Origin of the sequence: Pseudomonas sp. M5 (genome assembly GCF_016907075.1) — a bacterium.
In the GTDB taxonomy this organism is placed as follows: domain Bacteria; phylum Pseudomonadota; class Gammaproteobacteria; order Pseudomonadales; family Pseudomonadaceae; genus Aquipseudomonas; species Aquipseudomonas putida_E.
On the sequence record NZ_JAFBBH010000001.1, the window covers coordinates 2,318,139 to 2,375,448 of the forward strand.

At 59.6% G+C, this 57,310-nt stretch carries 50 protein-coding genes and 3 pseudogenes (1 of these 53 running past the window's edge); 12 read left to right on the forward strand and 41 right to left on the reverse strand.

Features of this window, described 5'->3' with window-relative positions; all coding sequences use genetic code 11:
- Together JOE27_RS10565 and JOE27_RS10570 are read right to left on the reverse strand one after the other, a co-directional pair.
- A protein-coding gene (locus JOE27_RS10565; protein ID WP_115274052.1) for a tRNA-uridine aminocarboxypropyltransferase crosses the window boundary here: on the reverse strand, nucleotides 1-452 show its 5' portion. The gene continues 259 nt to the left of window position 1, outside the view; the window shows 452 of its 711 coding nt (coding positions 1-452); it begins with the start codon at nucleotides 450-452; its stop codon lies beyond the left edge, outside the window.
- A gap of 81 nt (nucleotides 453-533) precedes the next feature.
- The gene (locus JOE27_RS10570) at nucleotides 534-677 is read right to left on the reverse strand and encodes a hypothetical protein (protein ID WP_158621143.1); all 144 of its coding nucleotides are present in this window, start codon (nucleotides 675-677) and stop codon (nucleotides 534-536) included.
- On the opposite strand from JOE27_RS10570, the gene JOE27_RS10575 reads away from it, so the two are divergent.
- Complete coding sequence (locus JOE27_RS10575; protein WP_012315846.1) at nucleotides 676-1,095, forward strand: quorum-sensing-regulated virulence factor family protein; 420 nt, start codon at nucleotides 676-678, stop codon at nucleotides 1,093-1,095. The two genes, JOE27_RS10570 and JOE27_RS10575, sit on opposite strands and share 2 nt — an antisense overlap.
- Here the strand turns inward: JOE27_RS10575 and JOE27_RS10580 are convergent, their stop codons facing one another.
- Nucleotides 1,096-1,299: a hypothetical protein gene (locus tag JOE27_RS10580; protein ID WP_046787958.1), complete on the reverse strand. Its 204-nt coding sequence runs from the start codon at nucleotides 1,297-1,299 to the stop codon at nucleotides 1,096-1,098.
- A gap of 302 nt (nucleotides 1,300-1,601) precedes the next feature.
- Here JOE27_RS10580 and JOE27_RS10585 point away from each other — a divergent pair, with 302 nt between their 5' ends.
- A complete protein-coding gene (locus tag JOE27_RS10585) occupies nucleotides 1,602-2,720 on the forward strand; it encodes an LOG family protein (protein ID WP_115274051.1) in 1,119 nt (372 codons plus the stop codon).
- Between the two features lie 25 nt (nucleotides 2,721-2,745).
- Here JOE27_RS10585 and recX read toward each other — a convergent pair whose 3' ends face one another.
- The 5 genes from recX to JOE27_RS10610 form a co-directional block, all read right to left on the reverse strand.
- The gene (recX, locus tag JOE27_RS10590) at nucleotides 2,746-3,216 is read right to left on the reverse strand and encodes a recombination regulator RecX (protein ID WP_046788328.1); all 471 of its coding nucleotides are present in this window, start codon (nucleotides 3,214-3,216) and stop codon (nucleotides 2,746-2,748) included.
- Between the two features lie 17 nt (nucleotides 3,217-3,233).
- Nucleotides 3,234-4,301, reverse strand: a complete 1,068-nt coding sequence (gene recA / locus JOE27_RS10595) for a recombinase RecA (RefSeq protein WP_046788327.1) — start codon at nucleotides 4,299-4,301, stop codon at nucleotides 3,234-3,236.
- 103 nt (nucleotides 4,302-4,404) lie between these two features.
- A complete protein-coding gene (locus JOE27_RS10600; RefSeq protein WP_204918685.1) occupies nucleotides 4,405-4,887 on the reverse strand; it encodes a nicotinamide-nucleotide amidohydrolase family protein in 483 nt (160 codons plus the stop codon).
- A gap of 106 nt (nucleotides 4,888-4,993) precedes the next feature.
- Complete coding sequence (locus JOE27_RS10605) at nucleotides 4,994-5,329, reverse strand: phage holin family protein (RefSeq protein ID WP_204918687.1); 336 nt, start codon at nucleotides 5,327-5,329, stop codon at nucleotides 4,994-4,996.
- A gap of 202 nt (nucleotides 5,330-5,531) precedes the next feature.
- Nucleotides 5,532-6,278: a S24 family peptidase gene (locus tag JOE27_RS10610; protein ID WP_046788325.1), complete on the reverse strand. Its 747-nt coding sequence runs from the start codon at nucleotides 6,276-6,278 to the stop codon at nucleotides 5,532-5,534.
- A gap of 139 nt (nucleotides 6,279-6,417) precedes the next feature.
- Between JOE27_RS10610 and mutS the strand changes: the two genes are divergently transcribed.
- Together mutS and fdxA are read left to right on the forward strand one after the other, a co-directional pair.
- Nucleotides 6,418-8,991 carry a DNA mismatch repair protein MutS gene (mutS, locus tag JOE27_RS10615; RefSeq protein ID WP_119687643.1) on the forward strand — a complete coding sequence of 858 codons (2,574 nt, stop codon included), beginning with the start codon at nucleotides 6,418-6,420 and terminating at the stop codon, nucleotides 8,989-8,991.
- 140 nt (nucleotides 8,992-9,131) lie between these two features.
- Nucleotides 9,132-9,455, forward strand: coding sequence for a ferredoxin FdxA (gene fdxA / locus JOE27_RS10620; protein WP_012315871.1), 324 nt, complete (start codon nucleotides 9,132-9,134; stop codon nucleotides 9,453-9,455).
- Between the two features lie 500 nt (nucleotides 9,456-9,955).
- Here the strand turns inward: fdxA and rpoS are convergent, their stop codons facing one another.
- From rpoS to JOE27_RS10660, 8 genes are all read right to left on the reverse strand, one after another.
- Entirely contained in the window at nucleotides 9,956-10,963 is a 1,008-nt protein-coding gene (rpoS, locus tag JOE27_RS10625; RefSeq protein ID WP_204918689.1) for an RNA polymerase sigma factor RpoS, read from the reverse strand.
- A gap of 108 nt (nucleotides 10,964-11,071) precedes the next feature.
- Entirely contained in the window at nucleotides 11,072-11,929 is an 858-nt protein-coding gene (locus JOE27_RS10630) for a peptidoglycan DD-metalloendopeptidase family protein (protein ID WP_204920632.1), read from the reverse strand.
- 186 nt (nucleotides 11,930-12,115) lie between these two features.
- Nucleotides 12,116-12,754: a protein-L-isoaspartate(D-aspartate) O-methyltransferase gene (locus JOE27_RS10635; protein WP_161872020.1), complete on the reverse strand. Its 639-nt coding sequence runs from the start codon at nucleotides 12,752-12,754 to the stop codon at nucleotides 12,116-12,118.
- 38 nt (nucleotides 12,755-12,792) lie between these two features.
- On the reverse strand, nucleotides 12,793-13,542 hold the full coding sequence (gene surE / locus JOE27_RS10640) for a 5'/3'-nucleotidase SurE (protein ID WP_039601868.1): 750 nt from the start codon (nucleotides 13,540-13,542) through the stop codon (nucleotides 12,793-12,795).
- A complete protein-coding gene (gene truD, locus JOE27_RS10645; protein ID WP_046788322.1) occupies nucleotides 13,530-14,588 on the reverse strand; it encodes a tRNA pseudouridine(13) synthase TruD in 1,059 nt (352 codons plus the stop codon). Before truD ends, surE begins: the two co-directional genes overlap by 13 nt.
- Nucleotides 14,585-15,058 carry a 2-C-methyl-D-erythritol 2,4-cyclodiphosphate synthase gene (ispF, locus tag JOE27_RS10650; protein WP_119687645.1) on the reverse strand — a complete coding sequence of 158 codons (474 nt, stop codon included), beginning with the start codon at nucleotides 15,056-15,058 and terminating at the stop codon, nucleotides 14,585-14,587. Before ispF ends, truD begins: the two co-directional genes overlap by 4 nt.
- A gap of 144 nt (nucleotides 15,059-15,202) precedes the next feature.
- Entirely contained in the window at nucleotides 15,203-16,057 is an 855-nt protein-coding gene (fghA, locus tag JOE27_RS10655; RefSeq protein WP_115274045.1) for an S-formylglutathione hydrolase, read from the reverse strand.
- A gap of 8 nt (nucleotides 16,058-16,065) precedes the next feature.
- Nucleotides 16,066-17,178 carry an S-(hydroxymethyl)glutathione dehydrogenase/class III alcohol dehydrogenase gene (locus JOE27_RS10660; RefSeq protein WP_046788319.1) on the reverse strand — a complete coding sequence of 371 codons (1,113 nt, stop codon included), beginning with the start codon at nucleotides 17,176-17,178 and terminating at the stop codon, nucleotides 16,066-16,068.
- Nucleotides 17,179-17,285: 107 nt separating this feature from the next.
- Between JOE27_RS10660 and JOE27_RS10665 the strand changes: the two genes are divergently transcribed.
- Complete coding sequence (locus tag JOE27_RS10665; protein ID WP_115274044.1) at nucleotides 17,286-18,182, forward strand: LysR substrate-binding domain-containing protein; 897 nt, start codon at nucleotides 17,286-17,288, stop codon at nucleotides 18,180-18,182.
- Nucleotides 18,183-18,316: 134 nt separating this feature from the next.
- Here JOE27_RS10665 and ispD read toward each other — a convergent pair whose 3' ends face one another.
- The 22 genes from ispD to rpsB form a co-directional block, all read right to left on the reverse strand.
- Nucleotides 18,317-19,024: a 2-C-methyl-D-erythritol 4-phosphate cytidylyltransferase gene (ispD, locus tag JOE27_RS10670; RefSeq protein ID WP_115274043.1), complete on the reverse strand. Its 708-nt coding sequence runs from the start codon at nucleotides 19,022-19,024 to the stop codon at nucleotides 18,317-18,319.
- Nucleotides 19,021-19,302, reverse strand: coding sequence for a cell division protein FtsB (gene ftsB / locus JOE27_RS10675; RefSeq protein WP_012315882.1), 282 nt, complete (start codon nucleotides 19,300-19,302; stop codon nucleotides 19,021-19,023). Before ftsB ends, ispD begins: the two co-directional genes overlap by 4 nt.
- Nucleotides 19,303-19,464: 162 nt before the next feature.
- Nucleotides 19,465-20,754, reverse strand: a complete 1,290-nt coding sequence (gene eno / locus JOE27_RS10680; protein WP_012315883.1) for a phosphopyruvate hydratase — start codon at nucleotides 20,752-20,754, stop codon at nucleotides 19,465-19,467.
- Between the two features lie 195 nt (nucleotides 20,755-20,949).
- The gene (locus JOE27_RS10685) at nucleotides 20,950-22,578 is read right to left on the reverse strand and encodes a CTP synthase (RefSeq protein ID WP_115274042.1); all 1,629 of its coding nucleotides are present in this window, start codon (nucleotides 22,576-22,578) and stop codon (nucleotides 20,950-20,952) included.
- A 269-nt stretch (nucleotides 22,579-22,847) separates the two neighbouring features.
- Nucleotides 22,848-24,128 carry a tRNA lysidine(34) synthetase TilS gene (gene tilS / locus JOE27_RS10690; protein ID WP_119687647.1) on the reverse strand — a complete coding sequence of 427 codons (1,281 nt, stop codon included), beginning with the start codon at nucleotides 24,126-24,128 and terminating at the stop codon, nucleotides 22,848-22,850.
- Nucleotides 24,129-24,183: 55 nt separating this feature from the next.
- A complete protein-coding gene (gene accA, locus JOE27_RS10695; protein ID WP_042111686.1) occupies nucleotides 24,184-25,131 on the reverse strand; it encodes an acetyl-CoA carboxylase carboxyl transferase subunit alpha in 948 nt (315 codons plus the stop codon).
- A 105-nt stretch (nucleotides 25,132-25,236) separates the two neighbouring features.
- Nucleotides 25,237-28,761, reverse strand: coding sequence for a DNA polymerase III subunit alpha (dnaE, locus tag JOE27_RS10700; RefSeq protein ID WP_174142342.1), 3,525 nt, complete (start codon nucleotides 28,759-28,761; stop codon nucleotides 25,237-25,239).
- Between the two features lie 89 nt (nucleotides 28,762-28,850).
- Nucleotides 28,851-29,474, reverse strand: a complete 624-nt coding sequence (gene rnhB, locus JOE27_RS10705; protein ID WP_046788313.1) for a ribonuclease HII — start codon at nucleotides 29,472-29,474, stop codon at nucleotides 28,851-28,853.
- Between the two features lies 1 nt (nucleotide 29,475).
- Nucleotides 29,476-30,603 carry a lipid-A-disaccharide synthase gene (gene lpxB, locus JOE27_RS10710; RefSeq protein ID WP_174142343.1) on the reverse strand — a complete coding sequence of 376 codons (1,128 nt, stop codon included), beginning with the start codon at nucleotides 30,601-30,603 and terminating at the stop codon, nucleotides 29,476-29,478.
- A gap of 1 nt (nucleotide 30,604) precedes the next feature.
- Entirely contained in the window at nucleotides 30,605-31,381 is a 777-nt protein-coding gene (lpxA, locus tag JOE27_RS10715; protein WP_012315890.1) for an acyl-ACP--UDP-N-acetylglucosamine O-acyltransferase, read from the reverse strand.
- Nucleotides 31,378-31,818 (reverse strand): 3-hydroxyacyl-ACP dehydratase FabZ, encoded by a 441-nt coding sequence (gene fabZ, locus JOE27_RS10720; protein ID WP_012315891.1) that lies wholly within the window; start codon nucleotides 31,816-31,818, stop codon nucleotides 31,378-31,380. Before fabZ ends, lpxA begins: the two co-directional genes overlap by 4 nt.
- Nucleotides 31,819-31,931: 113 nt before the next feature.
- Nucleotides 31,932-32,987 (reverse strand): UDP-3-O-(3-hydroxymyristoyl)glucosamine N-acyltransferase, encoded by a 1,056-nt coding sequence (gene lpxD / locus JOE27_RS10725; protein WP_012315892.1) that lies wholly within the window; start codon nucleotides 32,985-32,987, stop codon nucleotides 31,932-31,934.
- A gap of 1 nt (nucleotide 32,988) precedes the next feature.
- On the reverse strand, nucleotides 32,989-33,492 hold the full coding sequence (locus JOE27_RS10730; protein WP_012315893.1) for an OmpH family outer membrane protein: 504 nt from the start codon (nucleotides 33,490-33,492) through the stop codon (nucleotides 32,989-32,991).
- A gap of 44 nt (nucleotides 33,493-33,536) precedes the next feature.
- Nucleotides 33,537-35,885, reverse strand: a complete 2,349-nt coding sequence (bamA, locus tag JOE27_RS10735) for an outer membrane protein assembly factor BamA (RefSeq protein ID WP_204918691.1) — start codon at nucleotides 35,883-35,885, stop codon at nucleotides 33,537-33,539.
- A gap of 70 nt (nucleotides 35,886-35,955) precedes the next feature.
- Nucleotides 35,956-37,308: an RIP metalloprotease RseP gene (rseP, locus tag JOE27_RS10740; RefSeq protein WP_115274038.1), complete on the reverse strand. Its 1,353-nt coding sequence runs from the start codon at nucleotides 37,306-37,308 to the stop codon at nucleotides 35,956-35,958.
- Nucleotides 37,309-37,369: 61 nt separating this feature from the next.
- Nucleotides 37,370-38,560 carry a 1-deoxy-D-xylulose-5-phosphate reductoisomerase gene (ispC, locus tag JOE27_RS10745; RefSeq protein WP_204918693.1) on the reverse strand — a complete coding sequence of 397 codons (1,191 nt, stop codon included), beginning with the start codon at nucleotides 38,558-38,560 and terminating at the stop codon, nucleotides 37,370-37,372.
- Nucleotides 38,557-39,372 carry a phosphatidate cytidylyltransferase gene (locus JOE27_RS10750; protein ID WP_046784286.1) on the reverse strand — a complete coding sequence of 272 codons (816 nt, stop codon included), beginning with the start codon at nucleotides 39,370-39,372 and terminating at the stop codon, nucleotides 38,557-38,559. Before JOE27_RS10750 ends, ispC begins: the two co-directional genes overlap by 4 nt.
- Entirely contained in the window at nucleotides 39,372-40,127 is a 756-nt protein-coding gene (gene uppS, locus JOE27_RS10755) for a polyprenyl diphosphate synthase (RefSeq protein ID WP_046784287.1), read from the reverse strand. Before uppS ends, JOE27_RS10750 begins: the two co-directional genes overlap by 1 nt.
- 15 nt (nucleotides 40,128-40,142) lie before the next feature.
- Entirely contained in the window at nucleotides 40,143-40,700 is a 558-nt protein-coding gene (frr, locus tag JOE27_RS10760; RefSeq protein ID WP_008094910.1) for a ribosome recycling factor, read from the reverse strand.
- Nucleotides 40,697-41,440 carry a UMP kinase gene (pyrH, locus tag JOE27_RS10765; protein ID WP_008094912.1) on the reverse strand — a complete coding sequence of 248 codons (744 nt, stop codon included), beginning with the start codon at nucleotides 41,438-41,440 and terminating at the stop codon, nucleotides 40,697-40,699. The genes frr and pyrH overlap by 4 nt, the downstream gene beginning before the upstream one ends.
- Before the next feature lie 176 nt (nucleotides 41,441-41,616).
- A complete protein-coding gene (gene tsf, locus JOE27_RS10770) occupies nucleotides 41,617-42,480 on the reverse strand; it encodes a translation elongation factor Ts (RefSeq protein WP_008094914.1) in 864 nt (287 codons plus the stop codon).
- A gap of 185 nt (nucleotides 42,481-42,665) precedes the next feature.
- Nucleotides 42,666-43,403: a 30S ribosomal protein S2 gene (gene rpsB, locus JOE27_RS10775; protein ID WP_012315900.1), complete on the reverse strand. Its 738-nt coding sequence runs from the start codon at nucleotides 43,401-43,403 to the stop codon at nucleotides 42,666-42,668.
- A 304-nt stretch (nucleotides 43,404-43,707) separates the two neighbouring features.
- On the opposite strand from rpsB, the gene map reads away from it, so the two are divergent.
- The 3 genes from map to dapC are packed head-to-tail and all read left to right on the forward strand — an operon-like array spanning nucleotide 43,708 to nucleotide 48,456.
- Nucleotides 43,708-44,490, forward strand: coding sequence for a type I methionyl aminopeptidase (gene map / locus JOE27_RS10780; RefSeq protein ID WP_004375406.1), 783 nt, complete (start codon nucleotides 43,708-43,710; stop codon nucleotides 44,488-44,490).
- A 36-nt stretch (nucleotides 44,491-44,526) separates the two neighbouring features.
- Nucleotides 44,527-47,229, forward strand: a complete 2,703-nt coding sequence (locus tag JOE27_RS10785) for a [protein-PII] uridylyltransferase (protein ID WP_039601208.1) — start codon at nucleotides 44,527-44,529, stop codon at nucleotides 47,227-47,229.
- A gap of 30 nt (nucleotides 47,230-47,259) precedes the next feature.
- Nucleotides 47,260-48,456 (forward strand): succinyldiaminopimelate transaminase, encoded by a 1,197-nt coding sequence (dapC, locus tag JOE27_RS10790; protein WP_161872977.1) that lies wholly within the window; start codon nucleotides 47,260-47,262, stop codon nucleotides 48,454-48,456.
- 60 nt (nucleotides 48,457-48,516) lie between these two features.
- Here the strand turns inward: dapC and JOE27_RS10795 are convergent.
- Nucleotides 48,517-49,329, reverse strand: a pseudogene (locus JOE27_RS10795) (cation:proton antiporter); the annotation flags it as partial.
- A gap of 136 nt (nucleotides 49,330-49,465) precedes the next feature.
- Nucleotides 49,466-49,701: pseudogene (locus tag JOE27_RS10800) on the reverse strand (Na+/H+ antiporter); the annotation flags it as partial.
- A 41-nt stretch (nucleotides 49,702-49,742) separates the two neighbouring features.
- Here JOE27_RS10800 and JOE27_RS10805 point away from each other — a divergent pair.
- The 4 genes from JOE27_RS10805 to JOE27_RS10820 are packed head-to-tail and all read left to right on the forward strand — an operon-like array spanning nucleotide 49,743 to nucleotide 56,457.
- Nucleotides 49,743-52,067 (forward strand): hypothetical protein, encoded by a 2,325-nt coding sequence (locus JOE27_RS10805; protein WP_204918695.1) that lies wholly within the window; start codon nucleotides 49,743-49,745, stop codon nucleotides 52,065-52,067.
- Nucleotides 52,060-54,150, forward strand: coding sequence for a tyrosine-type recombinase/integrase (locus tag JOE27_RS10810; protein WP_204918697.1), 2,091 nt, complete (start codon nucleotides 52,060-52,062; stop codon nucleotides 54,148-54,150). Before JOE27_RS10805 ends, JOE27_RS10810 begins: the two co-directional genes overlap by 8 nt.
- The gene (locus tag JOE27_RS10815) at nucleotides 54,143-55,138 is read left to right on the forward strand and encodes a TetR/AcrR family transcriptional regulator (protein WP_204918699.1); all 996 of its coding nucleotides are present in this window, start codon (nucleotides 54,143-54,145) and stop codon (nucleotides 55,136-55,138) included. Before JOE27_RS10810 ends, JOE27_RS10815 begins: the two co-directional genes overlap by 8 nt.
- Nucleotides 55,138-56,457 (forward strand): site-specific integrase, encoded by a 1,320-nt coding sequence (locus JOE27_RS10820; RefSeq protein ID WP_204918701.1) that lies wholly within the window; start codon nucleotides 55,138-55,140, stop codon nucleotides 56,455-56,457. The genes JOE27_RS10815 and JOE27_RS10820 overlap by 1 nt, the downstream gene beginning before the upstream one ends.
- A 73-nt stretch (nucleotides 56,458-56,530) precedes the next feature.
- On the opposite strand, the pseudogene JOE27_RS10825 reads toward JOE27_RS10820, so the two are convergent.
- A pseudogene (locus JOE27_RS10825) lies at nucleotides 56,531-57,025 on the reverse strand (Na+/H+ antiporter); the annotation flags it as partial.
- Between the last annotated feature and the right edge of the window lie 285 nt (nucleotides 57,026-57,310).

Here is a 57,310-nt window from a genome sequence, read left to right on the forward strand (position 1 = left end):
GGGCTCTTGCGGAACATCTTGCGGGCTTCGGTCCAGGTGGCATCCAGCAGGATGAACAGCGGGCGTTTGCCCGGCTCACGCACGACCTCGCTGACCACCCGCTCCTGGGCGACGAATTCGCCAGGGAAGACGATGTACGGCTGCCACTGTGGGTCTGCCAGCAAGGTCAACAAGCGTTCGTCCACCGACGTTCGCAACCAGCCGAAGGCAGAGGTATCTTCGATGAGGTCGGCGATCAGCCAGCCGGTGTTGGTCGGCTTCAATGGCTCGGTATCATGCATCAACAGGCATACGCCAGAGTCGGCGTGCACCTTGGGCTTCCAGGCACACAGGCAATGGGTGGCGATAACCCGACAGTCAGGGCAGCGTTCGGCACGTGAACCACGAGCAATGAACGGCTTGATGCTGCGGGCCAGCCGTTCGGCGCGCAGGCGCGCTACCGCATGGCTCATGCTGGCAAGCCTCGGGACAGGTTGTGACTGGACACTGCGATAACTCGATGAAAACAAAGCGCCAGTCTACCAGAGCGGGCGTCATTTGCCGTGCAGCTGGACCGGCTGGTCCTTTATAATCAGCGTTTTGGTGGCCGCGAGCCTGCCCGCGATTCTGCGGGTTTCATGGAACACCAGCCGTCTGCGCATGTCGAAGCGCCAGTCACCGAACCAGGAGAGATTCATGCTGCGTCTTATCGTCCCGACCCTGAGCCTGTTGCTCACCCTGCCACTGGCAGCCCAGGCGGCCTCCAAGCAGGAGTTCGAGCTGAACAAGATGCTGGAAAAGGTCGCCAAGGAAAGCAGCGTCGGCACCCCGCGAGCCATCAACGAAGATATCCTCGACCAGGGTTATACCGTTGAAGGCAAGGCACTGGTGAACCACCTGAGCGTGCGCGCCGAGCACGCCGCACGCATGCAGCAAAACGCAGAGCAGGTGCGCAGCCAGCTAGGTGACAGCGTCTGCCGGAACAGCGGTTACCGCAACCTGATGTCAAAAGGCGCCGTGATGGTCTATCGCTTCACCGTCTACAAGACCAATCAACCGGTCATGGACCAGGCCTTTGACGCTGCCAGCTGCACTGCCGGAAACAAGAAGAAGTAATCAACTGACCCGCTCATCCTCCGCGCGCCGCGGCTCTTCCTCGGCGCGCATCTCTGCCAGAAGCGCCTGCAGGTAAGGTGACTGGCATTCCAACGCAGCCAACCGCCGCAGGCACTCCGCCTCCAGGCTCACATGATGAACCTGTGCCGCATGTTCCAGCTGCTGATAGAGCTGCCGGTCTACCTCGATGACCAAGCGATGCATACCGCCACCTCCTGCATCGACACGTTTCGCTTCTCCAGTTAACCAAACCCTTGCCATCAATGGCCGCGTGCCGACGAGCGGCCTTGGTGATAGTGCCTGCATGAAGTGGCGCGAGGGTCTAGATTGATAGCGAAGCGCACAAAAACGACAAGATGAATTACGCACCTGCATCAGGGCCTTGAAGGCCTACTGCAATGCTCGGGACGCACACTCGAGCCAGAGCAGCCAGCGACGCACGTAGTGTCGCGGCCGAGCCCAGCCATCAGCTCGGTCAGAGGTTTTGCTGCAGAAGGAGACGTTGAATGCCTTACCAACCCAATGAGTATCTGTTCAATCACTTCAGGGACAGTGGTATCGACCTGAGTAAACTCGATGAACAACTGCAACTGGTCGCACCGGACAGCCCCAACCTGCCACTGTACCGTGACATGATGCTGACCATCTTGCGCATGGCCCACGACGACACCGATCGCTGGAGTGCCAAGATCACCTTGCAGGCCCTTCGCGAGCTGGACCACTCCTTCCGCAGCCTGCAACGCTACAAGGGTCGGCGCAAGGTCACCGTTTTCGGCTCGGCGCGCACACCGCTGGAACACCCGATGTATGCCTTGGCTCGCGAGCTGGGTGCCACACTGGCCCGCTCCGACCTCATGGTCATTACCGGCGCAGGCGGCGGCATCATGGCCGCAGCGCACGAAGGCGCGGGTAGCGATCATAGCTTGGGCTTCAACATCACCCTTCCTTTCGAACAGCACGCCAACCCGACAGTGGATGGCACTGACAAGCTGCTGCCCTTCCACTTTTTCTTCATTCGCAAGCTGTTCTTCGTCAAGGAAGCCGACGCCCTGGTCCTTTGCCCGGGAGGTTTCGGCACGCTCGATGAGGCACTGGAAGTACTGACGCTGATTCAGACTGGCAAGAGCCCACTGGTGCCGGTGGTCCTGCTGGACTCACCAGGTGGCAGCTTTTGGCGTGACTGCCTGGACTTCATCAGCAGGCAACTGGAAGAAAACCGCTACATCCTGCCCAGTGACCTCAAGCTGGTGCGCCTGGTACACAGTGCCGACGAGGCAGTGGAGGAAATCAACCAGTTCTACAGCAACTACCACTCCAGCCGCTGGCTGAAGAACCAGTTTGTGATCCGCATGCACCATCGGCTCAGCGACGCGGCACTGCATGAGATTCAGGAAGCCTTTGCCGATTTACGACTGAGCGGGAAGTACCATCAACATGCCGACAGTGGCGTAGAGCATGAAGTAGGCAACTACAACCATCTGACCCGCCTGACCTTTGCCTTCAATGGGCGTAATCAAGGGCGTCTGCGTGAGCTGGTGGATTTCATCAACCTGTCGGAGAACTGGGCAAAGCCACAGCCGATGCATACCACGCAGCGGGCGCGGGAGGCGTTGAAGGTCAGCTGAGTGCGCCTGCGATGTGGCTGTTAGATCAGTAGTCGTCCAAGTCTCGGCCGCTGAGCAGGCGGCCGATCATGTCCAAGGGAAACCCACGGTAAGCGAGAAACCGGGTTTGCTGGGCACGGCTGCGGGGGTCATGCGGACGTAGCCCGGCATATTTGCGCTGCCAGGCATCCTGTAGCCGCTCTGCCCAGTTCACACCACAGTCACGCAGTGCCTGGTCAATATCGCCACGGTTCAGGCCACGCTGGCCCAGCTCCTCGCGAATACGCGCCGGGCCATAGCCGGCATTGGAACGGTACCTGATGAAGCTTTCAAGGTAGCGGGCCTCACTGAGCAGCCCTTCTTCGGCGAGCCGATCAAGCGCGGGCTCGATCAGCTCATCCGTAGCGCCGCGCTGACGCAGTTTGCGCGTCAGCTCGACGCGACCATGCTCGCGGCGCGCAAGCAGGTCCATGGCTGTCCGCCGAACGGCGACGGGGGTGTCGAGTACGACGGACATGATCGGCCAAGCAGCTATCAATAACCGGCGTCGGCGTCAGCCACGTCGTCGGCTTTGGCATCGGCTGCAGCAGCCTTGCCCGCTTCGGCAACAACACCCGCCTTGAGCAGCTTCTCGCGAATCTGCTTCTCGATCTCGGCACCAATGGCCGGGTTCTCTTGCAGGTACTTGGCTGCGTTAGCCTTGCCTTGGCCGATCTTGTTGCCCTGGTAGGCATACCAGGCACCCGACTTCTCGACCAACCCTTGAGCAACGCCCAGGTCAATGATTTCGCCGTTACGGTAGATACCCTTACCGTAAAGAATCTGGAACTCAGCCTGACGGAACGGCGGCGAGACCTTGTTCTTGACGATTTTGACGCGGGTTTCGCTGCCGACGACTTCGTCGCCTTCCTTGACTGCACCAGTACGACGGATGTCCAGGCGCACCGAGGCGTAGAACTTCAGGGCGTTACCACCGGTGGTGGTTTCCGGGCTGCCGAACATCACACCGATCTTCATACGGATCTGGTTGATGAAGATGACCAGGCAGTTGGCGTTCTTGATGTTACCGGTGATCTTGCGCAGCGCCTGGGACATCAGACGGGCCTGGAGGCCAACGTGCATGTCACCCATCTCGCCTTCGATTTCTGCCTTGGGCACCAGGGCGGCCACGGAGTCGACGATGATTACGTCAACGGCGTTGGAACGCACCAGCATGTCGGTAATTTCCAGCGCCTGCTCGCCGGTATCCGGCTGCGAAACCAGCAGGTCGTCGACGTTGACGCCCAGTTTGCCGGCGTACTCTGGGTCGAGAGCGTGCTCGGCGTCGACGAAGGCGCAGGTGGCGCCGCTTTTCTGGGCTTCGGCGATGACCGACAGGGTCAGTGTGGTTTTACCCGAAGACTCCGGGCCATAGATCTCGACGATACGGCCTTTTGGCAGGCCGCCGATGCCCAGAGCGATGTCCAGGCCCAGGGAGCCGGTAGAAATGGCCGGAATGCCGGTGCGCTCGTGATCGCCCATGCGCATGACCGCGCCTTTGCCGAATTGGCGTTCGATCTGACCCAGGGCCGCAGCCAAGGCGCGCTTCTTGTTGTCGTCCATTGAAATCCTCACGTGTTCGACTTGGCCCTGATGGCCGGAATACCTGTATAAGTAGCCAGTATTATTCCACAGGGAAGCGTTTGAGCAAACCCCTGTCGTCGATTTACTCGGCACCAAGCTGTAACAAGCCGTCTAACGCGGCGATCACCGTCTGTCGGCGCACTGCTTCACGGTCGCCGTCGAAGTGGCGACGCTCACTGCTCACGTGACTGCCATCGGCCCATGCCAGCCACACGGTACCGACCGGTTTGGCCGGCGAGCCACCGTCGGGCCCGGCCACGCCACTGACTGCCACGGCAAAACGCGCACCGCTGGCCGCCTGGGCGCCGCGAACCATGGCTTCGACCACTTCCTGGCTGACTGCACCGACTTGGGCGAACAACGGTTCTGGGACCCCAAGCTGGCGAGTCTTCTGGGCGTTGGAGTAGGTGACATAGCCTGCCTCGAACCAGGCGGAGCTGCCAGGTACGCGGGTGATGGCTTCGGCGATGCCGCCGCCGGTGCAAGATTCGGCGGTGCTGACCTGGGCGCTGAAGCGGCGCAGGTGTTCGCCCAGCCGGGCGGAGAGAACGGTGATCGGGTCCATGGGCAACTCCTGGAAGAGGCTGAGCGACACCCTAGCATTTGAGGGGGCTGATCGGGACAGGCATTGTTCTACCCATGCTCAAACTTTCGCACGCACATCCTCCTGGTCATTCATCGCTCGACGCGGTGCCACGCAAGCCCAGCCGCCTGATCGCCCAGCACTCATAAAGACGCATGGCCACATCGGCTCCACCTACCGCAGTCAGGCAACCAAATGCGCTGGCCGCCCAGATCGACAGGCCGCCGGCATACAGCAACATCACCGTCGAAACCCCGCAGACGATACAGGCGCCGGAGCGCAGCGCCAGCCGCCGCAGCAGCGACCAACCGGTGGCGCCCGCCTTGTCGGCCCGCCACATTTCGCCGCTGAGGCCGCCCAGCGATGCCAGGACGATTACCAGCCAGAGCGGCATCTCCAGTAACACTTGTTGCTCGTTCGTCACTGTCCTGTCTCCTGTGTAACAAAGGCTCAGTCCGCCTTGAGACACAAGCTATGCGTTAGCGCATATGCAGTCAATGCATTTATTCATTTAACTGTAGGCATGACTTTGCTGATAGCCATGAATGCTTTTGCTCATCAGGCTGTAGGGCTTTTCTCCAGACGAAAAAAAACCGCCGAAGCGGGTTTTCTTGAAAAAGGCCTGGTCAGCGGGCGTACATGCCCCACCAGAACACATGCCCGAGCAAGCTGATCTGCTCTTCCTGCAACTGCTGAAAGCTGTAGTCTTCATCAGGGTGTTCGTCGCGATTGAAGCTGCGCAGGCGAATACCGGTGGGCAGCCGATACACCTGCTTCACCCGCAATTGACCATTGTGGTTGATGGCGTAGAGATCACCATCGATGATGTCACCGATCGAACACTTGCCGGTGTTTACCCCGACCGTCGCCCCGTCGCGCAGTACCGGCAGCATGCTGTTGCCGCGCACGGTCACGCATTTGGCCTGGTCGAACTGCACGCCGTTATGGCGCAGGCTGCGCTTGCCGAACCGCAGGCGGGCGCGCTCGCTTTCCTCGATGACGAACCTTCCTGATCCTGCTGCCAATTCGACCTCACGAAGAAAGGGTACTGACACCTCGTCGTCCTCGACGGGCGTTTCATCGTCCCACAGGCTGATGTCGCTGAGGTCCGCATGGCCGCGGGCCGGCAATGCGGCTTCGCGTGAGGCGCCAAGCTCGGCGCGGCCGCGCAGCTGTTCGGTGTTGACGCCGAAATAGTCGGCAATTTTCGACACGTGCCTATCCGAGGGATCGACGATCTTCTCGCTGAGGATCCGCGACAGGGTGGATTGAGGCACGCCCGTGCGCCGGTGCAGCTCTGTGGGGGACAGGCCGTGGCGGGCGAGCAACTCTCTGAGTACGGTGGCTACATTGCGTTTCTGCATAGCATGCATAATGCAGCGCCGCCACAGGAAATGCAATTCATGCAGCCGGGGCGCGAGGGCACTTGCCCGCCGCCTGCATCTCGGCCAAAAAGCCTGTACCATTGCCGGTTTTACAATCGCCAACCAGATCCCCGCTGTAAGGCCCTGAATGTCTGATCTTTCCGCACACACCCCAATGATGCAGCAGTACTGGAAGCTGAAAAACCAGCACCCGGACCAGCTGATGTTCTACCGCATGGGCGACTTTTACGAAATCTTCTACGAAGATGCGAAAAAAGCCGCAAAACTGCTGGATATCACCCTGACAGCCCGTGGCCAGTCAGCCGGCCAGTCGATCCCCATGTGCGGAATTCCGTTCCACTCGCTGGAAGGCTACCTGGCCAAGCTGGTCAAGCTCGGCGAGTCGGTGGTGATCTGCGAGCAGATCGGTGACCCCGCCACCAGCAAGGGCCCGGTAGAGCGTCAGGTGGTGCGCATCATCACCCCGGGCACGGTCAGCGACGAAGCGTTGCTCGACGAGCGCCGCGACAACCTGATTGCCGCACTGCTGGGGGATGAGCGCCTGTTTGGCCTGGCGGTGCTGGATATCACCAGCGGCAATTTCAGCGTGCAAGAAATCAAGGGCTGGGAAAACCTGCTGGCCGAGCTTGAACGCATCAACCCTGTCGAGCTGCTGATCCCCGACGACTGGCCACGCGACCTGCCGGCCGAGAAACGCCCAGGCGCACGCCGACGAGCCCCTTGGGACTTCGACCGCGACTCGGCACGCAAGGCTCTGTGCCAGCAGTTCGCAACCAAAGACCTCAAGGGCTTTGGTTGCGACAAGCTGACCCTGGCCATCGGCGCCGCCGGCTGCCTGCTGACCTACGCCAAGGAAACCCAACGCACCGCCCTGCCCCACCTGCGCAGCTTGCGCCACGAGCGCCTGGACGACACCGTGATCCTCGACGGGGCCAGCCGCCGCAACCTGGAGCTGGACATCAACCTGGCAGGTGGTCGCGACAATACCTTGCAGTCGGTGATCGACCGCTGCCAGACCGCGATGGCCAGCCGCCTGCTGACCCGGTGGCTGAACCGTCCGCTGCGCGACCTCAAGGTCTTGCAGGCGCGCCAGGATTCGATTCGCTGCCTGCTCGATGGCTACCGCTTCGAAAAACTGCAGCCGCAACTCAAGGAAATTGGCGATATCGAGCGGATCCTCGCCCGTATCGGCCTGCGTAATGCCCGCCCGCGCGACCTGGCGCGCCTGCGTGATGCCCTCGGCGCCCTGCCCGAACTGCAGAACGCCATGGCTGAGCTGGAAGCCCCACACCTGGCGCGCCTGGCGGCCATCACCGGCACCTACCCGGAGCTGGCCAGCCTGCTGGAGCGGGCAATCATCGACAACCCGCCAGCAGTGATCCGCGACGGCGGCGTACTCAAGGCCGGCTATGACAACGAGCTGGACGATCTGCTGGCGATCAGCGAGAACGCCGGCCAGTTCCTGATCGACCTTGAAGCCCGCGAGAAGGCCCGCACCGGTCTTGCCAACCTGAAAGTCGGCTACAACCGCGTGCATGGCTACTTCATCGAGCTGCCGACCAAGCAAGCCGAACAGGCCCCGGGCGACTACATTCGTCGCCAGACCCTCAAAGGGGCCGAGCGCTTCATCACCCCGGAGCTCAAGGCTTTCGAGGACAAGGCGCTGTCGGCCAAGAGCCGCGCCCTGGCCCGCGAAAAAATGCTGTACGACGCGTTGCTCGAGACCCTCATCAGCCACCTTGCACCGCTGCAGGACAGCGCCGCTGCGCTGGCCGAGCTGGACGTGCTGAGCAACCTTGCCGAGCGGGCGCTCAACCTGGACCTTAACTGCCCCCGTTTCGTCGACGAACCTTGCCTGCGCATCGATCAGGGGCGTCACCCGGTGGTCGAACAGGTACTGTCCACGCCGTTCGTAGCCAACGACCTGGGCCTGGACAACAGCACCCGGATGCTGATCATCACCGGCCCGAACATGGGTGGTAAATCCACCTACATGCGCCAGACCGCACTGATCGTGCTGATGGCGCACATCGGCAGTTTCGTTCCGGCGGCCAGTTGCGAACTGTCGTTGGTCGATCGCATCTTCACCCGTATCGGCTCCAGCGACGATCTGGCTGGCGGTCGTTCGACGTTCATGGTCGAGATGAGCGAAACCGCCAACATTCTGCACAACGCCACTGACCGCAGCCTGGTACTGATGGACGAAGTCGGCCGTGGCACCAGCACCTTCGACGGCTTGTCGCTGGCCTGGGCGGCTGCAGAGCGCCTGGCGCAGCTGCGTGCATACACGCTGTTCGCCACACACTACTTCGAGCTGACCGTACTGCCGGAAAGCGAACCACTGGTGGCGAACGTGCACCTGAACGCTACCGAACACAACGAGCGCATCGTGTTCCTGCACCATGTGCTGCCTGGCCCCGCCAGCCAGAGCTACGGCCTGGCCGTGGCGCAACTGGCAGGCGTGCCGTCGCCGGTCATCCAGCGGGCGCGCGAGCACCTGGGCCGGCTGGAGACCAGCAGCCTGCCCCACGAACAACCCGTGTCGAACAAAGCCAAGGGCGAGCCACAAGCACCGCACCAGAGCGACCTGTTCGCCAGCCTGCCACACCCGGCCCTCGAGAAGCTGGGCAAGCTGGAGCTGGACGACATGACCCCGCGTCAAGCTATCGAAATGCTATATCAACTAAAGAACCTGTTATAACGGCGGGCACTACAAGCTGGTAGAATCCGCCGCGGTTTGCTGGTGCTGCAGGTTATTAGCCTGGCCTGCAGCCACATGCCCGTAAACCGCGCGGCCCTGAGAGGAAGGGCCGCCGCCGTTGCCTGAGGAGAGAACTAGAAATGACCTTCGTCGTCACCGACAACTGCATCAAATGCAAATACACCGACTGCGTGGAAGTCTGTCCGGTGGACTGCTTCTACGAAGGCCCGAACTTCCTGGTCATTCACCCGGACGAGTGCATCGACTGCGCACTGTGCGAGCCTGAATGCCCGGCCCAGGCCATCTTCTCGGAAGACGAAGTGCCTGCGGGCATGGAGAACTTCCTTGAGCTCAATGCCGAGCTGGCGGAGATCTGGCCGAACATCACCGAGCGTAAGGATGCCCTGCCTGACGCCGAAGAGTGGGATGGCAAGCCTGGCAAGATCGCCGATCTGGAACGTTAATCGCCCAGATACGAAAAAGGCCCGCAACGGGCCTTTTTCATTTTCTGCGGGCAAAAAAAGGGGCGGTTTGACCCGCCCACATTTTTTCCGTAGTCCCTGCTTGTCCTAAACATCGTCCTGATGAATCGCGTCTTGCGATGTCCTTGGCGTTCTTCCTGAACGCCTGTGCATGTCCGTGTGCACAGTTCGAATACTAGCGACTTCCGCAGCGCAGGCAACCGCGAACCCTCACAAGACATTACCGGGGACACATTTCCACAAATCTGAAAAGTTCAATTATTTCAGTTAGTTGAGAAAAAAACAGATCTGGAAACGACAATGATTTACTGGCCTTTACGTGTATGGCTTACACAACAAGTAAGCAAAGGCTTACACGCAGTGCATCAGGGGTAGCAAGTTACACATTGATCACCCCCCAGATAATTGCCAGCCGCTCTGGCCTGCGCATAAAAAAACGCCCCGAGGTCATCAGGGCGTTTTTGCATACCGGCATGCAGTGCTTACTGGAACAGCGACTCACTGGACAGGCCATTCTTCTCCAGGATCTCACGCAGGCGCTTGAGCCCCTCTACCTGAATCTGCCGCACTCGCTCGCGGGTAAGGCCGATTTCCAGGCCTACATCCTCCAAGGTGCTGCTTTCATGCCCGCGCAGACCAAAACGGCGTACCACCACTTCGCGCTGCTTGTCGGTGAGCTCGCCCAGCCACTGGTCGATGTTCTGTGACAGGTCGTCATCCTGCAGCAGCTCGCACGGGTCGGTAGGACGATCGTCGGTGAGTGTATCGAGCAGGGTCTTGTCCGAATCTGGCCCGAGCGAAACATCCACCGACGATACCCGCTCGTTAAGACCAAGCATGCGCTTGACCTCGGCAACGGGTTTTTCCAGCAGGGTGGCGATCTCTTCAGGGGAAGGTTCGTGGTCGAGCTTTTGGGTCAACTCCCGCGCGGCACGCAGGTAGACGTTGAGCTCCTTGACCACGTGGATCGGCAGACGAATGGTGCGGGTCTGGTTCATGATCGCCCGCTCGATGGTCTGGCGGATCCACCACGTCGCATAGGTCGAGAAACGGAAACCGCGCTCCGGGTCGAACTTCTCGACTGCACGAATCAAACCCAGGTTCCCCTCCTCGATGAGATCGAGCAAGGACAGGCCGCGGTTCACGTAACGACGGGCGATTTTCACAACCAGGCGCAGGTTGCTTTCGATCATGCGCTTGCGCCCGGCTGGGTCACCCTTCTGCGACAGCCGCGCGAAGTGCACTTCCTCTTCCGGTGAAAGCAGAGGCGAGAAACCGATCTCGTTGAGATACAACTGGGTGGCATCGAGCGCCCGGCTGTAATCGATGTATTTATGCTGCTTGAGCGTAGAGCCTGACTTGGCCCTGGTCCGAACCGACGGTACAGCAGGTTCGTCTGACACCACATCCGTTTCCAAAACGATGCCCGTCTCCATCAGGAGAACGTCATCGTCGATGTCAAACTCCGGCGCTTCTTTATTGAGAGCCATTGTTATAGTCCTTTGCTGAGTTCGAACTCAGACTCGAGCGGCGCCTGCATCCCTGGCATCGCTGGAGCCTCTCCCCTCTACTTCAGAGGAACAGGCCGGGGACAACAATCAACGGCGTGGCAGGAACTGGAGTGGATCGACGGGTTTGCCCTGGCGGCGAATCTCGAAATGCAGCTTCACCCGATCAGTGCCCGTGGACCCCATTTCAGCAATCGACTGCCCTGCCTTGACCTGCTGCCCCTCCCGAACCAACAGCCTGCGGTTGTGACCGTAGGCACTGACGTAGGTATCGCTGTGCTTGATGATGATCAGTTCGCCGTAGCCCCGCAAGCCACTCCCGGCGTAGACCACCGCACCATCAGACGCAGCAAAAACAGGCTGTCCCAAATCACCGGCGATATCAATGCCTTTATTCAAACTACCGTTTGAAGCGAATTTTCCAATCAGCACGCCATTTGCAGGCCAGGTCCAACCGCCCACCGCGCGCTCTGCGGCGGGCACCGTGGTAACGACCGGCGTAGGCGTGGTTCGCGTTGTTGGCGTCGTTTTCCCGCCGCTGGCGGGCACCGTGATAGGTTTTCCAACGGGGCGACGAATGACCGTCGTCCTGCTCGAAGAAGAGGGGCTGGACACCACCGTGGTACTGCCGGTAGCGCCGCTGCTGAAGCGGATCGCCTGGCCCGGCCGGATGGTGTACGGGGCAGCGATGCCATTGCGGGCGGCGAGCTCCTTGTAGTCCCAGCCGTAGCGAAACGCAATGGAGAACAGCGTATCGCCAGGTTTGACCACATACTGCCCGGAGGTCACGGTCGGCCGCTTGGGCGCCGCATTGCTGCGGTCGACCACGCGTGCACCGCCCGAGCCGGTGCTGGAGCAACCCGTCAGCAGGGCGCCCATGGCCAGTGCAATCACCAGAAGCTTGAAACCCAACCAATCCTTGCGCTGCCGAATGACTGTGTGCCCCACCCGCGCTCCCCTCATGGTGCCGAAAATCGAAAATACGGAAAGAAATGCAATAATGTTGCAATTATAACCGAGCGCCACTGCATTGGCAGGCTCGGTGCACAGGCTCAGTAAAGAGCCGGGATGCCCCGCCAGATAGACAGGGCGATGCGGCAAGAATTCGTCACCACCTCAAATATTCCCAGCAACTCAAGCCACCGGGCCATTGAGCAGCGGTACAAAGCGCACAGCGCCCAGTACACGGCGAGAGAAGCCCTGCTCCTCACGCACGATAAGCATCAACTGCTGGACTTCACCAGCAGGGCCTACCGGGATGACCATTCGCCCACCAGGAGCCAGCTGGTCGAGCAGTGCCTGCGGCACTTCCGGCGCCACGGCGGTAACGATGATGCCGTTGTAGGGGGCCAGCGCCTGCCAGCCGTCGCACCCATCCCCCCAGCGGAACACCACGTTGCGCAGGTTCAATTCGACCAGGCGCTCCTTGGCTCGGTCCTGCAGGACCTTGATGCGCTCCACCGAGAACACCCGCTCTACCAGTTGGGCAAGGATGGCCGTCTGGTAACCGGAGCCGGTACCGATCTCCAGCACCTTGTCCAGCGGCCCTGCCTCCAGTAGCAGCTCACTCATGTGTGCGACCATGAATGGCTGGGAGATGGTCTGGTTGTGCCCGATCGGCAGCGCGGTGTCTTCGTAGGCGCGGTGGGCCAGGGCCTCATCGACGAACAGATGGCGCGGCGTACGGCGGATGGCATCGAGCACCTTGGGGTTCGATACGCCCTCTTCGCACAGGCGCTGGATCAGGCGCTCGCGGGTACGCTGGGAGGTCATGCCGATACCTCGGCGCTGCAGATCGTCCTGTTCGCGCATCAGAGCACGCCCTCCAGCCAACCGTGGAGCTGCTCGAAGGCATCGTTGAAGGTGCGGTCCAGTTGCAGCGGGGTGATCGACACGTAACCTTGCATCACCGCGTGGAAGTCGGTACCCGGCCCACCGTCCTCGGCATCACCGGCCACGGCGATCCAGTAGCCTTCCTTGCCGCGCGGGTTGACCACCTTGGTCGGTGCCGCCGCCCGCGCCCGGTGACCGAGACGGGTGACCTGTATGCCACGGATGTGCTCCAGCGGCAGGTTGGGAATATTGACGTTGAGGACCGTACGCGGCGGCAGTTCCAGGCGTGACTGCGCCTCGACCAGCCGGCGGGCGATGAACGCTGCAGTCGGCAAGTTGTCGGGCAGACGCGACAGTAACGAGAATGCCAACGACGTACCGCCGAGGAAGCGCCCCTCCAGCGCGGCAGCGACCGTGCCGGAATAGATCACGTCATCCCCCAGGTTGGCACCGAGGTTGATCCCCGAGACAACCATGTCCGGTGTTTCCGGCAACAGGCCATTGAGCCCCAGGTGCACGCAATCGGTGGGCGTGCCATTGAGGCTGATGAAACCGTTGGCCAGGGTTTGCGGGTGCAACGGCCGGTCCAGCGTCAGCGAACTGCCGGCGCCGCTCTTGTCTTGATCCGGGGCGATCACCACGCACTCGGCATAATCCACCAGCGCACCGTGGAGCGCGGCGAGGCCAGGTGCCGTAACACCGTCGTCATTCGAAATCAGAATACGCATGGGCTGTCCGTCTGCCCTGCCGGCACCAGATCGACGAGTTCGCGCACCACCACGGTGGCGAAGCATCCGGCCGGAAGGACGAATTCCAGTTGCAGGATATCAGGCTCGGGATAATGCCACGTCAGGCCGCCAATAGGGAGCCGCAGGATGCGCCGTTCGTGACTCATGCCTGCATTGGCCAACCATTGGCACAGCAATGCATGCTGCTCGCCTATCGTCGTCTCCAGCGTCGCGGCCGCGCCGGCCGCAGGAGACGGGCCTTCGCCCCACATCGGGCCGGTAGGATGCAAGTCCAGAATGGCCAGGCGAGGGTCTGAGCATTCCTGTTCACCCGCCGAAAAAAAACTGCGGCTATCGGTGAATGCCAACAGGTCACCGATTTGGGCCCGCTGCCAGCTGCCGTCGGCAACGCGGGCAGCCAGTACCTGGTTGAACAGGTAGCTGCGGGCAGCCGAGAGCAGCCGCGAACGTACGTTGCGCTGCTCGGGCAGGGCCTTGCGGGCAGCCCAGTGCTGGGCATCCTGGACATTGCCGCCGCCATGCCCGAAACGCTGGCCGCCGAAGTAGTTCGGCACACCCTGCTGTTTGAGCGTCTGCAGGCGGGCATCGAGGGCAGCATGATCAGCCGCCAGCGCCGTTAGGCGCAGGGTGAAGCCATTGGCCGAATGGGCGCCGCGCTGCAGTTTGCGCTGGTGACGCACCTGCTTGAGCACACGCAGGGTGGCATCTTCGGCACGCGACAGGTCGGGGTCTGCCTTGCCAGGCAGGTGCAGGCTGAACCACTGGCGCGTCAGGGCCTGGCGATCCTTGAGGCCGGCGTAGCTGATCGAGCGCACCGGCACACCAGCGGCTCGCGCCAGGCGGCGGGCAGCTTCCTCAGTGTTGAGGTCGCGCTTCTCAACCCACAACCACAGGTGCTCGCCCTGGCCCGAAAGCGGAATGTCCAGCACCTCATCGACCTGGAAGTCTTCGGCCACAGCCTTGAGTATCGCAGTGCCCAGGGGTTGGCCCGATGCGCGCGGGCCCAGCAGTTCCAGTTCGGTCATGCTGGCAGCAGCAGGGCGACCGCGTGCACGGCGATACCCTCCTCGCGGCCGGTGAAACCGAGTTTCTCGGTGGTAGTGGCCTTGACGTTGACCTGGTCGAGTTCGACCTGCAGGTCCTCGGCGATCCGTTGGCGCATGGTTTCGATATGCGGAGCCATTTTCGGCGCCTGGGCAACGATGGTGGCGTCGACATTACCGACTTTCCAGCCTTTGGCCTGGACGATGCGGACCACATGGCGCAGCAGCACGCGGCTGTCGGCGCCCTTGAATTGCGGGTCGGTATCGGGGAAGTGCTTGCCAATGTCCCCAAGCCCCGCCGCGCCAAGCAAGGCATCGCTCAGGGCATGCAGCAGCACGTCACCGTCGGAATGGGCCAGGAGGCCGTATTTGTGGGGGATACGCACCCCACCCAGGGTAATGAAATCACCGTCGCAAAAACGGTGCACATCGTAGCCGTGGCCAATACGCATAGAAAAACGCCCTGATTGAGTCAGGGCGTGATTCTACCTTCATTTGGAGCTGCAAGCTGCAAGCTGCAAGCCACAAGCCACAAGCAGGCGTTGTGCTGCCCGCACTTTCTTGCGGCTTGAAGCTTGCAGCGTGTAGCTGCAGCCCTACCCCCGGCCAAGTGCCACTGCGTGATGGCGCAGGTGCTCATCGATGAAGCTGGCGATGAAGTAATAGCTATGGTCATAGCCAGGTTGCAGGCGCAGGCTCAGCGCATGCCCCCCTTTGCGGGCCGCCTGCTCCAGCGCTTCAGGCTTGAGCTGCTTGGCAAGGAAGTCGTCACGGTCGCCCTGATCCACCAGCAACGGCGGGCATTCGCCCGCTGGCGTCTCGGCAAGCAGCACACTGGCATCCCACTCGCGCCAGCGCGCCCGGTCTTCACCCAGATAACGGCTGAAGGCCTTTTCACCCCAAGGGCAATCCATCGGATTGCTGATCGGCGAGAACGCCGACACAGAGCGGTAGCGCCCCGGGTTGCGCAGGGCGCAGACCAGCGCGCCGTGCCCACCCATGGAGTGGCCACTGATGCTGCGCTGATCCGAGGCCGGGAAGTGCGCCTCGATCAGCTCTGGCAGCTCCTGGACCACATAGTCGTGCATGCGGTAGTGCTTCGCCCAAGGCTGCTGGGTGGCATTGAGGTAGAAGCCGGCGCCCAGGCCGAAGTCCCAGGCACCGTCAGGGTCGCCCGGCACCTGCTCGCCACGCGGGCTGGTATCGGGCGCGACGATGATCAGGCCAAGCTCGGCGGCCAGGCGCTGGGCGCCGGCCTTCTGCATGAAGTTCTCGTCGGTGCACGTCAGGCCGCTGAGCCAGTACAGCACTGGCAGCTTTTCGCCCTGTTCGGCCTGCGGCGGCAGGTAAACGGCGAACACCATGTCGCAACCCAGCACCTTGGAGTGATGCCGGTAACGCTTGTGCCAGCCGCCGAAGCTTTTCTGGCAGGAGATGTTATCCAGGCTCATGGCTCACCTCAGAAGTGGATCACGCTGCGGATGCTCTTGCCTTCATGCATCAGGTCGAACGCCTTGTTGATATCTTCAAGGCCCATGGTATGCGTGATGAAGGTGTCCAGCGGAATCTCGCCCTTCTCGGACATTTCCACGTAGCTTGGCAGTTCGGTACGGCCGCGCACGCCACCGAAGGCAGAACCGCGCCAGACGCGACCGGTCACCAGCTGGAACGGGCGAGTGGCGATTTCCTGGCCGGCACCGGCGACACCGATGATCACCGACTCACCCCAACCCTTGTGGCAGCACTCCAGGGCCGCGCGCATCAGTTGCACGTTGCCGATACATTCGAACGAAAAGTCCACGCCGCCATCGGTAAGGTCGACGATCACTTCCTGGATCGGGCGATCGTAATCCTTCGGGTTGATGCAGTCGGTGGCGCCCAGTTGACGGGCGATCTCGAACTTGGCCGGGTTGATGTCGATGGCGATAATGCGCGATGCCTTGGCTTTGACTGCGCCTATGACCGCCGACAGGCCGATACCGCCCAGGCCGAAGATGGCCACTGTGTCACCCGGCTTGACCTTGGCAGTGTTGAGCACCGCACCGATACCGGTGGTCACGCCGCAACCGAGCAGGCAGACCTTTTCCAGCGGCGCTTGCTTCTGGATCTTGGCGACGGAGATTTCCGGCAGCACGGTGTACTCGGAGAACGTCGAGGTGCCCATGTAGTGGAACAGCTGCTGGCCCTTGTACGAGAAACGAGTGGTGCCGTCCGGCATCAACCCCTTGCCCTGGGTGGCACGTATGGCCTGGCACAGGTTGGTCTTGCCCGAGCGGCAGAATTTGCACTGACCACACTCAGGGGTATACAGCGGGATCACGTGATCGCCGACCGCCACGGAGGTGACGCCCTCACCTACCGCCTCGACGATCGCGCCACCTTCATGGCCCAGAATCGACGGGAAGATACCTTCCGGGTCGGCACCCGAGAGGGTATAGGCGTCAGTGTGGCAAACACCGCTGGCCACAACACGCAGCAGGACTTCGCCAGCCTTGGGCATGGCCACGTCCACTTCGACGATTTCCAGGGGTTTCTTGGCCTCGAAGGCTACAGCGGCACGGGACTTGATCATCAAAGGTCTCCAGTCAGAGGGTCAGTTCAGACATGCAGTGTAATTCAGCTTGTTTTGATGAATAATCGTGACGAAGACAAAACATTATTGCCGTACAGGGACAATCAATGAGCAGCCGCTGGGAGGGTATCGATGAATTCGTAGCCGTGGCCGAATCGGGCCAATTCACGGCCGCTGCCGAGCGCATGGGCGTATCGTCGTCGCATATAAGCCGGCAGATCGCCCGCCTTGAGGAGCGCTTGCAAACCCGCCTGCTGTATCGCAGTACGCGTCGCGTGACCCTGAGTGAGGCCGGGCAGACATTCCTGCAACATTGCCAACGCCTGCAGGATGGCCGTGAAGAAGCACTGCGTGCCATGGGCGACTTGGCCAGCGAACCCAAGGGGCTATTGCGCATGACCTGTGCTGTGGCTTATGGCGAGCGCTTCATCGTGCCGCTGGTGACGCGCTTCATGGCGCTGTATCCACAGTTGCGGGTCGAGGTGGAGTTGAGCAACCGCACGCTGGACCTGCTGCACGAAGGCATGGACCTGGCGATTCGCCTGGGGCGGCTTGCCGATTCGAGGTTGGTGGCGACGCGCCTGGCGCCACGGCGCATGTACCTGTGCGCTTCACCCGCCTACCTTGAGCGCTACGGCCGTCCACACAGCCTGTCGGAACTGGCCCGGCACAACTGCCTGGTGGGCAGCACGGACCTGTGGGCGTTGCAACAGGACGGGCGCGAGATCAGCCAGCGGGTGCAGGGCAACTGGCGGTGCAACAGTGGCCAGGCGGTGCTGGATGCCGCTTTGCTGGGAATGGGGCTGTGCCAGTTGCCGGATTACTACGTACTGGAACACCTCAACAGCGGCGCGCTGGTGTCGCTGCTGGAGGCGCATCAGCCGCCCAATACGGCGGTGTGGGCGCTGTATCCGCAGCAGCGGCACTTGTCGCCCAAGGTTCGGCGGCTGGTGGATTATCTGAAGGAGGGGTTGGCGGGGATGCCGGAGTACCGAATGGTCTGACAGTTTAGCGGGTCCGCTTTGCGGCCCAATCGCCGGCAAGCCGGCTCCCACTGGGTTTGCGCTGAACTTGAGAGCAGCTGGGTAACCTGTGGCCGGCTTGCCGGCGATTGGGCCGCGAGACGGACCCGGCAATCTCAGCGGCGCCCTGACCAACGCTGGCGCAGCCACTCCAGGTCTTCCGGGCGGGTCACCTTGATGTTGTCGCTGCGCCCTTCGATCAGCCGCGGCGCCTGGCCGGACCATTCGATGGCCGAAGCTTCATCGGTGACCACCACATCGGACACCAGGCACTCGGCCAAGGCCCGATGCAAAGCCCCCAGGCGGAACATTTGAGGCGTAAAGGCCTGCCAGATGGTGCTGCGATCCACGGTGGCGCTGACCCGGCCATTGGCATCGGCGCGCTTTAGCGTGTCACGCGCAGGCACCGCCAGCAGCCCTCCTACAGGGTCATCAGCCAACTGCGACAACAAACGGTCAAGATCCGTGCGTGCCAAGTTTGGCCGCGCCGCATCGTGCACCAACACCCAGTCAGTGTCCGCCGCACCTTGGGCATGCAACAGCAACAAGGCATTGAGCACCGAGTCGGCGCGCTCACGCCCACCTGACGCACGCTGGATGCGGGGGTCGCTGGCGCAGCGCAAGCCAGGCCAGTAAGGATCATCCGCAGCAATGCTGACCACCACGCCCTTGAGCGCCGGATGGCCAAGAAAACAGTCGAGGCTATGCTCGAGAAGGGTCTGCCCACCCAATTGCAAATACTGCTTCGGGCGGTCGGCAGCCATGCGGGCACCAACACCCGCAGCAGGAATCACGGCCCAGAAGGCCGGTAGGGTTTCGATCATTTTTGCGGCAGCTGGAAGAGGGTTTCACCCTCTTTGACCATCCCCAATTCGTGGCGAGCCCGTTCTTCAACGGTCTCCATACCTTTTTTCAATTCCAGGACCTCGGCATAGAGCACGCGGTTACGCTCCAGCAGCCGCTCGTTCTCGGCATGCTGCTCGTCGATCTGCTGCTTGAGCTCAGCCACTTGCGCCAGGCTGCCGTTACCCACCCACAGGCGGTACTGCAGGCCACCAAGCAGCAGGAGCAGGACAAGGAACAACCAATAGGGACTGCGCATCAAGGTATCCAGGTTAAAAAGACCGCCGCGAACAGGCAGACCTCAAATAGCACGAAGCCTGGCCGAGGCCAGGCTTCGTCGACAGAAACCCGCATCATGTGTCAGAAATTTCAGTAAGAAAGTTCCGACAGCTTCGGCTGCTGTCTTTTTACCATCTCTTGCTTAGCCGCGAAACTCGGCACGACCGCGGTAAACCGCTTTGGCGCCCAGTTGTTCTTCGATGCGCAGCAACTGGTTGTACTTGGAGACGCGGTCGGAACGGCACAGCGAGCCGGTCTTGATCTGGCCAGCGGCGGTACCCACAGCCAGGTCGGCAATGGTCGAGTCTTCGGTTTCACCGGAGCGATGCGAGATCACAGCGGTGTAGCCTGCGGCCTTGGCCATCTGGATGGCTTCCAGGGTTTCGGTCAGCGAGCCGATCTGGTTGAACTTGATCAGGATCGAGTTACCGATGCCCTTCTCGATGCCTTCCTTGAGGATCTTGGTGTTGGTCACGAACAGGTCGTCACCGACCAGTTGCACCTTCTCGCCGATCTTGTCGGTGAGGATCTTCCAGCCAGCCCAGTCGGACTCATCCAGACCGTCTTCGATCGAGATGATCGGGAAGCGCTCGGTGAGGCCTTTCAGGTAGTCGGCAAAGCCTTCGGCGTCGAACGACTTGCCTTCGCCGGACAGGTTGTACTTGCCGTCTTCGTAGAATTCGGAGGCCGCGCAGTCGAGGGCCAGGGTCACGTCGGTGCCCAGTTTGTAGCCGGCTTTTTCCACGGCTTCAGCGATGGCGCCCAGGGCGTCTTCGTTGGAAGCCAGGTTCGGCGCGAAGCCACCTTCGTCACCCACTGCGGTGTTCAGGCCACGGGCCTTGAGCACAGCCTTGAGGTGATGGAAGATCTCGGTGCCCATGCGCAGGCCATCGGAGAAGGTCTTGGCGCCAACCGGCTGCACCATGAACTCCTGGATGTCGACGTTGTTGTCGGCGTGCTCGCCACCGTTGATGATGTTCATCATCGGAACCGGCATCGAATACTGGCCTGGGGTGCCGTTGAGGTTGGCGATGTGCGCGTACAGCGGCAGGTCCTGGTCCTGGGCAGCAGCCTTGGCAGCAGCCAGGGAAACAGCCAGGATGGCGTTGGCGCCCAGCTTGGCCTTGTTCTCGGTACCGTCCAGTTCGATCATGGCGCGGTCCAGAGCCTTCTGGTCGGAAGGGTCCTTGCCCAGCAGCAGGTCACGGATCGGGCCGTTGATGTTGCCAACAGCTTTCAGCACGCCCTTGCCCATGTAACGGCTCTTGTCGCCATCACGCAGCTCCAGCGCTTCGCGCGAGCCGGTGGAAGCACCGGACGGCGCGCAAGCGCTGCCGATGATGCCGTTGTCGAGCAGTACATCGGCTTCCACGGTGGGGTTGCCACGCGAATCGAGAACTTCACGACCTTTGATGTCGACGATTTTTGCCATTGTTGTAAGCACTCCAGAATTGACGAAAACAACGCAGCTTTAGGAAATTCTTGCCTTGCACCAGGCGTAGATGCAGCAGGCAGGCCTGGCAGAAGCAGCCCCTGACCGGCGGGTCAGGGGCAGAACGGACGGTACTTTACCCGAGAAATGAGCTTTGCGCGGTTTATACCGTCGGAAAACTCACAAAGCCTGGGCTCAGGCCTTGTTCTTCTGCGCCAGAGCAGCCTTGACGAAGCCGCTGAACAGCGGGTGGCCATCACGCGGGGTCGAGGTGAACTCGGGGTGGAACTGGCAGGCGACGAACCACGGGTGGTCCTTGGACTCGACCACTTCAACCAGCGCACCGTCTTCGGAACGACCGGATACCACCAGGCCGGCATCGACCAGTTGCGGCAGCAGGTTGTTGTTCACTTCGTAGCGGTGACGATGGCGCTCGGTGATCACGTCCTTGCCATAGCAGTCATGCACCTTGGAGCCGGCAGCCAGTTGGCAATCCTGCGCACCCAGGCGCATGGTGCCACCCAGGTCGGAGGCTTCGGTACGGGTTTCGACAGCACCGGTGGCATCGGCCCACTCGGTGATCAGGCCAACGACCGGGTGGCCGCTGTTGCGATCGAACTCTGTGGAGTTGGCGTCTTTCCAGCCCATCACATTGCGGGCGAATTCGATCACGGCAACTTGCATGCCCAGGCAGATACCCAGGTATGGCACCTTGTTCTCACGGGCATACTGCACCGCGGTGATCTTGCCTTCCACGCCACGCAGGCCGAAACCGCCCGGTACCAGAATGGCGTCTGCGCCTTCGAGCAGGCTGGTGCCCTGGTTTTCGATATCTTCGGAATCGATGTAACGCAGGTTGACCTTGGTGCGGTTGGTGATGCCGGCGTGGCTCATCGCTTCGATCAGCGACTTGTACGCGTCCAGCAGTTCCATGTATTTGCCGACCATGGCGATGGTCACTTCGTGCTCAGGGTTGAGCTTGGCGTCGACTACCTTGTCCCACTCGGACAGGTCGGCGCTGCTGCACTGCAGGCCGAAGCGCTCGACGACGAAATCGTCCAGGCCCTGGGCATGCAGAATGCCCGGGATCTTGTAGATGGTGTCGGCGTCTTCAAGGGCAATCACCGCACGCTCTTCAACGTTGGTGAACTGGGCGATCTTGCGGCGCGAAGAGCTGTCGATCGGGTGGTCGGAGCGGCAGACCAGCACGTCAGGCTGCAGGCCGATGGAGCGCAGTTCCTTGACCGAGTGCTGAGTCGGCTTGGTCTTGGTCTCACCAGCGGTGGCGATGTACGGCACCAGCGTCAGGTGCATCAGCATCGCGCGCTTGGCGCCGACTTCGAAGCGCAACTGGCGGATCGCCTCGAGGAACGGCTGCGACTCGATGTCGCCCACGGTACCACCGATTTCCACCAGGGCCACATCGGCATCGCCGGCGCCCTTGATGATGCGACGCTTGATCTCGTCGGTGATGTGCGGGATGACCTGGATGGTCGCGCCCAGGTAATCACCACGACGCTCTTTGCGCAGCACGTGCTCGTAGATGCGGCCGGTGGTGAAGTTGTTGTTCTGGGTCATGGTCGTGCGGATGAACCGCTCGTAGTGGCCCAGGTCGAGGTCGGTCTCGGCGCCGTCGTGGGTGACGAATACTTCACCGTGCTGGAACGGACTCATGGTGCCAGGATCGACGTTGATGTACGGATCCAGCTTGAGCATGGTGACCTTTAGCCCCCGCGCTTCCAGGATGGCCGCCAGGGAAGCCGAGGCAATGCCTTTCCCCAATGAAGAAACAACACCGCCCGTGACGAATATGTAGCGCGTCATGAAAAACCCTAGAAGTCTGCGTTAAGGCGGCCAGCGCCGCCGGAGAAAGCGAAGGAAGGCCGAAGCCCCCGATCACCTGCGTCAATCACAGTGCATCTCGAAAAACTGCCGCGTCTGTACAGACCAGGGTTAACCCCGGCATGGAGCTCGCTCGTCATTTCCAGAATCAGCCCAGCAAAAAACTGCGTGGTAATCGGCAACTGCCGTGTTTCCGAGGAACGCACAGAAGTTGTATCAAGAAGGGAGGGTAGTCTACCGGAATGTACCCTTCAGCTCAAACCTTGCGCGTTCGTCGGAGGCTGCCAGTGGAGCTGGCAATCGGCCTGCGCCAATCGGGGCAGATTGGCCACTGCCAGCAAGCGCTCGCCACGATACAGCAGTGGCAGGCGCGGTCGCACGAAGTGCGGGACGTGCAGCTCATTGAGCAGGCGCTTGAGGTCGCGCTTGCCCCGCCCTGGTATGTCCAGCACTTCCCCGCCCTGGCGGTAGGCGATGCGCAAATCACCTAGCGGGGCGCCCTGCAGGCTGACGCTGCCGTTCCCGGGCAATGGCAACGGGCTACCGGGCATCTCCCAGCGCAGCGTCCCGCCGACAGGCTGCAGCCAGTCGCCACACAACCACCAGATCCGCCCGTGGCTGCGCTCCAGCTTGCCGTCGGTCAGCTGCCACGCTGGCTGGGAATCGACTGCCGCATCACGCAGGGCCGCCCAACCGGCCCAATGCCGGGTGTCGGGCAGACGGGTGCGCAGGCTCAACCAATATTGCAGGGCATTGCGCTGACGGGCTGGCGAAAGCGCCGCCAGGCTCGCGAGGTCAAGCGAGTCGATCCCTGACCACATGGCAGGCGCTCCCTCCCGGGCCACGGCCAGGTCAGCCTGGGCCAGCTCATCAAGCAGCCCGAGCGCCTCACCCAGATGCTCGGCACCGCGAGCCAGGGCCTGGCTGGCCTTCGGCCAACGCTGCTGCAATAGCGGGAACACCTCTGCGCGCAGGAAGTTGCGGGCAAAGGCCGTATCTGCGTTGGACGGATCTTCGGCCCAGATCAACCCATGGGTTTGTGCATATTCATGCAACTGCGCGCGAGAAACGTTGAGCAGCGGCCTGACCACGCGGCCGCGCCCCAGCGGGCGCTGCTGCGGCATTGCGGCCAGGCCACGCAGGCCGGCACCGCGCAGAAGCCGGAACAGTAAGGTTTCGGCCTGATCATCACAGTGCTGCCCCGTGAAAAGGACGTCGCCCGCGCCAAGAACGGTCTCGAATGCCGCATACCGAGCATCGCGCGCAGCCTGCTCCAGGCTCGCCCCGGCAGGGACCTGAACGTGGATGACGGTGAGTTCGATGCCCAGCCGCTCACACACCGCGGTGCAATGGCCTGGCCAGGCATCGGCGGCAGGTTGCAGGCCGTGGTGGATGTGGATGGCATGGAGCGGCGGCGTTGCGTGGATGCGGGCGTAGTCGGCCAGCCAGTGCAGGAGGACGGTGGAGTCGAGGCCACCGGAGAAGGCGATGTACCAGGCAGGGGCATTGAGCCAAGGGGTGAGGTTGATCATTGGAGCCTCACGCGGCTTGAAAGCGTTGGGGGCGCTTTGCGCCCCCAGCGGTGCATCAGAGACCGTAGCTCATCAAGCGCTCATAACGACGGGCCAGCAGCGTGTCGTTGTCGAGCTTGCCGAGCATGTCCAGCTGCTGAACCAGGTCAGCGCGAATGCTTTCGGACATCTGCGCCGGGTCACGATGGGCGCCGCCCAGCGGTTCCTGGATGACCTTGTCGACGATGTTCAGGCTTTTCAGGCGCTCGGCGGTGATGCCCATGGCCTCGGCAGCGTCCGCGGCCTTGTCTGCGGTCTTCCACAGGATCGAGGCGCAACCTTCCGGCGAGATCACCGAGTAAGTGGAGTATTGCAGCATGTTCAGCTGGTCACACACACCGATGGCCAGTGCACCGCCGGAACCACCTTCACCGATGACGGTGGCGATGATCGGGGTCTTCAGGCGTGCCATGACACGCAGGTTCCAGGCGATCGCCTCGCTCTGGTTGCGTTCTTCTGCGTCGATGCCTGGGTATGCACCCGGGGTGTCGATGAAGGTCAGGATAGGCATCTTGAAGCGCTCGGCCATTTCCATCAGGCGGCAAGCCTTGCGGTAGCCTTCAGGGCGCGGCATGCCGAAGTTGCGGCGAACCTTTTCGCGCACTTCACGGCCCTTCTGGTGGCCGATGACCATGACCGGCTTGCCATCCAGGCGCGCGGTACCACCGACGATGGCAGCATCATCTGAGAAGTGACGGTCGCCGTGCAGCTCTTCGAACTCGGTGAAGATGTGCTCCAGGTAGTCCAGGGTGTAAGGACGACGCGGGTGACGGGCCAGGCGGGCGATCTGCCAGCTGGTCAGGTTGCCGAAGATGCTTTCGGTCAAGGTGTTGCTCTTGTCTTGCAGACGGGCAATTTCATCGCTGATGTTCAGCGAGTTGTCGTTACCCACCAAACGCAGCCCTTCGATCTTGGCTTGCAGGTCGGCAATCGGCTGTTCGAAATCGAGAAAATTCGGGTTCATAGTCATCCGTCTTGGGTCTACGGCCAGGCGGCCGGCCGGTTGATCCGTTTGGCGCCCTACCTTAAGGGATCAGGCGCATTCAGGTCGAGATTAAATTTCGTCGGTTCAACGATATTGCAGGAAGACGTTCTCACGCCCGAACTGGTCACGCAGCGCCTGAATCAAGCCATCGGCCGGGTCGATCGACCACTGGTCGCCGAACTGCAGCATCGCCTTGGCGTCGCTGCCGGTGTATTCGAGGGTGATCGGGCAACCACCGCGATGGCGGGTGATCAGCTCGCCCAGCCAGTTCAGGCGGTCGCCCTTGAGGGCATCGTGGGTGATCTTCAGGCGCAGGCTCTCGGCCAGCTTGGTACGGGCATCTTCCATGGTCATCACCTGCTTGACGCGCAGGCGCAGGCCACCGGAGAAGTCGTCATTGCTGACCTCACCTTCAACCACGACCATGGCATCGTTCTGCAACAACGCCTGAGCCCCCATGAAGGCATCGGCGAACAGCGACGCTTCGATGCGCCCGGAGCGGTCATCAAGGGTGACAAAGCCCATCTTGTCGCCCTTCTTGTTCTTCATCACGCGCATGGCAATGATCATGCCGGCGATAGTCTGCGTCTCGCGGGAGGGCTTCAGATCGATGATGCGCTGGCGGGCGAAACGGCGGATCTCCCCTTCATATTCATCGATCGGGTGGCCGGTGAGGTATACGCCAAGGGTATCCTTCTCGCCCTTCAGGCGCTCCTTGAGCGTCAGTTCACGCACCTTGCGGTGGTTGGCATAGACATCGGAGTCCTCCTCGACGAACAGCCCGCCGAACAGGTCGACGTGACCGCTGTCTGCGGTGCGAGCGGTCTGCTCAGCGGCCTTGATCGCCTCTTCGAGGGCAGACAGCAAGGTCGCGCGATTAATGTCGATACTGGCGTGGTAGGCCTTGATCTCATCATGAAAGTGCGGGCCCAGCCGGTCCAGTGCGCCACTGCGGATCAGCGCATCGAGTGTGCGTTTGTTCACCCGCTTGAGGTCGACCCGCTCACAGAAGTCGAAAAGATCCTTGAATGGGCCACCCTGGTCGCGTGCCTCGACAATGGCCTCCACCGGGCCTTCACCCACGCCTTTGATGGCCCCCAGGCCATAGATGATGCGGCCGTCGTCATTGACCGTGAACTTGAACTCCGAGGCATTCACGTCGGGCGCATCGAGGCGCAGCTTCATGCTGCGCACTTCTTCGATCAGCACCACCACCTTGTCGGTGTTGTGCATGTCCGCCGACAGGACCGCGGCCATGAACGGCGCCGGATAATGAGTCTTGAGCCAGGCGGTCTGGTAAGACACCAGACCGTAGGCCGCCGAGTGGGACTTGTTGAAGCCGTAACCGGCAAACTTTTCCACCAGGTCGAAGATGTTGCCGGCGAGGTCTGCATCGATGTTGTTGGCGACGCAACCTTCGATGAAGCCACCGCGCTGCTTGGCCATTTCCTCAGGCTTTTTCTTACCCATGGCGCGGCGCAGCATGTCGGCGCCGCCGAGGGTGTACCCCGCCATGACCTGGGCAATCTGCATCACCTGTTCCTGATACAGGATGATGCCGTAGGTCGGCGCAAGAACGGGCTTGAGGCCTTCGTACTGGTAATCCGAGTGCGGGTAGGCGAGTTCGGCGCGGCCGTGCTTGCGGTTGATGAAGTCGTCCACCATGCCCGATTGCAGGGGGCCTGGGCGGAACAATGCCACCAGTGCGATAAGATCTTCCAGGCAGTCGGGCTTGAGCTTTTTGATCAGCTCCTTCATGCCGCGCGATTCGAGCTGGAATACCGCCGTGGTTTCGGCCTTCTGCAGCAACTCGTAGGTCTTGCGATCGTCCAGCGGGATGAAGTCGATGTTGACGTCGGGCAGGTTGTTCTTGGCCTGCTCGCGGTTGATCGTCTCCATCGCCCACTTGATGATGGTCAGGGTACGCAGGCCAAGGAAGTCGAACTTGACCAGGCCGGCGGCCTCGACATCGTCCTTGTCGAACTGGGTCACCAGGCCGCCGCCCTCTTCATCACAGGCGATCGGCGAGAAATCGGTGAGCTTGGTCGGGGCGATTACCACACCACCGGCGTGCTTGCCGGTACCCCGGGTGACACCTTCGAGCTTGAGCGCCATCTCCCAGATTTCGCGGGCGTCTTCGTCGCCCTTGAGGAAGTCGCGCAGGATTTCTTCCTGCTCATACGCCTTCTCCAGGGTCATGCCCACTTCGAACGGGATCATCTTCGACAAACGGTCGGCCAGGCCATAGGACTTGCCCTGCACCCGCGCCACGTCGCGTACCACCGCCTTGGCGGCCATGGTACCGAAGGTGATGATCTGGCTGACCGCATTGCGCCCGTAGGCGTCGGCCACGTAGTCGATCACCCGGTCGCGGCCATCCATGCAGAAGTCGACGTCGAAGTCGGGCATGGAAACACGTTCGGGGTTGAGGAAACGTTCGAACAGCAGGTCGTAGGCCAGAGGATCGAGGTCGGTGATCTTCAGTACGTAGGCCACCAGCGAGCCGGCACCCGAACCACGGCCCGGGCCTACCGGCACGCCGTTGTTCTTGGCCCACTTGATGAAGTCCATCACGATCAGGAAGTAACCCGGGAAACCCATCTGGATGATGATGTCCAGTTCGAACTTCAGGCGGTCCAGGTAGAGCTGGCGCTTCTCTTCGTAATTGGGCGTGGTCTCCTTGGGCCAGAGCACCGCCAGGCGCTCCTCCAGGCCTTCGTGCGAAACATGGCGCAAGTAGTCGTCGATGCCCATGCCATTGGGCGTCGGGAAGTCGGGCAGGAAGTACTTGCCCAGCTGGACCTGGATGTTGCAGCGTTTGGCGATTTCGACGGTGTTGGCAATCGCGTCGGGCAAGTCGCTGAACAGCTCGGCCATTTCATCCGCGCTTTTGAGGTACTGCTGGTCGCTGTACATGCGCGGGCGACGCGGGTCGTCCAGGGTCCAGCCTTCACCGATGCACACGCGGCTTTCGTGGGCGTCGAAGTCCGACTGCTTGATAAAACGCACATCATTGGTGGCCACCAGCGGCGCGCCGACCTTGTCGGCCAGCGCCACGGCAGCGTGCACGTATTCTTCATCACCGGCACGATTGGTACGCTGCACCTCGACGTAAAAACGTTCAGGGAACATGCCCATCCAGTCGTGCAGCAGCGCCTCGGCCTCAGTGGTACGGCCGGCCATCAGGGCCATACCGATATCGCCCTCTTTGCCGGCGGACAGGGCAATCAGACCTTCGCTGGCCGGGGCGATCCACTCACGCTGCAGAATGACCAGGCCATTGCGCTGGCCGTCAGTCCAGCCTCGGGAGATCAGCTCGGTAAGGTTGCGGTAACCCTTGGGGTTCATCGCCAGGAAGCAGATGCGCGACAGCGGCGCTTCAGGGTCGGCACCGGCCAGCCACAGGTCAGCACCGCAGATCGGCTTGATGCCCGCGCCCATGGCGGCCTTGTAGAACTTCACCAACGCGCACATGTTGCTCTGGTCGGTGATCGCCACCGCGGGCATGTTCATCCCGGCCAGCGCCTTGGCCAGCGGTTTGATCCGCACCAGACCGTCGACCAGCGAAAATTCGGAGTGGACGCGCAGGTGAACGAAGGGAACCGACATGGAAGATCCTGTAGCAGTGCTGAACGACAAGGGCGGGATTGTAGCGTAAAAGCGAGGGGGTTTTGGGGACGCAAGACGCCCCCAACAGGCTAGATCAGAGAATCGGTAATGCCTTCGCGGGCTTCCCAAGCGGCCCGTACCGGCGCAAAGGAGCGCCGATGAATGGGCGTGGGCCCTAGCCGGGCCAAGGCTTGCAGGTGTACCGGCGTCGGATACCCCTTGTGCCCGCCAATCCCATAGCCCGGATAGATCAGCTCGAATGCGCTCATCTCGCGATCGCGGGTCACTTTGGCCAGGATCGACGCTGCAGCGATGGCCGGCACCTGGCTATCACCCTTGATAACCGGCGCAGCCGGCACCGACAGTTTGGGGCAGCGGTTACCGTCGATCAGTGCGAGCCTGGGTGTGACACTCAAGCCCTCCACTGCACGCTGCATGGCCAGCATGGTGGCCTGAAGAATGTTCAGCCGATCGATTTCCTCGACCTCGGCGCGCGCGATGCAAAAGCTCAGGGCTTTGGCACAGATCTCGTCGAACAGCGCTTCGCGCTTGGCTTCGGTGAGTTTCTTCGAGTCGTTGAGGCCGAGGATCGGCCGCGCCGGGTCAAGAATCACCGCCGCTGTGACGACCGCCCCGCACAGCGGGCCGCGCCCGACCTCGTCGACTCCGGCAACCAGGTCCTCGACCAGGTTGAAATCCAGTCCTATCTGCATGTCAGCGGTCCTTGAGCAAGGCCAGCACCGCGTCGGCTGCCTGGTTGGAGGCGTCGCGGCGCAGGGTGCGGTGAATCTCGTCGAAGCGCTCGGTCTGCTGGCTGCCGTCGGCCACCAGGGGAGCCAGGGTTTGTGCGAGGGCCTCGCTGGTGGCGGCATCCTGCAGCAACTCTGGCACCAACTCGCGCTGGGCGAGCAAGTTGGGCAACGACACGTAGGGGCTTTTCACCAGACGCTTGAGAATCCAGTAGGTCAGTGGCGCGAGGCGATAGGCAACGACCATGGGGCGCTTGTACAGCATGGCCTCCAGGGTGGCGGTACCCGACGCGATCAGCACCGCATCACAGGCTGCCAGGGCCTGATGCGACTGGCCATCGAGCAGCGTCAGCGGCAAGTCGCGACCTTCAAGCATCTGTTCGAGCTGTGCACGCCGTGCCCCATTGGCGCATGGCACTACAAAGTGCACGCCGGGTATCAGCTCGCCCAAGCGCTGCGCCGCATCCAGGAACAACGCCCCCAGGCGCCCGACTTCCCCGCCACGGCTGCCAGGCATCAGGGCAACCACCGGCCCTGCACCCAGCCCCAGCGCCATGCGCGCAGCCTGCCGATCCGCAGCCAACGGTATGGTATCGGCCAACGGATGGCCGACGAACCTAACCGGCACGCCCTGCTCTTCATAGAAGCGCGCTTCGAATGGCAGCAGCGTCAGCATCAGATCGCAACCTTCACGAATCTTCAGCACACGCTTCTGCCGCCATGCCCAGACCGAAGGGCTGACGTAGTGCACGGTCTTGATACCGGCCTGGCGTAGCTTCAGTTCGATATTGAGGGTGAAGTCAGGTGCATCGATGCCAATGAACACATCGGGCTTTTCGGCAATCAGGGTCTGGATCAGTACCTTGCGCCGCTTGAGCAGCTCACGCAGGCGCCCCAGCACTTCTACCAGGCCCATGACCGCCAGACGTTCCATGGGGAAATACGACTGCATGCCCTCGGCTTCCATCAGCGGGCCGCCGACGCCGATGAAACGCACCTGGGGATGGCGCGCCTTCAAGGCGCGCATCAGACCGGAACCGAGAATATCGCCGCTGGCCTCACCCGCAACCAGGGCTACGCAAAGTTGCGCCATGTCAGCGGGTAATGCCGCGGGCAGAATTCACGATCGACTGACGGAACAAGTCGACCTCTGGGTGTTTGCCTGCCAGCTCATCCAGTTCCTTGACCGCTTCTTCAACGGTCAGGCCCTGGCGGTAGACGATCTTGTAGGAACGACGCAGGGCATGGATGACCTCGTCGCTGAACCCGCGACGGCGCATGCCTTCGAAGTTCATGCTGCGGGCTTCGGCGGGGCTGCCGAATACCGTGACGAAAGCCGGAACGTCCTTGCCGATCGCCGTGCCCATGCCGGAGAAGGCATGCGCGCCGATGTGGCAGTACTGGTGCACCAGGGTGAAACCGGACAGGATCGCCCAGTCACCCACATGCACATGCCCGGCCAGCGCAGTGTTGTTGACCAGGATGCAATGGTTGCCGATCACACTGTCATGGCCGATGTGGGCATAGGCCATGATCAGGTTGTGGTCACCCAGCGTGGTTTCAGCGCGGTCCTGGACCGTGCCACGGTGAATGGTCACACCCTCGCGAATCACGTTGTGATCACCGATCACCAGGCGCGTTGGCTCCCCTTTGTACTTCAGGTCCGGGGTGTCTTCGCCGATCGAGGAAAACTGGTAGATGCGATTGTGCTTGCCGATCCGGGTCGGCCCCTTGAGCACCACGTGAGGACCAATGACGGTACCCTCCCCGATTTCGACATCAGGGCCAACGATCGACCACGGGCCGACCTCGACACCATCGGCCAGTTTGGCCGACGGATCGATGATCGCCCGCGGATCAATCGAATTCATAGCTCACGTTCCGCACAGGTGATCTCAGCCGAGCACACTGGCTTGCCATCGACCAGTGCCCGGCACTCGAACTTCCAGATGGTCTTCTTACGGCCGATGAACTTGGCCTCCAGCACCAACTGGTCGCCCGGCAGGACGGGCTGACGGAAACGCAGCTTGTCGGAACCGACGAAGTAATAGAGCGTGCCGTCGGCCGGCTTGGCGTCGAGCATCTTGAAACCGAGAATGCCTGCAGCCTGTGCCATGGCCTCGATGATCAGCACGCCTGGCATTACCGGGTGTTCCGGGAAATGCCCGTTGAAGAACGGCTCGTTGATGCTGACATTCTTGTAGGCACGAATGCTCTGGGCCTCGAAGTCCAGATCCGTTACACGATCCACCAACAGGAACGGGTAACGGTGAGGCAGGTATTCGCGAATCTCGTTGATGTCCATCATTTCGGGGGGAAGCCTGTAATAAGAATAGGGAGCGCAGGTGCTGACCACACGCTCCTTTTGCAATCCAAAGAGGAGCCAGCTAGCGACTGTTCACTCTTGCTCAGGAAATGGTATCAGCCTTCTGATGTCGGCTGGCCACCTGAGGTCACGGTATCGACACGTTTTTCCAGCTGCTGGAGACGTTTGGACATGTCATCCAGCTGGCGGATACGCGCAGCGCTCTTGCGCCAGTCAGCCAGTGGCTGCATGGCAGTGCCGGAAGAATACGCACCCGGTTCGGTGATCGAACGGGTGACCATGGTCATCCCGGAAACGAATACGTTGTCGCAGACATCAATGTGCCCCACCATGCCGACGCCACCGGCAATGGTGCAGTGCTTGCCAATGCGCGTGCTGCCGGAAATCCCGACGCAGGCAGCCATGGCCGTGTGCTCGCCGATCTGCACGTTGTGAGCGATCTGGATCTGGTTGTCGAGCTTGACGCCGTCGGCGATCCGCGTGTCGGACAACGCGCCCCGGTCGACAGCGGTGTTCACGCCGATTTCGACGTCATCACCTATGGTGACACCGCCGATCTGGGCGATCTTGCGCCATACGCCCTTCTCGTTGGCAAAGCCGAAGCCCTCACCACCGATCACCGCGCCAGACTGGATGACCACGCGCTTGCCTATGGTCACGTCGTGATACAGCGTGACCCGCGGTGCCAGCCAGCCACCCTCGCCAACCACACAACGGGCACCGATCACGCAATGCGCACCGATGCTGACGTTGGCGCCAATGCGTGCGCCGCTCTCGATGACCACGAACGGCCCGATGCTGGCACTGGCATCCACCTGCGCATCCTCGGCAACCACGGCGCTGGGATGAATTCCCGCTACAGCCTTGGGTTTGGGATCGAACAGGTGGGAAATGCGCGCGTAGGCCAGGTACGGGTCCGCCACGATCAGCGCATTGCCGGCAAAGCCTTCAGCATCTGCAGCCTGCAGCAACACCGCTGCTGCCTGGCAGTTATCCAGGTATTTGCGGTACTGCTTGTTGGCGAGAAAGCTCAACTGACCGGGGCCGGCCTCCTGCAAGGTGGCCAGCCCGGTGATCTGCAGCGCCTCGGAGCCTTTGAGAGTGGCCCCGAGGGCCTCGGCCAACTGGCCGAGCGTCATGGTCACGGTCATATCAACGGGCTTGGTTCATGCGCTCGATGACTTGGCGGGTGATGTCGTACTGAGGCTTGACATCAATGACCGCGCCACGCTCGAGGACCAGGTCGTAACCGCCTTTCTTGATCACTTCCTCGACAGCGCCGTCGAGCTTGGGCTTGAGCTGCTTGAGCATGTCGCGGTCAGCAACCGCCTTGGCTTCATTCAGTTCCTTGGACTGGAACTGGAAGTCACGGGCCTTTTGCTTGAATTCAAGCTCCAGGCGCTCACGCTCCGGCTGGGCCATCTTGTCGCCGCCTTTGATCAAGCGGTCCTGAATGCCTTTGGCGCTGCTTTCCAGGGTCTTGAGCTTGGTCAGCTGCGGGCCGAACTTCTTCTCGGCATCCACCGCGTATTTCTTGGCGGCATCAGATTCGAGCAACGCCATCTGATAGTTCAGCACGGCAACCTTCATTTCGGCGAAAGCCGGGGTGGCGACCAGCGCCGCGGCCAGTAAGGCCAGTTGAGTCAACTTACGCACGATGCACTCCTGGATAAACCGTTGTCGTTAAGCAAGGGCCGACCTTAGAAGGTCTGGCCCAGAGAGAATTGGAACACCTGGGTATCGGCATCGTCCGGCTTCTTCACCGGCATTGCCAGGCTGAAGCTCAACGGACCCAGCGCGGTGATCCAGGTCACACCCAGGCCCACGGAGCTGGCCATGTCCGAGAAACCGACCTTGGCGCAGTCAGGCTTGGAACCGCAATTGGTGTCGAACACGTTACCCACATCCCAGAACACGGAGGTGCGCAGCGAACGCTGGTCCTTCACGAACGGCAGCGGGAACAACAGCTCTACGCCACCTTGTACCAGGACGTTGCCACCGAACGGCAGTGGGTCTTGGTCCGGGTCTGCGATGGTGCCGGGATTCGAACCATTGCTCGGCGTACTGCGTGGGCCCAGGCTGCTGTCCTTGAAGCCGCGAACGGAGTTGAAGCCACCCGCATAGTAGTTCTCGTAGAACGGCAGGCCCGAAGTGCCACCGAAACCATCACCATAGCCCAATTCGGTGTGCAGGCGCAGGGTGTAGTCGTTGTTGATCGGTTTGAACAGCTGGCCGCGGTAGTCGAGCTTGTAGAACGAAAGGTCGCTGCCTGGAATGGTGGTTTCCAGGGTCAGGCTCTGGGAGTGACCACGGGTTGCCAGCACGCCTTTGTTCAGGGTCGACTCGGACCAGCCGACGGACGCCTTGAAGTTCAGGAAGCTGTCGCCTTCCTCCTCGAGGAAGTCGAAGATCTCGTCAACGGTATAGCGACCGGTCTTGATCTTGTCCTGCTGCACGCTGAGGCCGTAGGTCAGACGCGAGGTTTCACTGATCGGGTAGCCAAGGCTGACGCCTGCACCCAGGCTGTCGACCGCATAGCTGGCCACGTCAACGTCAAGGTCGTCGTAGTCGGTGCTGCGGTAGAACGCGTTGTAACCCAGGCTGACGCCGTCGGCAGTGAAGTAGGGGTCAACGAAACCGAAGTTGTAGCGGGTCTGGTATTCCGAACGGGTCAGGCCGATGGACACCTTGTTACCAGTACCGAGGAAGTTGGTCTGGCTGATCGAGCCGCCCAGGATCAGGCCGGCGCTCTGGGCGAAGCCCACGCTGGCGGTGATCGAGCCGGATGCCTGCTCTTCGACGCTGTAGTTGACGTCGACCTGGTCGTCGGTGCCCGGCACTGGCGGGGTCTCGACGTTGACTTCCTTGAAGAAGCCCAGGCGCTCCAGGCGGGTCTTGGACTGGTCGATCAGGTAGGTCGAAGCCCAGCCGCCTTCCATCTGGCGCATTTCGCGGCGCAGCACTTCGTCTTCGGTCTTGGTGTTGCCGCGGTAGTTGATGCGGTTGACGTAGGCACGCTTGCCCGGGTCGACCACGAACATGATGTCGACGGTGTGGTCTTCGTCATTGGGCTGTGGCACGCCGTTGACGTTGGCGAAGGTATAGCCTTCGTTACCAAGGCGGCGGGTGATCAGCTCGGACGTGGTGGTCATCACCTTGCGCGAGAACACCTGGCCCGGCTGCACCAGCAGCAGCGAGTTGACCTGGTCTTCCGGCACCTTCAGGTCGCCCGACAGCTTCACGTCACGAACGGTGTACTTCTCGCCTTCGTTGACGTTGACGGTGATGTAGACGTGCTTCTTGTCCGGGGTAATCGACACCTGGGTGGAAGCGATGTCCATGTTGATGTAGCCGCGGTCCAGGTAGTAGGAACGCAGGCGCTCCAGGTCACCGGAAAGTTTTTCGCGGGCGTACTTGTCGTCGTTCTTGAAGAACGACAGCCAGTTGGTGGTCTTGAGTTCGAACAGCTGCGCCAGTTCTTCATCGTCGAACACGGTGTTGCCGACGACGTTGATGTGCTGGATGGCAGCGACGGTGCCTTCGTTGATCTTGATCTTCAGGGCAACCCGGTTGCGCGGCTGCGGCACCACCTCGGCGTCGACCTCGGCCGAGTAGCGGCCCTGGGCCACGTACTGGCGCTGCAGTTCGTTACGCACGCCTTCGAGGGTGGCACGCTGGAAGATCTCGCCTTCGGCCAGGCCCGACTGTTTCAGGCCCTTCATCAGGTCTTCGGTGCTGATCGCCTTGTTGCCTTCGATCTCGATGCTCGACACCGACGGGCGCTCGACCACGTTGATGATCAGGACATCGCCGTCGCGGTTCAGCTGGATATCCTGGAAGAAGCCGGTCTTGAACAGCGAACGGGTCGACTCCACCAGGCGCCGGTCATCGGCCTGATCGCCCACGTTCAGGGGCAAGGCACCGAAAACGCTGCCGGCGGATACCCGCTGCAGGCCGTTTACACGAATATCGGAGATGGTGAAGGACTCGGCGTGAACTTCAGCGATCATCAATGCGGAGAGGACCGCAGTTAGCAGCAGACGTTTCATGAAGTCCTTTTATTCCAACTGGCAATAAACAACCTGCCGCAAATGGCGGCAGGTTTGCAATGCGAAGCTTTTATAGTCGACCCAGATCGTTGATCAGGGCGAGCAACATCACCCCTATGACCAAACTGATACCGATCTGGACCCCCCAACCTTGAACCCGATCCGACAATGGACGACCGCGCGCCCACTCGACCAGGTAAAACAGCAAATGCCCCCCATCCAGCACTGGAATGGGCAGCAGGTTAAGAACCCCCAGGCTAATGCTCAGGTAGGCGAGGAAATTCAGGAAATCCCCCACGCCGGACTGGGCTGAAGCGCCCGCCACTTTAGCAATGGTTATCGGTCCGCTCAAGTTTTTTACCGATAGCTCACCGAACAGCATTTTCTTCAGGGATTCGAGGGTCAGGACGCTCATGTTCCACGTCCGGGAAAGGCCCTCGCCTACCGCATCCAGCGGACCGTAGCTGACCTCACGAAGCATGTCGGCAGGCCATTCGCCACTTTTCACCCCGGCACCCAGATAACCACCGGCAGCCTCGCCCTCACCTTTTCGTGCCAGTGTCACCGGCACATCCAGCGCTGCACCGTCGCGCTCGACACGCACCACCACCTTGGCTTCAGGGCGGGCGCGCACGCTATCGACAACCTGCTGCCAGTCAGTCAAGGCCACCCCATCGAGACTCAGCAGCCGATCACCGGTTTTCAGACCGGCAGCCGCCGCTGGCCCTTTTGGATCGATCTCGGCCAGCACGGGCGCAACCACAGGGCGCCATGGCCGCAGCCCGAGCGACTGAATCGGATCAGGCTCGTCCGCGCCCTTGAGCCAGCTGTCGAGCTTGACCTGCAACTGACGCTCGGCACTGGAGCCCTCATCGCGCACGCCAACCTGCAATGTTCCGCTTTCGCCCAGGCGACGCACCAACTGCAGATTGACGGCCGACCAGCCACTGGTCGCCTTGCCATCGATGGACACAATTTCCTGGCCGGCAACCAGGCCCGCCGATGCTGCCAGGCTGCCTGGCTCTACCGCACCGATGACCGGACGGATCTGCTGGGTACCGAGCATCGCCAGCAACCAGAAGAAAACGATGGCCAGCAGGAAGTTGGCAATCGGACCGGCGGCGACGATGGCGATGCGCTGGCGAACCGATTTGCGATTGAAGGACTGCTCGGCCAGCGCTGGCGGCACTTCGCCTTCACGCTCGTCGAGCATCTTGACGTACCCACCCAAAGGAATGGCCGCCACCACGAACTCGGTACCGTGGCGGTCATGCCAGCGCAATAGCCCGGGGCCGAAGCCCACGGAAAAGCGCAGCACCTTGACCCCGCAACGCCGGGCCACCCAGAAGTGGCCGAATTCGTGGAAAGTGACCAGTACACCCAGGGCCACCAGGGTGCCGATAATCATGTACAGCGCAGTCATGTCTTTCTCCGAATGACGTTCAGCGGAACGACTTTTCGCACATCCTCTGGGCCGGGCAGCATCAGCGGCCGTGGCGCCTCAACCACTCGCGGGACAACTCTCGGGCGCGCTGATCGGCAGCAAATACCGCATCCAGCGAAGGCACAGGCACCACGGCTTCCTGAGCCAGTACCTGTTCGATCATACCCGCGATCTCCGGGAAGCGGATACGCCGCTCAAGAAATGCATCGACCGCAACTTCGTTGGCCGCATTGAGTACCGCTGGCGCGCTGTTGCCCGCCTCGGCAGCCTGCCGCGCCAGGCGCAGGCACGGAAAGCGCAGTTCGTCGGGGGCCTGGAAATCCAGGCGAGCAATGGCGAACAGATCCAGCGGGGCCACACCAGAATCGATCCGCTCCGGCCAGGCAAGGGCGTTGGCAATGGGCGTGCGCATATCCGGGTTACCCAACTGGGCCAGCACCGAACCGTCAACGTAGTCCACCAGGGAATGGATAACGCTCTGCGGGTGCACCACCACTTCGACCTTGTCCGGCGCCGCATCGAACAACCAGCAAGCCTCGATCAGTTCCAGGCCCTTGTTCATCATGCTCGCCGAGTCCACCGAAATCTTGCGCCCCATGGACCAGTTCGGGTGGGCACAAGCCTGCTCTGGCGTGACATCGGCCAAGTCAGCCTGAGGCGTCTCGCGAAACGGCCCGCCCGAGGCTGTCAGCAGAATGCGACGCACGCCCACCTGGCTCAGACCACGGTCATAGTCACCCGGCAGGCACTGGAAGATGGCATTGTGCTCGCTGTCGATCGGCAGCAGCACCGCACCACTGCGGCGCACAGCTTCCATGAACAGCGCGCCGGACATCACCAGCGCCTCCTTGTTGGCCAGCAGCACCTTCTTGCCCGCCTCGACGGCGGCCAGTGTCGGGCGCAAGCCAGCAGCGCCGACGATGGCAGCCATCACCGCATCCACTTCAGGGGCGGCCGCAACCTCACACAGGCCCGCCTCCCCTTCGAGCACCTCGGTGGCGCAGCCCGCAGCCGCCAGGCCTTCACGCAAGCGCACGGCTGCTTCGCCGTTGGGCACCACGGCATAGGCCGGGCGATGCAGCACGCACAGCGCCAGCAGTTGATCGATGCGCGAATAGCCGCTCAATGCAAATACCTGGTAGCGCTCGGGATGGCGGGCAATCACATCCATGGTACTGAGGCCGATGGAGCCGGTGGCGCCCAGGACCGTAATGCGCTGTAGCGCTGTCACATCACACCCCATTCAGCAGCCCACAGCAATACCGCGAAAACCGGGATGGCCGCAGTCAGGCTGTCGATGCGGTCAAGCACCCCGCCATGGCCAGGCAGCAGGTTGCTGCTGTCCTTGATACCGGAGCGGCGCTTGAACATGCTCTCGGTCAGGTCACCAATCACCGATGACATGACCACCAGCGCAGCCCCCACGAGCCCCAGCAGAATCTGGCCGACGCCCCAATCGCGAGTGATACCGACCGCAAGCGTAATCACCAGGCTGACCGCCAGGCCGCCATAGACGCCTTCCCAGCTTTTACCCGGGCTGACTTGGGCAGCCAGCTTGCGCTTGCCGAAAGCACGGCCAGAGAAGTACGCGCCGATATCGGCCGCCCACACCAGCACCATGACAGACAGGATAAGCCAGTTACCCAGCGGCCAGTGCTTGAGCAGCACCAGCCCTTGCCAGGCAGGCAGCAGGATCAGCAGACCGATCAGCAGACGGCAGGCAGCACTGGCCCACAGCTCACTGCTGCGCGGATAAGTCAGCACCAACCAGGTGGCCATGCCCCACCAGATGACCGACGCACCAAGCACCCAGGGCGCCAGGTCAGGCATCAGGTAGAGCAGCATCAGCACACCGGCGACGACAGCGGCATAGGCAATGCGCAGCGGCTGGGCCATCAGCCCGGCCAGGCGCGCCCACTCCCAGGCCGCCAGGGTCACCACCAAGCCGATGAACAGAGCGAAATCCCCGCCGTTGAGCAGGAAGAAACCACCCAGCGCGACCGGCAGCAGGATCAGCGCGGTAATGATGCGTTGTTTAAGCATTAAGCACGAGCTCCAGCCTCGACCTGCTCGCTGGTCTTACCGAAGCGGCGCTGGCGCGAAGCGAAATCGGCCAGAGCATTGCGCATGGCCTCGTGTTTGAAGTCCGGCCAGTACAGGTCGGAGAAATACAGTTCGGCATAGGCCAACTGCCACAGCAGGAAGTTGCTGATGCGGTGCTCACCACCGGTGCGGATGCACAGGTCCGGCAACGGCAATTCGCCCGTCGCCAGGCAGGCTTGCAAAAGCCCTGGAGTGATGTCGTCCGGACGCAGATGGCCGGCCTGAACCTCACGCGCCAGGCGCTGGGCGGCCTGGGCAATATCCCACTGGCCACCGTAGTTGGCGGCGATCTGCAGGATGAAGCGATTATTGCCGGCGGTCTGCGCCTCGGCCTCGCGCATGGCGGCCTGCAGCTCTGGATGGAAACGCGAACGGTCGCCAATGATGCGCAGGCTGATATTGTTCTCGTTCAGGCGTTTGGCCTCACGGCGCAGCGCCGAGAAGAACAGCTCCATCAACGCCCCCACTTCCTCGGCAGGGCGCTGCCAGTTCTCACTGGAGAAGGCGAACAGGGTCAGCACCTCGACCCCGGACTTGGCGCATACCTCGATAACCGCACGTACGGCATCGACGCCGGCCTTGTGCCCGGCTACGCCGGGCAACAGGCGCTTCTTCGCCCAGCGATTATTGCCATCCATGATGATCGCGACGTGTCGCGGCACCGAAGACGGTGCCGCCAGCTTGGTCTTTTCCATTAAAAAACCTCGGCCTTAGACGGCCAACAGGTCCTTTTCCTTGGCTTTGAACGCAGCGTCGATTTCGGCGACGAACTTGTCGGTCAGCTTCTGGATCTCGTCAGCAGCACGACGCTCTTCGTCTTCGCTGATTTCCTTGTCCTTGGTCAGCTTCTTCAGGTCGGCCAGGGCATCACGACGCACGTTGCGCACGGCAACCTTGGCGTCTTCGGCAACGGCGCTGGCCTGCTTGGTGTAACCCTTGCGGGTTTCCTCGGTCAGGGCCGGCATCGGTACACGGATGGTGGTGCCGGCGCTGGACGGGTTCAGGCCCAGATCGGAAGTCAGAATGGCCTTCTCGATGGCCGCGCTGAGGTTCTTGTCGTGGGCGACGATCTTCAGGGTGCGCGCATCTTCAACAGAGACTGCAGCGACCTGGTTCAGCGGCATTTCGCTGCCCCACGCCGGGACCTTGACGCTGTCCAGGATGCTTGGGTGGGCGCGACCGGTGCGGATTGACGCCAGGTTGCGGCCCAAAGCCTCGATGGACTTGCCCATGCGATCCTGAGCGTCTTTCTTGATGTCGTTGATCATTTTTGAACTTCCTCGATCAGAGTTCCTTCCGCGCCGCCATGCACGATGTTCAGCAAGGCGCCGGGTTTGTTCATGTTGAAGACGCGCAGCGGCATCTTGTGGTCGCGGCAAAGGCAGATTGCCGTGAGATCCATTACACCCAGCTTGCGATCCAGCACTTCATCGTAGGTCAGATGATCGAACTTCTCGGCATGCGGGTCCTTGAATGGATCTGCAGTGTATACACCATCGACCTTGGTTGCCTTCAATACCACGTCGGCATCGATTTCGATGGCACGCAGGCATGCGGCGGAGTCGGTGGTGAAGAACGGGTTGCCAGTACCGGCAGCGAAGATTACGACTTCTTTGGCGTTCAGGTGACGCATGGCTTTGCGGCGGTCATAGTGATCGGTCACGCCCACCATGGAAATGGCCGACATGACGATGGCGGTAATGTTCGCCCGCTCCAGCGCATCGCGCATGGCCAGGCCATTCATTACGGTCGCCAGCATGCCCATGTGGTCGCCGGTAACACGGTCCATGCCGGCTGCACTGAGCGCCGCGCCACGGAACAGGTTGCCACCGCCAATCACCAGGCCGACCTGGACACCGATGCCGACCAACTGGCCGACTTCCAGGGCCATGCGATCCAGGACCTTGGGGTCGATCCCGAACTCTTCCGAGCCCATCAGGGCCTCGCCGCTAAGTTTGAGTAGAATGCGTTTATAGCGAGCCTGATAACCACTGCCCTGCTGAGCCATTGCGAATCTCTCCTGCGGCGTTTGTAAAATTCTGGCGGGCTGCTTGAGCCTGCGTGTAACTCTAACGTGACGCAGCGACTGCGTCAGCGAGCACGGCCTTGAAAACCGCTCCCGCTTTGACAAAGAGGCTGCGCGCGTGAGCGGGCAGCCTCTTTGGGGCGACAGACGAGTCTGTCTTACTGCTTGGCGGCAGCTACCTGAGCGGCAACTTCAGCAGCGAAGTCGTCGACCGGCTTCTCGATGCCTTCGCCTACTTTGAAGTAGGTGAAGGAAACGATTTCAGCACCGGCCTTCTTGGCCAGCTCGCCGACTTTGACTTCCGGGTTCATGACGAAGGCTTGCTCTTTCAGCGAGGCTTCGGCCTTGAACTTGGTGATACGGCCGTTGATCATGTTTTCAACGATGTTTTCCGGCTTGCCGGCGATCTTGTCGGCGTTCAGCTGCAGGAAGACGTTCTTCTCGCGCTCGATGGCCTCGGCGGAGATTTCCGACGCATCCAGGAACTCTGGGTTCGAAGCTGCAACGTGCATGGCAATGTTCTTGGCCAGCTCGACGTCGCCGCCCTTGAGGACGACAACTGCACCGATCTTGTTACCGTGCAGGTAAGCACCGACAACGTCACCCTCAACGCGCACCAGGCGACGGATGTTGACGTTCTCGCCGCACTTGGCGACCAGGGCTTCACGAGCAGCTTCGCGCGAGGCGATCAGCGGAGCGGCATCGGTCAGCTTCTGGGCGAAAGCTTCTTCGAGGCTTTCAGCGACGAAGTTCTTGAAGTCGTCTTGCAGAGCCAGGAAGTCGGTCTGCGAGTTGACTTCCAGCAGGACGGCGGATTTACCGTCGGTCTTGACGGCGATCGCGCCTTCGGCAGCGACGTTGCCAGCCTTTTTGGCGGCCTTGATGGCGCCCGAGGCACGCATGTCGTCAATGGCTTTTTCGATGTCGCCGCCGGCCTTTTCCAGGGCCTTTTTGCAATCCATCATGCCTTCGCCGGTACGCTCGCGCAGTTCTTTGACCAGCGCTGCAGTAATTGCTGCCATTTCAAAATCCTCTTGGAAAGTTTTTCAACCATTCCACCCGCTCATCACGGGCGTTCAATTCTGCAAATCCGCTGTTTCAACCTCAGCCGGCCCATATTGCGGGGCGCTTGCTGACAGCAGGATTTCAAGGTGGCAAAAAGGGGGCCAAGCCCCCTTTTTGCGTGCCAAGCAGACGCTAGCGTCTATTACTCGGCAGCAGGTGCAGCCGCTTCTTCAGCGTAGACTTCGGTGCCGCCAGCAACGTTGTTGCGGCCGCGGATGACGGCGTCAGCCATCGAAGTCATGTACAGCTCGATAGCGCGAATGGCGTCATCGTTACCTGGGATGATGTAGTCAACACCTTCTGGGCTGCTGTTGGTATCGACAACGCCGATAACCGGGATACCCAGCTTGTTGGCTTCGGTGATGGCAATGCGCTCGTGGTCAACGTCGATCACGAACAGGGCATCAGGCAGGCCGCCCATGTCCTTGATACCACCCAGGCTGCGGTCCAGCTTTTCCAGATCGCGCGAACGCATCAGGGCTTCTTTCTTGGTCAGCTTGGCAAAAGTGCCGTCTTCGGCCTGGGTTTCCAGGTCGCGCAGACGCTTGATCGAAGCGCGGATGGTTTTGTAGTTGGTCAGCATGCCGCCCAACCAGCGGTGGTCAACGTATGGCGAACCGCAACGAGCAGCTTGCTCGGCGACGATCTTGCCGGCGGAACGCTTGGTGCCGACGAACATGATCTTGTTCTTGCCCTGGGCCAGGCGTTCTACGAACGACAGAGCGTCGTTGAACATTGGCAGGGTTTTTTCCAGGTTGATGATGTGGATCTTGTTACGCGCGCCGAAAATGTACTTGCCCATTTTCGGGTTCCAGTAACGGGTCTGGTGGCCGAAGTGCACACCGGCCTTCAGCATATCGCGCATGTTGACTTGGGACATGATAGTTCCTTGATAAGTCGGGTTGGGCCTCCACGTATCCCAATGACCAACCCACGCACCTGAACAAGAACTTCGAGAATGCGGGGCACCCAGGTCATCGTGTCGACACGTGTGTGGGTTTGAGCTGACGGGGTCGTCCCCGAAAGCGGCGCATGTTATACCACAGACCGCCAACGAACGGAACCCGCAGAAGTGAACTGTGAATCCAGCCTCAAGCTTGATGCTGGGTTCGCAGCCGCCCTCTGATAGAATAAGGGCCTTTTCCGTTTGTTCGCGCCGCCTGCGGCGCCGTAGAGAGCCAGTAATGACCGTTACCATCAAGACCGCAGAAGACATCGAGAAGATGCGCATCGCCGGCCGCCTGGCCGCCGAAGTGCTGGAAATGATCGAAGAACACGTCAAGCCCGGTGTCACCACCGAAGAGCTCGACCGCCTGTGCCACGACTACATCGTCAACGTGCAGCAGGCCATTCCGGCACCGCTCAACTACAAGGGCTACCCCAAGTCGATCTGCACCTCGATCAACCACGTGGTGTGCCACGGCATCCCCAACGACAAGCCGCTCAAGGACGGGGACACGCTGAACATCGATGTCACCGTGATCAAGGACGGCTACCACGGCGACACCAGCCGCATGTTCCACGTCGGTACCGTGCCGGTATGGGCCGAGCGCCTGTCCAAAGTCACTCAGGAGTGCATGTACAAGGCCATCGAGCTGGTCAAGCCTGGCTGCCGCCTGGGCGATATCGGCGAAGTGATCCAGAAGCACGCTGAGAAGAACGGCTTTTCGGTGGTGCGTGAATTCTGCGGCCACGGCATCGGCAAGGTGTTCCACGAAGAACCGCAGATCCTCCACTACGGCCGCGCCGGCACCGGCATGGAGCTCAAAGAGGGCATGACCTTCACCATCGAACCGATGATCAACCAGGGCAAGGCCGACACCAAGGTGCTGGGCGACGGCTGGACCGCCATCACCAAGGACCGCAAGCTCTCGGCGCAGTGGGAGCACACCCTGGTGGTGACCGCCACCGGCTACGAGATCTTCACCCTGCGCAAGGACGACACCATCCCGCGCACTTCGGCCTGAGTTCACGCCAAAGCCTCTACGACAGGAACGCGATGCATGCCCCAGGTGGATCCCGAGCTGTTCGACCGCGGCCAGTTCCAGGCGGAACTGGCCCTCAAGGCGAGCCCCATCGCCGCTTTCAAGAAGGCCATCCGCCAGGCCGGCGAGGTGCTCGACAGGCGTTTCCGTGACGGCCGCGACATCCGTCGGCTGATCGAGGACCGCGCCTGGCTCGTCGACAACATCCTGCAACAGGCCTGGAAGCAGTTTGACTGGGGCGACGCTGACGGTATCGCCCTGGTAGCGGTCGGGGGCTATGGGCGCGGTGAACTTCACCCGCACTCGGACATCGACCTGCTGATCCTGCTGCGCGACGCCGAACACGAGCAGTACCGCGACGCCATCGAGCGCTTCCTGACACTGCTGTGGGACATTGGCCTTGAAGTGGGCCAGAGCGTGCGTACCGTGGACGAGTGTGCCGAACAGGCCCGCGCCGACCTGACGGTCATCACCAACATGATGGAAAGCCGCACCATCGCCGGCCCCGAAGCCCTGCGCCAGCGCATGCTCGAAGTCACCAGCACCGCGCACATGTGGCCGAGCAAGGAGTTCTTCCTGGCCAAGCGCGCAGAGCTCAAGGCCCGCCACCACAAGTACAACGACACCGAGTACAACCTCGAGCCCAATGTAAAAGGCTCGCCCGGTGGCCTTCGCGACATCCAGACAGTCCTTTGGGTAGCCCGTCGCCAGTACGGCACCCTGAACCTGCACGCCCTCGCTGGCGAAGGCTTCCTGCTGGAAAGCGAAAACGAACTGCTGGCCTCCTCCCAGGACTTTTTGTGGAAGGTGCGCTACGCCCTGCACATGCTCGCCGGCCGCGCCGAAGATCGCCTGCTGTTCGACCACCAGCGCAGCATCGCCGCACTGCTGGGCTACAGCGACGAAAACCCCAAACGCGCCATCGAACAGTTCATGCAGCAGTACTACCGGGTGGTGATGAGCATCAGCCAGTTGTGCGACCTGATCATCCAGCACTTCGAGGAAGTCATCCTCGCCGACGATGACAGTGGCACCACCCAGCCGCTGAATGCGCGCTTCCGCCTGCACGACGGCTATATCGAAGCGGTCAACGCGAACGTTTTCAAGCGCACGCCGTTCGCCATGCTGGAGATCTTCGTGCTGATGGCGCAGCACCCGGAAATCAAGGGCGTGCGCGCTGACACCGTGCGCCTGCTGCGCGAGCACCGGCACCTGATCGACGACACCTTCCGCAACGATATCCGCAACACCAGCCTGTTCATCGAGCTGTTCAAGTGCGAAATCGGCATCCATCGCAACCTGCGGCGAATGAACCGCTACGGCATCCTCGGCCGCTACCTGCCAGAGTTCGGCCTGATCGTCGGGCAGATGCAGCACGACCTGTTCCACATCTATACGGTCGATGCGCACACCCTCAACCTCATCAAGCACCTGCGCAAGCTGCAGTACACGCCGGTGTCCGAAAAATTCCCGCTGGCCAGCAAGCTCATGGGCCGCCTGCCCAAGCCTGAGCTCATCTACCTGGCCGGGCTGTACCACGACATCGGCAAGGGCCGTCAGGGCGACCACTCCGAACTGGGCGCTGTGGATGCGAAGAAGTTCTGCGAGCGCCATCAATTGCCCGCCTGGGATAGCCGCCTGATCGTCTGGCTGGTGCAAAACCACCTGGTGATGTCCACCACCGCCCAGCGCAAGGACCTGTCCGACCCGCAGGTGATCAACGACTTCGCCCTGCATGTCGGCGACGAGACGCGCCTGGACTACCTCTACGTGCTGACCGTGGCCGACATCAACGCCACCAATCCCAGCCTGTGGAACTCCTGGCGCGCCAGCCTGCTGCGCCAGCTGTACAGCGAGACCAAACGCGCCTTGCGTCGCGGCCTGGAAAACCCGCTGGACCGCGAGGAGCAGATCCGCCAGACACAGAGTGCTGCGCTGGATATCCTCGTGCGCGAGGGCACCGACCCGGACGACGTCGAGCAACTCTGGTCGCAACTGGGTGACGACTACTTCCTCAAGCACAACGCCGCCGATGTGGCCTGGCACAGTGATGCGATCCTGCAGCAGCCCGCCGACGGCGGGCCGCTGGTACTGATCAAGGAAACCACACAGCGTGAGTTCGAGGGCGGCACGCAAATCTTCATCTACGCCCCCGACCAGCACGATTTCTTCGCCGTGACCGTGGCGGCCATGTCGCAGCTCAACCTGAACATCCATGACGCGCGCATCATCACCTCGAGCAGCCAGTTCACGCTCGACACCTACATCGTGCTCGACAATGACGGCGGCTCCATCGGCGATAACCCGCAACGGGTCAAGCAGATCCGCGACGGCCTGACCGAGGCGCTGCGCAACCCCGAGGACTACCCGACCATCATCCAGCGACGGGTACCCCGCCAACTCAAGCATTTCAACTTCCCGCCGCAGGTGACCATCCTCAACGATGCACAGCGGGCGGTGACCATCCTTGAGATCACCGCGCCGGACCGCCCGGGGCTGCTGGCGCGGATCGGGCGGATCTTCCTGGAGTTCGACCTGTCACTGCAGAACGCCAAGATCGCCACCCTTGGCGAACGCGTGGAAGACGTATTCTTCATTACCGATGCCGACAACCAGCCGCTGTCCGACCCGCAGCTGTGCAGCCGCCTGCAGGAAGCGATCGTGCAGCAGCTGCAGGCCGGCCAGGCCAGCGATGCCAGCCCGACTCGCGTGACCTTTTAACGATTAGACGATTGACGAGACCTTGCGCCGATGAACCATGCCTTGACCCAGCTTCAGCCCTACCCGTTCGAGAAACTCCGCGCCCTGCTGGGCAGCGTGAAGCCCGCGGCGGACAAGCGCGCCATCGCCCTGTCGATCGGTGAGCCGAAGCACGCATCCCCGGCGTTCGTCGCCCAGGCCATGGCCGACAACCTCGACAAGCTGGCGGTCTACCCCAGCACCATCGGCCTGCCAGAGCTGCGCCAGGCCATCGGCCAATGGTGCGAACGCCGGTTCGGCGTGCCGAGCGGCTGGCTGGACGCGGACCGCCATGTGCTGCCGGTCAACGGCACCCGTGAAGCGCTGTTCGCCTTCACCCAGGCCGTGGTCAACCGCGCCGATGATGGCCTGGTGGTCAGCCCCAACCCGTTCTACCAGATCTACGAAGGCGCGGCCCTGCTCGCCGGCGCCACCCCGCATTACCTGCCGTGCCTGGAAAACAACGGTTTCAACCCGGACTTCGATGCCGTACCCGCCGAGGTATGGAAACGCTGCCAGATCCTGTTCCTGTGCTCACCGGGCAACCCCACCGGCGCACTGGTACCGATGGACACCCTGAAGAAGCTGATCGCACTGGCCGACGAGCATGATTTCGTGATCGCCGCCGATGAATGCTACAGCGAGCTGTACTTCGACGAAGACGCGCCACCACCGGGCCTGCTCAGTGCCTGTGCCGAACTGGGCCGCAGTGATTTCAAGCGTTGCGTGGTATTCCACAGCCTGTCCAAGCGCTCCAACCTGCCGGGCCTGCGTTCGGGCTTCGTTGCCGGCGACGCGGCCATCATCAAGCCGTTCCTGCTGTACCGCACCTACCATGGCTGCGCCATGCCGGTGCAGACCCAGCTGGCCAGCATCGCCGCCTGGCAGGATGAAGCGCATGTGCGCGAAAACCGCGACCTATACCGCGCCAAATACGATGCCGTGCTGGATATCCTGCAGCCCGTGCTGGACGTACAGCGGCCCGATGGCAGTTTCTACCTGTGGGCCAAGGTACCGGGGTGCGATGCCGACTTCACGCGTGACCTGTTCCAAGCCCAGCATGTGACGGTGGTACCTGGTTCGTACCTGTCGCGTGAAGTGGATGGCGTGAACCCGGGGGCCGGGCGGGTACGCATGGCACTGGTCGCACCATTGGCCGAGTGCATCGAGGCGGCTGAGCGGATTCGTGCGTTTGTGCAAACCCGTTGATTGACCGAGTGCCGCACTGTAGCTCAAACACCGGCTCGCCGGCGCTTGAGCTACAGCGGCTCATTTGACTGCCCCCAGGTTCGCCTCGCTCAAGTCCAGCTCCCCCAACACTTGCCGCACCACCTCATCACCAACCAGATGCTGGCGATGCAGGTTATACAATTCCAACCGCTGCGCCCGAAGCGCCCGCAGGCGCAGACGTCGTTCCAGCAAGTCCATCTGCTCCGCCAAGGCCCTCGCCTCGGCCGTGTCGTTGTAACTGTCCAGCTCATCGCGGTATTCGGCCATCAACCTTGCCTTGAGCTCGGTGGCCAGGGTCGCCTGCGCCGCATCCTGAGGTGCGCTGGCATCAACCACGTCCTCGGCCTCCAAGGCATGAATCGCAGCCTCGGCCGTGCGCCGCCAGGCTTCCTGCACCTCCTGATGCAGCCGTTCGTCCGGGCTTCGGGTGACGCCTCTCAAGAGAAAGGGCAACGCCACGCAGGCGCTGACCAGCGACAGCAAGATGACGCCGGCAGCGATGAAAATCAGCAGGTCGCGCTCCGGGAAAGCCTGGCCTGCCCCGATCAGCAGCGGTATCGACATCACACCCGCCAGCGTCACCGCACCCCGCACCCCGCCAAGGGTCAGCAACCAGCATGAGCGCGCCGTGGGCATCAGCACCAGTGCCGGCTTGCCGCGCCAGCGACGCACTACCCCAACCGCCCGCCAGATGCTTTGTACCCAGATGAAACGCAGCAGGATCAGCGCCGCAAAGATCGCCAGCACATCCAGGCAACGCCATGCCAGTGTCGGCCAGAGGGTAGGTTCGTGGCTGACCACCGCCTTGATGATGTCCGGCAATTGCAGGCCCAACAGCAGGAAGATCAGGCCTTAGTTTTTCCTACTAAGCTAGGTAAACAAAAATTGATAGTTTTCCAAACATAAGAAGGTAAACGCCATGCTGCAGAATCAGGTGCGTGACTTCTCACTCACAACTGAAGCCTTAACTCCTCGCTTCTTGCCTGTCCAGCTCATCCCGGTATTCAGCCATCAGTCGTGCTTTCAACTCGGTTGCGAGGGTCCCCTGCACAGCATTGCTGTCAACGCCCGCCTCAGCGATCGCCGCCTCGGCCTTGCGCCGCCAGGCCTCCTGCACTTTCTGGTGCAAGCGTTCGTCCGCGCTCTTAGTCACCCCGCGCAAACCGGCAGCGCGAGACGGGCACTGATCAACGACAGCAGGATCAACCCGCGAACCCCGATGAGGTCCCCCCTAGCCAGTCATAAGGCATAGGAGGCAGGACAAGATGGATGGAAAAGAAGAGCTCCACTTCGAACGCGCTATCCCTACTCCGTCAAAAAATAAGCTGCTAAAAAGCACCTTGAAAACCTCTTCAAAATCACAACCAAAAGCAACGCGACAAGCCCCCAAAAAGAATCCGAAAGTAGTCGTTCCTAACTTTTACGGAACCAACGGACAACCTGTCACATGCACGTATGTCAATCATCCCGCTTGGGACGATAAAACAAATATCTGCATGACACTTCACTTTATTATGCTCAAAATTGGGCCCACGCGCACCAATGCTTGGGGGTACAGCTTACGTCTCGCTATCTGCTATTTTTTAGACTTTTTGGCTGAACATAATCGCAACAACCCGCGCGCACTGCATCTCAAACATATTAGAGATATCACTCCGTCTATTTTTCGGGCGTTTGCACTTTTCTTGGACAAATCAGGTAAGTCCAGAAAACATACCGCAAGCCTAAAATCAGCCCTCAAAAATGCAGCAAATGAAAGCATCGCTGTGCCAATGCTTGATCTACCGGCAATTTCTTCGGTTACGTATGCTGCCACAGAGCCTCTCAGCGAAGAGGGCGTAACGACTCTGACTATCGCTGCTCGGCGAATCGTTGATGCGGCACGTGAAACAATTGAACGAAGAAAAATTATTGATTGTTCGGCTCCCTACACGCTCGAAGAACTCAAAAGAGTCTTCTCTCCAGAACTTACTAAAGAAGACATTTTGATTTGGGTCAAATACAACATTGAGAATGAAATTCCATTCGACAAAAGTACGGCACTAACACGCATTAACAAGTGCAATGACCCGGAAATAGCACCTCTTAGCAAAGAGCGCTTCCTAATTAAAGCTCTAAAAAAAATATTGGCAGCGCACCCAAAGATTCAAATACCACAAAACTACGACCCAAACATCAGGAGGTTAGACTCTTGGCGAAATACAGAACTCGACCCATATCGAGTAGTCAGGACACTAAATGATCATGAGTTTCCTCTACGCTTCAGCACGAAGGAACTCAGGGAATCGTATCTTGCAAGCGAAAACTCAAGTATTCATGACTGCGACAACGTCGTCAAATTAATACTACATAAGCTCTATTGCGTCCGCCCTAGGTTCAATACCTACTATGGGAAAGAAGGGCGATACATGCTGAGTCTCAATGAGCATCTAGCTTTATATTATCCAACCGCAACTGACATGGCCGGCATTGCTTCTCTCATGATGCTCCAGGCAGGCTGGAACAAAGAAACGCTAATGCAGTTAGACAGGGACAACTTTGAGCACTCACTTACCTCCACCGTAGAACAGTCAATTAAGATCATATATTCAGAAAAAAATAGGGCCCAAGGCTCAATGGTCCCTTATGCAAAACCTAAGCAAATACTGGCCTCCTCCGATAGCGAAAATCCCTACTCATTCTACAATCTGATTATTCTTGCAAAAGAATTTTCGGCTCCTTTAGCCCAATATCTTACGGGAGTGATCGATCCGCTTAGAAATCGTCAAATTAACACCCTCTTCGCCTTCATTCGTCCCTGGGCTGGCTGGGCAAAATCATCGGACTCCGGGTCACTAGCAACGCTTGACCATTCAACCCAATTTGCGTTTGCCATAGCTAATCTATTGGAACGCTATGAAGTGACTGATAACGGTAAGCGTCTTACATCCGCCTCAGAGATCACTCGACGACTGCGAGTGACTTGGCTTTACTATAACGCAGAAAGTATACCATTCGCTTTTTTATCACAGTTAATGGGACATCAGTCCAGAGATACGAGTGATAGCTCCTATGACAATTCACCACAAGCTCGAATGCGACGTTTCAAGCGTCTTCGATCAGCATTGGAACACGTAGTTAAATTGCTGAGATCGCGTAAATTTAAAGGACTTCTGGGAAAGAGAGCTAGCACACTTGCAAATACTCATTTGAGCATATTCTTTCTTCCACATTTAGATAGGCCCCTATGGGCATGCTCTGACCGCTACAAACCCGATTGGGCTGGCGCGCCCAAATTACCTAATGGCGTAAAGTGCTGTGCACTTGAGCAATGTTTTTTCTGTAGTCGCGTTTGGATTTTGGAGGACTCCCTTCCGTATCTAATTGAACGGCTTGCGCACATCGACGAACTACTACACGACGGAAACTCTTCAGATTTTGGCAACCAACTTGAAGCTGAACATGAGGCACTCAGTGCTATCCTTAATGACTGGCCTGACGAGTATTCTATTAATGACGCTCTAGAGTACCGAACCCTTAACTCTCCCCTACTGCCCCGAAACCTACGCGAGCTACGCTTGATCTTCAAAACTGGTGATCTGGATGAATGATAAGAGCGATGAAGATAATTACGTCAAATCCTTGTTGGACGAGTTTGAACAGGAAGACCATGACACTACCACGGCAGAGATTGAGGCAATGCTCACAGAAACTTTGGACAACCATACACCTAAAGGAGGATATTTAACGCTCATGCTTCATAGCAGCGAAGGTGAATTTCCTGTTTCATCTTTATCAAGATACTGCGACCCAGTCTGGCGTTTTCGAACTCATAACCGTTCTGACGCCTGCTCCTTATACTTCAATTGCAAAACCGTAGGCGCCAATGAATTAAAAAAAGCACTTTCCTTCTACCTACTTCCGGAGAATGCAACTTTAATCGGAATAAAGAGCTACAACTCCACCGTGCATTACAGCAACAACTTCTCACTTATTGAAAAATACATTTTTTCTCTTAACCATTTGACCGTATCACCTAGCACGCTCGCCATGATCAGCGCAAGGACCGTTAATGAAGCTCTAGACAAAGCACGAGACCAAGAAACAGCACATAACTACTTTAACCTCTATTACATCTTACGACATTGGATATGCCTATCTGAACACCAACTCATTCCAGAAGGACTTCGAATTAATATCCCATCATTAAATATCATAACTCCAGAAAGGACCTTGGAGGTCAGGGAAAATCTGAAGGGTGTACTACAACCCTGGGTTCCATTCTCCGAGACAGATTTGAGCCATATGATTGAATATGCTTTATTTTGGATTGAGAAGGCCGCCCCGAGGCTGCTGAAATTAGAACCTACCATAAACAAGGTTAATCAAGACAACAAACAAGGCAAGATCCATCGCTGTCGTCCCGACCTAAAATTGGAGGCAAGCTTCGAAGTAAAAATCGACGGAAAAATCATCATGCAGACTACCCGCCATTCCGCCGCTACCCCTTTACTACCAGAGTATTGGCGGTACATGTGGAAGTCGGACTGGGCCCATGCGCTCGACCATGTACGCAACGCTATCTTCATAATGGTTGCCTTGGTAACCGGCGCCCGTTCTTCTGAGCTAGGGCCACTCAGTATAACCGACATCAGCAACGACAGACCTGATGGCTCGGGCGATTATTGGATTCGTATCGTACGCTGGAAAACAGCAGGAGACCCCATATACAACGGCGAAATTGAATACTTGCCCCTGCCAAAATTTGTTGCAGAAAGCGTAATCACCTATGACAAACTGCGTAATATTGGACGAAAATCCAAGCGCCATTGGTTGTTTCAAAGTAATAAGGTTGGCTCCTCCGCCAGGAACGACAGAATTACACCGCAAATCCTCTCATCACTATTACGTCAACTAAAAGAAATCTTCCCTATCGATCGCCTACACGTACATCGATTCCGGAAAACAATTGCAGAAATTTTAATCAATCAGGACGAACGCAACATTGATTTGATTCGAGCACTATTTGGCCACAAAACTTTCACGATGACTATGAGATACATTTCACGAAACCCCGCCATGGTTCGCAGCGTTGCGCTCAGCCTGGAGCAATCTTACACAAACGAACTCAATGACATTATCCAAGCGATCCGCGTCGGGGCCTACTCTGGGCAGGCCGCACTGCGCATTTCAGAGCAAATTTCAGTCAGACCAGATGACTTTAAAGGCAAAACAATTCAGCTTACTCTATTTGAATACGTCACTAATCTTTTGATTGGTGGTCGTCCTCTCTTCATCAAACGCACAGCTGTAGGTACATATTGCGTTACCGCAGAGGTTTTCAACTCCAACAATCTACCACCTTGTATCGAGGGGCGGAATTTTGGCGACGAGTTACCACGCCCCGACCCCACGAACTGTCATTACAGCTGCCGTAAAATCGTCGTGCTTGAGAAAGCCAAAACCGCGCTTGAAGAAAACGTTAAATTTTATGAGCGAATTCTCAACAATCCGAAAGCAGTGCTTCCAGACTCAGCTCGGCTTGAGATCCAGACTAAGATCGAATCGTACCAAAAACACCTAGCCAACCTCAGCCAGAGCAATCTACATCATCACAATCCAGATTTCGCAATTGAGGCAATCGAACATATCCCAGGTATAAAGATGGTTCCGATGGTAGCCCTTTATGACTAAAGAAAAGCCGGCAACAACAATGCAACGTCATCCCACACGTCAAAAAATTATAGAAATAATTATCGATACCCACTTCAACCGCGGCGACACTCTGAGAGTTGGTAAAGTAGCAGAAGAAGCAGGCATCACCCGTCAAGCCTTTCATCGTTATTATAGCGACCTAATTAGCTACATAAAGGGTGATAGTGAAGTGGGCGATCTACTCCCCACATTTGCACCTGACTCTATAAACCAACTACTACAAATTTCGCAAGCGAAAGTCAGCGAGCTAGAGAATAAGCTGGCACAAAGTGAAGACAGGCATAAGGCGCAGCTCAAATCCACACTTGATCGATACATCACCTCTCTCATGAATAATGACATCACATTGTTCGAGACAGATAGCGTCCGAGTCACACTGGATAAACAGACAACTTATATCAGCCATTTGATAGCCCAGCTAGATCAGGTTAAAGCTGAACTAACTAAGGCAAAGCTTAACTCCGTAAATGAAGACCTAATGGGCACCCCTGGTGCTCGAATCGTTTTTCAACCCAATCTACACCCAGCCTTTAAGGCATACCAGAAAGACGGCAATTATAAGACCTACCTTGGTACCAAAAGCAAAGAGATTGCCAAAGTCATAAATCAGGTTAATCAACACGAAACCACTTCAACGCAGCTAATAATTTTCGCAGATCGCTTTATATCTAGTTTTGAAGATTTTCTTAAACAGCTTCCGGAACCCCGCTCAGATGAGATCGTGATTCGCCTGCCCGTGTTCAGCTCAATGGAGTTAAAAAACCAGCTTCGAAATGTTAACAAGACCGCAATCTCAATTTACGTTCCTGAATGTGCTTCTGTTGCGGAAACGGCCGCGCAACGTAAATTCCGATCCAACACCGTCCCTGCCGAGGAGATTTTGGCAGCCCAGAAAGCTGATCACATTCACTTGTTCAAAGGTGTCGATCGAGTCGTCCACTTCAGCATCAACAAGTTGGTGAGATAATGATCAAGATTATAAAAAAATATGTGGAATACGTTTGCTCTGAGAGCAACCGAAAAACTGCCCATTTTATTCTTATCTACGAAGATAAGAAACACAGCGTTTTGCTTAGCCATGCCAATCTCTTCCTATACACAACAACGCGCTTATCTCGAAAAACATCATCCCGGTACGCCAGCATCATATCGATGTTTTACCGCTTCCTATCGACAATTGATGATTTTCAAAATATTCACCCGAGTCAGTATCATCTTTTTTCCCGAAACAAGCATGTCAAAAGCTGGCAAAGCCACCGTGAAACAAAGCGAGTCGCGCAAGGCTCCGCCAGCCCCTGCACTAAGACAATTTTTGAGGACGCGAAGCTGCTGATTAATTATTTTAGATGGCTGGGAGATTCAGGCTTTAACCCGGGTATCGAAGTAAAACTCAAGACTTGGATACCCCCTTTTAAGCGATCCAGATATCAAGCCTACATTTCCTTCAAGGCAAACAAATCCATTGACCCAACAAGCATTGAGGTTTTGGATAGGGATAGCCGCCAATCCAGCCTCCGTTCACTGATCACCCCTCACGAAATTCGCCTGCTGTCAGAAAATTACTCGGATCCGGTATATTCAGTCTTGCTCATTTTCGCGTTGGCAACAGCAATGCGACCTATGGATCTATGCAGGTTTCCATATTTTGGAAATGGCGATAACGCCCACATTGCTCCCTTTTCCCTTATGGATTTTACTGAGTCGACAGTGAACTATACTGTTCACAACAGCAAACGAAGAAAAACCCGTACCATTCTGATACATCAAGATGCGCTTAGGACAATCGAAGAAAACTATATTAAGCCACTGTATGTTGCTAGAGCCAAGAAATACGAGAAAAACTATGGCGAGAAGCCCCCTCTGTCGTTGCTTTTTTTAACAAAGGACGGACACCCAGTGACACCTGATCGAATTGCGCAGCGCACGCATTCCGCAAAAAAAATGGCTCAGGCAGTCGAACCACAATTACGTGCGAACCTCAAATTTTACGATTCGCGTGACTGGTGGCCCACGCAGTATATGATCCGGTGTTTCGGAGAGGAAATACTCAGCGCTAATGACGGCCTATACAATCATGCAGTTGCTGAAGTCCTCCAGAACCAAATGGGCCACAAATTTATTCAGACAACTTTCGACCACTATATGGATATGGCGAGAATAATTCTTTCAGTTCACAAAGGGAAATCGACCGAAATCCTGAGGGCGGCTGATTACTCATCAGATGATTTTATTGCTACCGTGGGGGCGCTAGATGAGCGCGTAGCAACCATGATTGCAACGAAATAAAGAATGATTTCTCGCGCCACACCAAGCCCGCGGCGCCTGGTGAGTGTGCGAGCCATTCAACGATGGCGCCTACCTACTGAGATCCAAGGTTCGCCTCGCTCATATCTAACTCCCCCAAGACCTTGCGTACCACATCATCCCCTACGAGATGGTGACGGTGCAGGTTGTATAGTTCCAATCGCTGTGCGCGAAGGGCTGTTAGCCGTAAGCGGCGCTCTAACTGATTCATCTGCTGTGCCAAGATATGCGCTCCATCGCTGTCGTTGTAGCTCTCCAAGGCATCGCGATATTCTGCCATCAATCGGCCTTTCAATTCGGCGGCCATCGCAGCTTGGGCTGCATTCTGGGCCGTACCCGCTTCGACCATCTCCTCTGCCTCCAAAGCATGGATTGCCGCCTCTGCAGTACGCTTCCTAACATCTTGTACTTCGTGCTGGAGAGCATCATCGGGCCCCTTTTCCACTCCTCGCAGCAGCACAGGAAGCGCGATACAGGCCGTGACCAGCGAGAGCAATATCACCCCTGCCGCGATAAAGATCAGGAGGTCACGCTCAGGGAAAGCATTGCCCCCATGAGAAGCGGATGCGATCGACCTGAGGCAGTGGTGGCATATGGCGATTCAACCCCGTTCTCCCGCGTACTCAATGGCTATCTGAAAACAGAGCAGCAAATCGACGCCCAAGTTGTGCAGCTGCCACTCCCACGGGTCGTCATTTGATCACTTTCCTATCTGAGGGACTGAGGTTCAGTGGGCTGGGGATCGCGAAGGCGACGCGCCTCTGGAATAGATTTGGAGACAAGCTGTCGGTTTTGCCCGATCAGAGTGATGTTGCAGCGCTCTCAGAGGGCATAG

What these genes read in the sequence shown, in the direction of transcription:
- JOE27_RS10575 (WP_012315846.1), top strand. Translation starts at nt 676, where the DNA reads ATGCTGCGTCTTATCGTCCCGACCCTGAGCCTGTTGCTCACCCTGCCA.
- JOE27_RS10570 (WP_158621143.1), bottom strand. Translation starts at nt 677, where the DNA reads ATGAATCTCTCCTGGTTCGGTGACTGGCGCTTCGACATGCGCAGACGG.
- JOE27_RS10580 (WP_046787958.1), bottom strand. Translation starts at nt 1,299, where the DNA reads ATGCATCGCTTGGTCATCGAGGTAGACCGGCAGCTCTATCAGCAGCTG.
- JOE27_RS10585 (WP_115274051.1), top strand. Translation starts at nt 1,602, where the DNA reads ATGCCTTACCAACCCAATGAGTATCTGTTCAATCACTTCAGGGACAGT.
- recX (WP_046788328.1), bottom strand. Translation starts at nt 3,216, where the DNA reads ATGTCCGTCGTACTCGACACCCCCGTCGCCGTTCGGCGGACAGCCATG.
- recA (WP_046788327.1), bottom strand. Translation starts at nt 4,301, where the DNA reads ATGGACGACAACAAGAAGCGCGCCTTGGCTGCGGCCCTGGGTCAGATC.
- JOE27_RS10600 (WP_204918685.1), bottom strand. Translation starts at nt 4,887, where the DNA reads ATGGACCCGATCACCGTTCTCTCCGCCCGGCTGGGCGAACACCTGCGC.
- JOE27_RS10610 (WP_046788325.1), bottom strand. Translation starts at nt 6,278, where the DNA reads ATGCATGCTATGCAGAAACGCAATGTAGCCACCGTACTCAGAGAGTTG.
- mutS (WP_119687643.1), top strand. Translation starts at nt 6,418, where the DNA reads ATGTCTGATCTTTCCGCACACACCCCAATGATGCAGCAGTACTGGAAG.
- fdxA (WP_012315871.1), top strand. Translation starts at nt 9,132, where the DNA reads ATGACCTTCGTCGTCACCGACAACTGCATCAAATGCAAATACACCGAC.
- rpoS (WP_204918689.1), bottom strand. Translation starts at nt 10,963, where the DNA reads ATGGCTCTCAATAAAGAAGCGCCGGAGTTTGACATCGACGATGACGTT.
- JOE27_RS10635 (WP_161872020.1), bottom strand. Translation starts at nt 12,754, where the DNA reads ATGACCTCCCAGCGTACCCGCGAGCGCCTGATCCAGCGCCTGTGCGAA.
- surE (WP_039601868.1), bottom strand. Translation starts at nt 13,542, where the DNA reads ATGCGTATTCTGATTTCGAATGACGACGGTGTTACGGCACCTGGCCTC.
- truD (WP_046788322.1), bottom strand. Translation starts at nt 14,588, where the DNA reads ATGACCGAACTGGAACTGCTGGGCCCGCGCGCATCGGGCCAACCCCTG.
- ispF (WP_119687645.1), bottom strand. Translation starts at nt 15,058, where the DNA reads ATGCGTATTGGCCACGGCTACGATGTGCACCGTTTTTGCGACGGTGAT.
- fghA (WP_115274045.1), bottom strand. Translation starts at nt 16,057, where the DNA reads ATGAGCCTGGATAACATCTCCTGCCAGAAAAGCTTCGGCGGCTGGCAC.
- JOE27_RS10660 (WP_046788319.1), bottom strand. Translation starts at nt 17,178, where the DNA reads ATGATCAAGTCCCGTGCCGCTGTAGCCTTCGAGGCCAAGAAACCCCTG.
- JOE27_RS10665 (WP_115274044.1), top strand. Translation starts at nt 17,286, where the DNA reads ATGAGCAGCCGCTGGGAGGGTATCGATGAATTCGTAGCCGTGGCCGAA.
- ispD (WP_115274043.1), bottom strand. Translation starts at nt 19,024, where the DNA reads ATGATCGAAACCCTACCGGCCTTCTGGGCCGTGATTCCTGCTGCGGGT.
- ftsB (WP_012315882.1), bottom strand. Translation starts at nt 19,302, where the DNA reads ATGCGCAGTCCCTATTGGTTGTTCCTTGTCCTGCTCCTGCTGCTTGGT.
- eno (WP_012315883.1), bottom strand. Translation starts at nt 20,754, where the DNA reads ATGGCAAAAATCGTCGACATCAAAGGTCGTGAAGTTCTCGATTCGCGT.
- JOE27_RS10685 (WP_115274042.1), bottom strand. Translation starts at nt 22,578, where the DNA reads ATGACGCGCTACATATTCGTCACGGGCGGTGTTGTTTCTTCATTGGGG.
- tilS (WP_119687647.1), bottom strand. Translation starts at nt 24,128, where the DNA reads ATGATCAACCTCACCCCTTGGCTCAATGCCCCTGCCTGGTACATCGCC.
- accA (WP_042111686.1), bottom strand. Translation starts at nt 25,131, where the DNA reads ATGAACCCGAATTTTCTCGATTTCGAACAGCCGATTGCCGACCTGCAA.
- dnaE (WP_174142342.1), bottom strand. Translation starts at nt 28,761, where the DNA reads ATGTCGGTTCCCTTCGTTCACCTGCGCGTCCACTCCGAATTTTCGCTG.
- rnhB (WP_046788313.1), bottom strand. Translation starts at nt 29,474, where the DNA reads ATGCAGATAGGACTGGATTTCAACCTGGTCGAGGACCTGGTTGCCGGA.
- lpxB (WP_174142343.1), bottom strand. Translation starts at nt 30,603, where the DNA reads ATGGCGCAACTTTGCGTAGCCCTGGTTGCGGGTGAGGCCAGCGGCGAT.
- lpxA (WP_012315890.1), bottom strand. Translation starts at nt 31,381, where the DNA reads ATGAATTCGATTGATCCGCGGGCGATCATCGATCCGTCGGCCAAACTG.
- fabZ (WP_012315891.1), bottom strand. Translation starts at nt 31,818, where the DNA reads ATGATGGACATCAACGAGATTCGCGAATACCTGCCTCACCGTTACCCG.
- lpxD (WP_012315892.1), bottom strand. Translation starts at nt 32,987, where the DNA reads ATGACCGTGACCATGACGCTCGGCCAGTTGGCCGAGGCCCTCGGGGCC.
- bamA (WP_204918691.1), bottom strand. Translation starts at nt 35,885, where the DNA reads ATGAAACGTCTGCTGCTAACTGCGGTCCTCTCCGCATTGATGATCGCT.
- rseP (WP_115274038.1), bottom strand. Translation starts at nt 37,308, where the DNA reads ATGACTGCGCTGTACATGATTATCGGCACCCTGGTGGCCCTGGGTGTA.
- JOE27_RS10750 (WP_046784286.1), bottom strand. Translation starts at nt 39,372, where the DNA reads ATGCTTAAACAACGCATCATTACCGCGCTGATCCTGCTGCCGGTCGCG.
- uppS (WP_046784287.1), bottom strand. Translation starts at nt 40,127, where the DNA reads ATGGAAAAGACCAAGCTGGCGGCACCGTCTTCGGTGCCGCGACACGTC.
- frr (WP_008094910.1), bottom strand. Translation starts at nt 40,700, where the DNA reads ATGATCAACGACATCAAGAAAGACGCTCAGGATCGCATGGGCAAGTCC.
- pyrH (WP_008094912.1), bottom strand. Translation starts at nt 41,440, where the DNA reads ATGGCTCAGCAGGGCAGTGGTTATCAGGCTCGCTATAAACGCATTCTA.
- tsf (WP_008094914.1), bottom strand. Translation starts at nt 42,480, where the DNA reads ATGGCAGCAATTACTGCAGCGCTGGTCAAAGAACTGCGCGAGCGTACC.
- rpsB (WP_012315900.1), bottom strand. Translation starts at nt 43,403, where the DNA reads ATGTCCCAAGTCAACATGCGCGATATGCTGAAGGCCGGTGTGCACTTC.
- map (WP_004375406.1), top strand. Translation starts at nt 43,708, where the DNA reads ATGACCGTTACCATCAAGACCGCAGAAGACATCGAGAAGATGCGCATC.
- JOE27_RS10785 (WP_039601208.1), top strand. Translation starts at nt 44,527, where the DNA reads ATGCCCCAGGTGGATCCCGAGCTGTTCGACCGCGGCCAGTTCCAGGCG.
- dapC (WP_161872977.1), top strand. Translation starts at nt 47,260, where the DNA reads ATGAACCATGCCTTGACCCAGCTTCAGCCCTACCCGTTCGAGAAACTC.
- JOE27_RS10805 (WP_204918695.1), top strand. Translation starts at nt 49,743, where the DNA reads ATGGATGGAAAAGAAGAGCTCCACTTCGAACGCGCTATCCCTACTCCG.
- JOE27_RS10810 (WP_204918697.1), top strand. Translation starts at nt 52,060, where the DNA reads ATGAATGATAAGAGCGATGAAGATAATTACGTCAAATCCTTGTTGGAC.
- JOE27_RS10815 (WP_204918699.1), top strand. Translation starts at nt 54,143, where the DNA reads ATGACTAAAGAAAAGCCGGCAACAACAATGCAACGTCATCCCACACGT.
- JOE27_RS10820 (WP_204918701.1), top strand. Translation starts at nt 55,138, where the DNA reads ATGATCAAGATTATAAAAAAATATGTGGAATACGTTTGCTCTGAGAGC.